The following is a 53,600-nucleotide window of genomic DNA, read 5'->3' on the forward strand; positions in this document are numbered from 1 at the left end:
GTCTGGCGTGCGATCGGCGAGGCGAAGCTCTGGATGCGGCCCTTGTCCGATGGCTTCATCGCCGACTATGTCGCCGGGAACTGGGACAGCATCCGCTGGACCGTCGGCTGTTACGAGATCGAGGGGGCGGGCGTGCAATTATTCGACCGGGTCGAGGGCGACCCCTGGACGATTATCGGCATGCCGATGCTGCCTTTGCTTGCGTGGCTGCGCGCCGCCGGACTGGCGCCGCAATGAGCAAGCCCTATACGGAGGTGATCGGCGACCCGATCGCCCATTCGAAATCGCCGCTGATCCACGGCTTCTGGCTCGAAGCACTCGGTATCGAGGGCGCGTATCGCCGCGCGCATGTGAAGCCCGAAAATCTCGAAAGCTTCATTGCCGACCGTAGGGCCGATCCCGACTGGCGCGGCTGCAACGTCACCATCCCGCACAAGCTAGCGGTGATGGATCTGGTCGATGATCCCGGCGACATCCGCGGCACGATCGGCGCGATGAACACGATCGTTCGCCAAAAGGACGGATCGCTGATCGGCACCAACACCGATGCGGCGGGATTCTACGCGCCGCTCGCCGAACTCGATCTCGAAGGCGCGGCCGTCGCGGTCGTTGGCGCCGGCGGCGCCGCGCGCGCCGTGCTCTTTGCCCTCGCCCGCGCTGGCGTCGGCCATGTCACGATTCTCAACCGCAGCCCCTTGAAAGCGATGGGCCTGCTCGCGACCTTCGGGCTCAAGGGCGACGTTGTCGCGCTCGACACCGCGCTGCCGCCAGTGTCACTGCTCGTGAACTCGAGCAGCCTCGGCATGGCGGGCCAGCCCCCGCTCGATTTCGACCTGTCGCCGCTGCCCGAAGACGCGATCGTCTACGATCTCGTCTACGCGCCGCTGCAGACCGCCCTGCTCAAGGCGGCCGAGGCGCGCGGGCTCGATACCGTCGACGGACTCGACATGCTGATCGGCCAGGCCGCGCTCGCCTTCGAGCTTTTCTTCGGCCGGTCGCCGCCCGAAGGCCGCGACGACGACTTGCGCGCGCTGCTCACCGCATGAGCTTTCGCAAGCATCTCGGCGCAGACCTAAAACGGCCCTTCATCCTCGGCCTCACCGGTTCGATCGGGATGGGCAAGTCAACCGCGGCCAAGATGTTCGAGCGCGAGGGGGTTCCCGTGTTCGACGCCGATGCCGAGGTGCACCGGCTACAAGGCCCCGGCGGCGCGCTGGTTGCGGCGATCGAGGCGCGCTTTCCCGGCACGACCGGCTCGAAGGGCGTCGATCGTCAGAAGCTCGGTGCGCGCGTCCTCGGCAACAGCCACGAACTCGCCGCGCTCGAAGCGATCGTCCACCCCGCTGTCGCCAAGGCGCAGCGCAAATTCCTGATGCGCCACCGCGCGCGCGACGTCGTCGTCCTCGACATCCCGCTGCTGTTCGAAAAGGGCGGTTGGCGGCGCGTCGGCGCAATTGCGGTCGTCTCGGCGCCGGTATGGATGCAGACGAAGCGCGTGTTGCGCCGTCCCGGCATGACGCGGGCGAAGCTGAGGGCGATCCGCCGCCTGCAAGTGCCCGATCGGGTGAAGCGTGCGCGCGCCGATTTCGTCATCGAAACGGGTCGCCCCAAAAGCGCGACGCACCGCCAAATTCGCGCCATCGCCTCTTGTTTCCGCGCGCGTTAGGGTCCAGATTGAGGCTTCGATGCGTGAGATTATTTTCGATACCGAAACCACGGGATTCGATCCCAAGGCTGGAGACAGGCTGGTCGAAATCGGGTGCGTGGAGCTGGTCGATCGCCGCGAAACCGGGGTCACTTTCCACGCGTATTTCAATCCCGAGCGCGACATGCCCGCCGCCGCCGAAGCCGTGCACGGCCTTTCGATCCAGTTTCTCTCGGACAAGCCGCTGTTCGCGACTCGCGTCGACGAGCTGATCGAATTTCTGGGCGATGCGCCGCTGGTCGCGCATAATGCTGCGTTCGACTTCGGTTTCGTCAATGCCGAACTGGCGCGTGCCGGCCGTCCGGCGCTCGACATGGCGCGCATGTGCTGCACCGTCCAGATGGCGCGGAGGCTCCATCCCGGCGCCAAGCACAGCCTCGACGCGCTCTGCACGCGCTACGGCATCGACCGCAGCCACCGCGTCAAGCACGGCGCGCTGCTCGATGCCGAACTGCTCGCGCATCTCTATATCGAAATGACCGGTGGCCGGCAGATCGGTCTCGGGCTTGCGGCGGATGCCGCGGGCGCCGTTGCCTCTGCCGTCGCCGATCCGGTTCGCACCGCGCCTCCCCGCGCGTTTCGCGAACCTCGCCCGCATGGCCCAACGCCTGCCGAACTGGCGCGTCATGCAGAATTCGTCGCCACGCTCACCGGGCCGCTGTGGCACGATAGTCCGTAACGACGGTTTCGGCCGTCGCTGCGATCCTGGAAGGAGAAGAAAAATGGAAATCCGCGTCTCTGGCCACCAGATCGAAACCGGCGAAGCGCTGCAGGCGCATGTGTCGGACCGGATGAACGCGATTGCCGACAAATATTTCTCCCGTGCGATCGGCGCGCACGCGACCTTCGGCAAGGGTCCGCATGAAAGTTTCCAGTGCGACATCGTCGCGCATGTGATGCAGGGCCTCGTGCTCAAGGGCCACGGCCAGGCGCAGGACGCGCATGTCGCGTTCGAGGGCGCGGCCGAGCGGATCGAGAAGCAGCTTCGCCGCTACATGCGACGATTGAAGGACCGCAATACCAGCGCCGGCAACGGTGTGGCGACCATCGACGAGATCGAGGACAATGCCGCTTATACTGTGTTCGACGGCGGCGCCGACGAGGACGAGGCGGGCGATGCCCCGGCGATCATCGCCGAAACGCGCGTCGATATTCCGACCAGCAGCGTCTCGGACGCGGTGATGATGCTCGACCTGCGCAACACCAACGCGCTGCTCTTCGTCAACAGCAAGACCGACAAGCATAATATGGTCTATCGCCGCGACGACGGCACCATCGGCTGGGTTGAACCGCGCTAAGCGCTTTGCGATCGAGGCTTTCGGCGGACGGGCAATGCCTTTCCGCCGTCACGCCTGCGGCTTTTACGATAAGACTGGATTTTCTTCGCTATCGGGCTTAAGGGCCGCGCCCAACGATGCCCGAAGCTGGGATGGCGGGGGCCTGCCACGACAGATCCGCGATCGGCTGCCAGCATGATGACGTGGCGACGATCCGGCATTTTACAGATTTGACCAGAGCAATGAATCTTTCTTCCCTTCTCTACCCCGCGACCGTCCGCGCGCATGTGCAGCTGGATTCCAAAAAGGCGCTCTTTCCGTTCGTGGGCGATCTCGCTGCGCGTTCGCTCGGCCTCGACGCCGGCGAAGTCAGCGAAGCGTTGCTCGAGCGCGAGCGCTTGGGGTCCACCGGTTTCGGGCGCGGCATCGCGCTCCCGCACGCCAAGCTGCCCGACCTATCGGGCGTCCGGGGCCTGTTCCTCCAGCTCGCGCGGCCGATCGACTTTCAGGCGGTTGACGGCCTTCCCGTCGACCTGCTCTTCATCCTGCTCTCGCCGCTCGATGCGGGCGCCGACCATCTGAAGGCGCTGGCGGGCGTGTCGCGGATGCTTCGCAACGAAAGCATCGCCGAGCGTCTGCGCGGCGCAAAAAGCGACGAAGCGCTCTACGCGCTGCTCCTCGACACCGAAACGCGTGACGCGGCTTAAGAGCCGCTTCCTCGTCGACTTGCTGATCCGCCGCGCTGAAGCGGCCGGCGGCTTTGCCACTGTCCTCGCCAAGGGCGACGACACCTCGGGAATCATCCTGGTCCAGTGCAGCAACCGCGGCGATCCTGGGCCGCTGCTCGAACGGCGCTTTGCGATGACGGGCGGCTATATATGGGAGTCGGTCGGCCCCGAGGACCCAAAAGATGGTGAATCGGCGGAAAACTATCGTCAGCGGCGGCGAGACGCCGATCCCGATCTATGGATCGTCGAACTGGATATCGCAGATGCGCCACGACTCGTCGCGGAGTGGGCCGCGTTAACTTGACTCTGTTGCGGCGCACAATAGGTCGCGCCCACCCCATAACGCGTAGGTCGTTCCATGGGTTGCCTCGCGTTTGCGAAGCACCCGGTAAATGGTTCGGACACGCAGTCGGATGATGGCCGCAGGCGGCATAGAGCCAGATTAGCTCACCCGCCTGTCTTGAAAATTCGGTCCATCAACCGCCCTTTTGACGGATTATATGAGTCGCATTTTGAACGCCGCCAGCATGGCAGCCGTCGGCATGACTGCCGCGTCCATGCTGATGCTGGCCGAACCGGGCTTCGCGAGTGATCTCGCCGAAAGCGCCAACCTTCCCGCCATCACTCTCCCCAGCGCCGACGCGCCGGTTCAGGAGGACAAGGCGGACCCGTCGACCGAGGCCAAGCCTGTCGACGCTCCCACCGACAGCCAGGACGAATCCGCCGTCGAGCCCGACGTCAAGCCGGCTCCGGATGCCGATACACTGGCCGAACTCGTCGCCGAGACTGCACGTCCGGCCGACCTCGATCCCGAACTGCGCTGCCTCGCCGGCGCCGTCTATTTCGAAGCCCGCGGCGAATCGCTCGCCGGCCAGCTCGCGGTCGCGCATGTCGTGATCAACCGCGCGAATTCGGGCCGCTTCCCGAAGAGCCTGTGCGGCGTCGTCCACCAGCCGAGCCAGTTCAGCTTCGTGCGCGGCGGCAAGATGCCGGCCGTTCGCAACGGCGCGCAGTGGAACAATGCCGTGGCGATCGCCCAGATCGCCCGCGACGGCAGCTGGAAGAATCAGGCGCCGGGCGCCCTCTTCTTCCATGCCCGCTATGTCTCGCCGGGCTGGCGCAAGACTCGCGTGGCGTCGATCGACAACCACATCTTTTATCGCTGATCGGTCATGAACGGGATGCACTCTTGCGCATCCCGTTCATTGCCAAGCCATTATTCGTGGCGCATGATGGCGCAATGACGCGTCCTGTATATGCCGCCCTGCTCACTGCAGCGGCGCTTGCGCTCGGTGGCTGCGCCACCGCGGTTCCTCCCGTCGAGGTTACACGTTTCCACAACGCGGTGCCCGGCTGGGCGCCCGGGACGCGCTATGCGATCGCGACCGCGCCGCTCGACAGTCCGGGGGCCGGCTTGTCCTCGATCGAATGGAACAGCTACCGCGCCGCGGTCGACCAGCAGCTTCAACGGCTGGGCCTCGTCGCCGCGGGCAGCAACGAACGCGCGCCGCTGCTCGTCCGCATCGCCTTCGACCGCAGCGAGCAGCTCGCCGAGGGCCGCCGCTCGCCGGTGTCGGTCGGAGTCGGTGGTGCGACGGGCAGCTATGGTTCGGGCGTCGGTGTCGGGTTCGGCATCAATCTCGGCGGCGGTCCCAAGCGGATGGCCGATCTCCAGCTGTCGGTGCGTATCGACGATGCCGCGACCGGTCAGGCGGTGTGGGAAGGCCGCGCGCTGACCTCGGTGCCCGTCAAGGCGCCCGCGAACCAGACGAGCCTTGCCGCCGCGAAATTGGCCGAGGCGCTATTCAAGGACTTCCCCGGCGAATCGGGACGCACTATCAGCGTCCCATGACCATCAGCATCAACGCCGCTTTCGACAGCGGCAATATCGTCGTGGATTCGGTCGACGGCACGTCGGCGCGCCTGTCGATCCGCAAGGATCGCGAATCCGATTTCTTCCAATGGTTCCATTTTCGCGTCGCCTGCAATGTCGGCGACGCGCTCGATCTGGCGATCACCGGCCTTGCCGCCTCGGCCTATCCGGACGGCTGGCCCGGTTACGCGGCCTGCGCCAGCACCGACCGCGAGCATTGGTTCCGCCTCGACACCGACTATGATTCGGCCGCGGGGACGCTCTCCATCCGCCACACCGCCGAAAGCCCGATCCTCTGGGTCGCCTATTTCGCGCCCTATTCGATGGAGCGCCACCACGATTTGATCGCCTCGGTCGCCGAGTGCGAGGGCGTGACCTATCGCAGCCTCGGCACCAGCCTCGAGGGCCAGCCGATCGACTGCCTCGAAATGGGCACCGGCGAAACGCAGGTCTGGCTTTACGCGCGCCAGCACCCCGGCGAATCGATGGCCGAATGGTGGATGGAGGGCGCGCTCGAAAAGCTCACCGATCCCGCCGACCCCCATGCGCGCTCGTTGCGGCAGAAATGCCGCTTCCACATCGTTCCGAACATGAATCCGGACGGTTCGCGCCGCGGGCATCTGCGCACCAATTTTGCCGGCGTGAACCTCAACCGCGAATGGGACAACCCGACTGCCGAGCGCAGCCCCGAGGTGCTCGCGGTGCGGGGCGCGATGGACGAAAGCGGCGTCGACTGGGCGATGGATATCCACGGCGACGAGGCGATCCCCGCGGTGTTTCTTGCGGGCTTCGAAGGCATTCCCTCGCTCAAGGCGGCGCAGATGGACAGCTATCAGGCCTTCCGCAAGGCGCTCGCCGCGAACACCCCCGATTTCCAGACCGACCTCGGCTATGTCGAATCGGCGCCGGGGCAGGCCAACGTCAGCATGTCGACAACGCAGCTCGCCGAACGTTTCGGCGCGGTGACGATGACGCTGGAAATGCCCTTCAAGGACAATCGCGATCTTCCCGATCCCGTTCAGGGCTGGTCGCCCGAGCGCTCAAAGCTGCTCGCCCACGCCTGCCTCCAGACGCTGGACCAGCTGCTTTGAGCGCAGGCGCGGATCGGGCCTGGCGGATCGTCGAGGACGATCTGTCGGGCGCCGCCATCCGCGCGCTGCTCGAAGTGCATTTTGCCGGGATGCTCGCGAACTCGCCAGCGGGCAGCTGCCACTTCCTCGATTTCGATGGGCTGCGCAGCGACGGCGTCACCTTCTGGTCGATCCACAAGGATGACGCGCTGGCGGGCTGCGGCGCGCTCAAGATGCTGGGCGGCGCGCACGGCGAGATCAAGTCGATGCGCACCGCACAGGTCTTCTTGCGGCAGGGCGTCGCCGCGCGGATGCTCGTGCATATCATCGACGAAGCGCGCGGCCGGGGCCTCGACCGCCTCAGTCTCGAAACCGGATCGGGACCGGCGTTCGAACCCGCGCTGGCGCTCTACCGCGCACATGGGTTCGAGGACTGCGAACCCTTCGGCGACTACAAACCCGACCCGTTCAGCCGCTTCATGACGCGGCGGCTTTAAAGCTTTTCACGCGAAGACGCGAAGGCGCGAAGAGATAGCTCGAACCGGTAGGCCCCTTTTTCGTCCTTCGTCGCGGCAAGCCCATCGCCGATGTCGAATGCCGCTTCGCGGCCAGCGCAACGTCCTCGCGTGAACCAAATAAAACGGGGTCCGGAAGGGACTCCGGACCCCGCATATTTTCAGCCAGTCGGGCGGCGCTTACGCGGCCTTCTTGTCCTCGATCACCGTCGGCTGCGCGCCGCCGATCGCGATCTTGTGCGGCTTCATCGCCTCCGGTACTTCGCGCACCAGATCGATGGTCAGCAGGCCGTCGGCGAGGTCGGCGACATCCACCCGCACGAAATCGGCGAGCTGGAAGCGGCGCTCGAACGCGCGCGTCGCGATGCCGCTATAGAGCAGCTGGCGCGCGTCATTTTCGCCCACCGGCGCCTTGCGGCCGCTGACGGTCAGCATGTTCTGCTGCGCGGTGATGTCGATCTCGTTCGATTTGAAACCGGCGACCGCCACGGTGATGCGGAAATGGTCGTCGCCCAGCTTCTCGATGTCGAACGGCGGATAATTTTCGGCGCCCGAACCGCCGGTTTCGAGGAAATCGAACAGCCGGTCGAAGCCGACGGTCGACCGGCGATAGGGGGTCCAGTCAAAGCTGTTACGCATGGGTCATCTCTTCCTTGTTCAAGCGAAGCTACGGGACCGCGGCGGCGTGCCGCGATCGCCACCCGACCCCATCCCGGCGGCCGGATGATGCAAATCTGGTAAGGCATGAAACCATTTCAAGGGGGCGTTGGCTTTCGGCGAAAACCCGCGCTATGGCGCGGTCCATCCTCTCCAGCCGAAGGACGTCACATGCCGCAGCTCATCCTCATCCGCCATGGCCAGTCGCAGTGGAATCTCGAAAACCGCTTCACCGGCTGGTGGGATGTCGACGTCACCGAAAAGGGCGCGGCCGAGGCATGGGCGGCGGGCGAACTGATGAAGGCCAAGGGCATCACGCCCGACACCAGCTTCACGTCGGTGCAGACGCGCGCGATCAAGACGCTCAATCTGGCGCTCGAGGCGATGGGCCGCCTCTGGCTGCCGGTCACCAAGGACTGGCGTCTGAACGAACGTCACTATGGCGGCCTGACCGGCCTCGACAAGGCCGAGACCGCGGCGAAGCATGGCGAAGACCAGGTGAAGATCTGGCGCCGCAGCTTCGACATTCCGCCGCCGCCGCTCGATGCGGGGTCCGAGTGGGATCTCGCCAGCGATCCGCGCTACGCCGGCATCGCGATCCCCTCGACAGAAAGCCTGAAGGACACGATCGCGCGCGTGCTTCCCTATTATGAAGGCGCCATCGTTCCCGATTTGAAGGCGGGCAAGACCGTGCTCATCTCGGCGCACGGCAACAGCCTGCGCGCGCTGGTCAAGCATTTGTCGGGCATTTCGGACGCCGACATCACCGGCCTCGAAATCCCGACCGGCCAGCCGATCGTCTATGAGCTGAACGACGATCTGACGGCGCGCGAGCGCTATTACCTCAGCGAACGGTAAGTCCAAAGTCCTCCCCACGCTTGGGAAGGATCAAAGCTGCCCGGTCACGGTCAGCTGGACATATTGCCCGAACTTGCGCTGGCGGCTTTCGCTGAATGCGATCGGCCCGTCGCGCCGGTCGACGAAGACGGTGCGGTCGAAGCCGTCCTTCATCCCCGCAAGGTTGCGGTACGACAGCTTCACGGTGAAACCCGCGACATCCTTATGCTCGACATAGGCGGTGACGAACGGCCCGACCGTATATTCCTTCTCGATCGCATCGAGACGCAGGCCGGGCGCATAGCGCTCGTCGAAATAGCCGGCGCCCCAGGCGAAGTTGCTGCCGGGGATGTCGTGACGAAAGCTCAGGTCGACGACATAATCCTGCCCAAAGCTCTGATCGCGCCACAGCCCGGTCAGCGGGTCGCGCACGCGGTTGCGACGCCAGGTCAGGTCGCTGTTGATCCGTGCGCCCTTGAGCCCCAGCGGGTCGAGCAGCAGCGTCGCCTTCGAGCTGATGCGATAGAGGTTCGCGGGCGGCAGATTGCCCCTGCCTTCGGTCGTCGGCGATAGCGGGATCTGGTCGACCAGATCCTGCGCATAGGCATAGGCGAACTGGACCGACGCATTGCCCCAGCGGCCGAAGTCCTGGATGAACTCCAGCTCGGTGCGATTGACGATCGGTGGGACGAGCTGACCGTTGCCCTGATTTCCCTGCTGGTTCGCGACATCGACCGAGCTGGCGAAATCGAAGAAATTCAGCTGATCGACGCGGCGCTGGATAAGCCAGTTGATCGTCGTTTTCGGTCCGACCTTCCACGCGAACGCCAGCTTCCCCTTTGGCCGGACGAAGCTGCGCGTCAGACCACCCGGGCCCGACGAACTGAGCTCGCTATATTCGGTGCCGAGATTTAGCTGTGCGGTCAGGTTGGAGCTGAGCGCGCGCCCCCAGGTGAGCGAGGCTTCGACGCGCTTCTCCTCGACCTTGGTCTTCTCGCCGCCGAAGACGATCGGCAGGAAGCTGCCGTCCGGTTGCAGCGTCGCGAATTCGGCATCGACGTCGAGCGTGTTGTACGCTCCCTCCAGCGCCACCTGCCAGTCGGTGCCGCCTCCGGTGCGCCAGCTATATTCGCCGCGCAGGATCGATTCGCTTTCGTCGGCGCTCTGCTTGAACCGCTCGCCGCTGCGTCCGCCAACCTCGCGGTCGACGATGAAACTGTTGACCGTCGGACTATGCTCGAAGCGATAAAGGCTGATCAGTTTGAGCCGGCCCTTACCCAGCCCCAGTTCATAGTCGCCGCCGATATCGAAATTGCGCTCGCGCTCCGCGAAGTCGAAGGCTTCGATCACCAGTCCGGTGCCGACCCGCGTCGACACGCTGTCGACCCGCTGGTCGAGGTTCTGGATCTGGCCGCCGAGGTTGACATTCCACTTGTTGCCGTTGCTGGCCGTGCGCGCGAGCGCAGCGGCAAGCCGGGGGCGATCGTTATAATAGCGCCCGATCTCGTCGCGCACGAACAACAAGGCGCCGGTGCCGTCGAACACCCGCTCGGGTCCCCAATGGCCGTTGCGGTTCGCTTCATTCTTCAAGCTCAGCGTCAGGTCGGTGCCGCCGACCTTTCCCGTCGTCGATATTTCGCCGTTCAGCCAGTTGTTCGCCATGCGCGGCCGCCATTCGGGCTGCCAGCGCAGCGTCGTCTTGAACCCCTGTCCCGCCGCGCCCGCGGCCAGCACGACATTGGCGACCTGTCCCGTCAGGCCGGGCACATTCAGGCTCGCGCCGTCGACGATGTCGACATAGGCGACCTGCGCCGCGGTGATCCGTTGCAGCGCGCTGCGCGCATCGGTCGATTTGTTCGCGATCCGCTCGCCGTTGATCAGGACATTCTGCGTCGCCTGCCCCAGTCCGCGGTCGCCACCGTTGGTGCCGGTGACGATGACGAAGCCCGGCACCTTCTCGACCATGTCGAGCGCCGTGCGCGGCGCGAAGCGTGCGAAGTCGGCAGGGGTATAGCGCTGCGCCCCATCGGCGACGGGCGTCGCCGCCGCCGCGGGCGCATCGCCCGTTGGCGCGGCGGCGGTGTCCTGCGCCTGCGCCGGACACGCCAGACAAATAGCCAGTACCAGCATCGATGCCCGGACGGCCATCGGCATAATCCCCTCCCTCGTGTGTTGCTGTGCTAAAGCAGCAGCGATCTGCCTGCACCAGCGAAGCGGGGGAAAGTCAAAATCTTATCCACCAACGACGGGTGGTGTCCGACGGGTGGGCGGCGGATCAGTCGCGCAGCAGCTCGTTGATCCCGGTTTTGGCGCGCGTCTTGGCGTCGACGCGCTTGACGATGACCGCGCAATAGAGCGACGGCCCCGGCGTCCCGTCGGGCAGCGGCTTGCCGGGCAGCGAACCCGGCACGACGACCGAATAGGCTGGGACTTCTCCCATGAAGACCTCGCCGGTCGCGCGGTCGATAATCTTCGTCGATGCGCCCAGATAGACGCCCATCGACAGCACCGCACCCTCGCGCACGATCACCCCCTCGGCGACCTCGGCACGCGCGCCGATGAAGGCGCCGTCCTCGATCACCACCGGCCCCGCCTGCAGCGGTTCGAGCACACCGCCGATCCCCGCGCCGCCCGACAGATGGACGTTCGCGCCGATCTGCGCACAGCTGCCGACGGTGGCCCAGGCATCGACCATCGATCCCTCGCCGACATAGGCGCCGATGTTGACGAAGCTCGGCATCAGCACCGCGCCCTTGCTGATGAAGGCGCCGCGGCGGACGATCGATCCGGGGACGGCGCGGAAACCTGCATCGCGAAAGCGGTTCTCGCCCCAGCCGGCGAATTTCGATGGCACCTTGTCCCACCAGGTCGCGCCGCCTGCGCCGCCCTCGATGATCTCCATGTCGTTCAGGCGGAACGACAGCAGCACCGCCTTCTTGAGCCACTGGTTGACCTGCCACCTTCCGTCCGGATCGCGCTCGGCGACGCGGAAGCTTCCGTCGTCAAGCCCCGCAAGTGCGGTCTCGACGGCATCGCGCACAGCGCCCTGGGTCGTCAGCCCCAGCGTATCGCGATCATCCCATGCGGCTTCGATCGTGGCTTGCAGGTCGGTCATGAAATTCCCCAGGGTTGCGGCAATGTATCGAGCCAGTCGGCGATGTCGGTCGCGTGGAAATCGACATGGCTTGGCAGGTGGTCGCGATGGCCGCTTTCGCTGCCATTGTCCAGCCACACGGTCGTCATCCCCAGCGCTTTGGCCGGGGTCAGATTGCGCGCCATATCCTCGACGAACAGGCTCTTTGCGGGATCGACGCCGAGGTGCGCAACCATCGCGGCATAGGCTGCCGGATCGGGCTTCGGCGTATAGGCGGTGATGCGGATATCGCAGATGCCGTCGAACAGGTCCGCAATTCCGCGCGCCTCCAGCACGCGCGCCGAATAATCGGCATCGGCATTGGTGAAGACAAGCTTGCGGCCGGGCAGGCGCTCCAGCCCCGCGCGCAGACGCGCATCGACGGAGAGGCGGTCGAGCGCGATGTCGTGAACGTCGACGAGGAAGTCCTCGGGGTCGACCCCGTGGTGGCGCATCAGCCCCGCCATGGTCGTGCCATGATCGTGGAAATATTGCTTTTGTACGCGGCGTGCCTCGACGGCATCGACATTCAGTAGCCGCATGATGAAGGCGCCCATGCGTTCGTCGATCAGGTCGAACAGCTTCGCCGACGGCGGATACAGCGTGTTGTCGAGATCGAAGATCCAGCTGTCGATATGGTCTATGGGCACCGTCATGACGTCGCGCCGCATAATGCGACTGCGCCGTGGCGGCAAGGCGTGCGATTTTACCTTCCGGCAACCTTGGCAGGTCTAGCTTCGCCGCCGCCCGCCGCGCTAGGATGCGGACACAAGGGGAAAAGGGGAAACGGCCATGGCCGACGTGGCACGACGCAGCAGCATCCGGCGGATCGCCGCGCGGCCGCTTCCGCTGTTGCTGGGCCTTGCGGCACTGTCGCTGGCGGGCTGCGGCGGCGGCGGGGCAGGGCCTTCGCCGACCCCCGCGCCGCCGCCGGCACCCACCCCCGCTCCGACGCCGACCCCGACGCCGACTCCAACTCCGCCGCCGGCCGGCAATTTCAACACTGCCGAAACGCGCCGGTCCGACGGGGTAAACTTTCACGGCGCAATCACCGCCTATCAGGCGGGCGCGACTGGGCAGGGCGTTCTTGCCGGGGTGATCGACGACGGGATCGACGAGGACAGCCCGGAATTTGCTGGCCGCATCTCCTCGCTCTCGGCCGACGTCGCGGGCACGCGGGGCATCAATGCCGAAGGGACGCACGGCACCAATGTCGCGCAGGTGCTGCTCGGCGGCAAGAACGACGCCGGCACCTTCGGCATCGCCTTCAACGCCAATCTTCTCGTGCTGCGCGCCGACCGGCCGGGCAGCTGCACCAACGACGATCCCAGCAACGACGAACGCGGCTGCCTGTTCGGCGAAAGCGCGATCGCCGCCGGGCTCGACCGCGCGATCACGGCGGGCGCGCGCGTCGTCAACATCTCGCTTGGCGGCGACGACCGTCCCGGCACGGCGCTTCGCGCGGCGGTGGCGCGGGCGACCGCGGCGGGGATCATCATCATCATGTCGGCGGGCAACGAGGGCGACAATACGACGGGCGGCAATGATCCGAACAATCCCGAACCCTTTGCGCAGGGGATGCGCGATGCGGGCGGCGGGCTCGTCATCATCGTCGGGTCGGTCGACGAAAATGGCGTGAACTCGGACTTCAGCAACCGCGCGGGCACCTATTCGGCCTCCTATCTGGCGGCGCTGGGCGAGGGGGTTTGCTGCGCCTATGAAAATGGTGTGCTCAAGACTGAGGGCAATTTCGTCTTCGTCCTCAATGGCACCAGCTTTGCGGCGCCGCAGGTTGCGGGCGCGGTCGCGCTGATCGCACAGGCCTTTCCGAACCTCACGAGCGCGCAGATCGTCTCGCTCCTTTATCAGTCGGCGCGCGATGCCGGGGCGGCGGGCGCCGACGCCGTCTATGGCCGGGGCATTCTCGACATCGCGCGCGCTTTTGCGCCGATGGGCGCGACCACGCTCGCGGGGACGGCAACGGAGGTACGGCTCGAGAGCGCCCTGGGGCTGCTCGGCGGGCCGATGGGCGATGCGGGTGCGAAGCGGGCAGGGGGGACGATGGGCGTCGTCACCGACGGCTTCGGGCGCGCCTTCGACGTCGATTTCGGCCAGTCGCTGATGATGCGCCGTCCCGACTATAAATTGTCGGGCGCGATCGGCGGGTTGGTTCGCCAGCAAAGCGCGGCCTCACGCTCGATGGCGCTGTCGCTCGTTACCGCGCCGGGTACGGGCGGCAGCGACGCGCTGGCGGGCCTGTCCTTCAGCGATGCGCAGCAAGCCCGAACGCTCGCCGCATCGGTGATCACGCGGATAGACGGGCGGACCCGCATCGGCTTTTCGGCCGGGCGCGGGATCGGCGGTATGCTCGCGGGCGAGCGCGGCGAGAGCGGTCATGCGATGCTGATCGGCGACGCGGCGCACGAGGGGCTGGGCTTTGGGTCGAGCCCAAGCGTCGGGACCTTGCTGCGCCGCCAGATCGCGCGCGGTCAGGCGATCAGCATCATGGCCGAGACGGGCTGGGTGTCGGGTTCGCGCTGGCGGGACGATCCGCTGCTCCGCTACCGCTCCGGGCACGACAGCCGTTACCGGCGTTTCGGCGCGTCGTGGGACGGCGGCTTCGGCCCTCTCCGTGCCGCGCTCGGCGGCACATGGCTCCGCGAATCGGACAGCCTGCTCGGCGCGCGGCTGGGCCCGCTCTTCGGCGGTGGCGGCGCGACCAGCCTGACCGGCGACGCCAGCCTGAATCTCGATGCCGGGGACGGCTGGAGCCTGTCGGGCGCTTGGCGGCAGATGTGGACCAGGCCCGATCGGGGCGGGCTCGTCGCGGGCGGCGCGCTGCGGTCGAGCGCTTTTTCCTTCGATGTTGCCAAGGCGGGCCTTTTTGGGCCGAACGACCGCGCGGCGTTGCGCTTCGCCCAGCCGCTGCGGGTCGCGAAAGGCGGCATCGATCTGATGCTGCCCGTCGCCTATGATTATGACACCCGGACCGCAGCCTTCGCGCGCCGCACCTATAATCTCGCGCCGACCGGCCGCGAACTGGTCGTCGAGGCGAGCTATGCTATGTCGCTCTTCGGCGGCGACCTGATCGCCAACACATGGTGGCGACAGGATCCCGGCCACATCGCGTCGATGCCCGACGACCAGGGCGCGGCGCTCCGCTTTACGATGGGCTTCTGATCGCGCCGCGCAGCCGCAGCCACATCGGCAGCTTGCTCACCAACCCTCCGGTATTGGCAGCGCTGCTCGATGGCAGGTCGATCAGGGCGATGTCGCGCAGCGGCGGCACTTGCCTGCGTCCGATCGCCGCCGCCTTACCGCCGTTGAAGGCGATCATGCTGAGGTCGGGCAAATTGGCGACCAGGGATGCGAGGTCGTGCACTTCGGCCTCGCGGATATGCGAATCGCTGCTCGTGCGTCGCTCGGCGGTGCGGATCACGTCCCAAAGGCCGATCTTTGCATCGCGCAACGCGGCCAGCCGGTCGTCATACGGCAGGTCGGCAAGCGGACGGTCGATCACCTCACCAAGCAGCCGCCAGAACTGGTTCGTTGGATGAGCATAATATTGCCGTTCGGCCAGCGACCGCGCGCCGGGCAGGCTGCCGAGGATGAGCAGGCGCGTGTCGGGCGCGACATGGGGCGCAAAGCTGGCGTGGCGAACTGCGGGCATGGCGTGACCGATAGCCCGCCCCGGCCGGCGCAACAATATTGCCGACCCCTTGACCGCCGAAGGAATCGGGTCTAGGGGCGCGCTCGACCGAAAAGGGCGGTTTGCTGCCTCTTTCAGTTACAACAGCGCTTGAACATTGCTGGCGCGGATGGAGCCTCCGGAAGATCTTGTGGGTCTGCCGGGGTCTTTTGCTGTTATCAGGTCGGCCGTTTTTTGCCCTTTTCGGGGAGATTTCGGCCGGAGCTTCATCCACGGCGGTACAGTAACCGTTCGCTTTGATGGGCGGACATTTAAAGGTGAAGCATTCATGCCCACGATCAACCAGCTGGTCCGCAAGGGCCGGACTCCCCAGAAGGTGAAGTCCAAGGTCCCGGCGATGGACGCAAACCCGCAGAAGCGTGGCGTTTGCACCCGTGTCTACACGACGACCCCGAAAAAGCCGAACTCGGCGCTCCGCAAGGTAGCGAAGGTCCGCCTGACCAACCAGCGCGAAGTCATCACCTACATCCCCGGCGAAGGCCACAACCTCCAGGAACACAGCGTCGTGCTGATCCGCGGCGGTCGTGTCCGCGATCTTCCCGGTGTGCGTTACCACGTCCTGCGCGGCGTGCTCGATACGCAGGGCGTGAAGGACCGCAAGCAGAGCCGTTCGAAGTACGGCGCGAAGCGTCCGAAGTAAGGACCGCTTTTTCGGCTATTTGATCATCCCGCGAGCGCTCCGCGCCGGGATGCTGTTGTAAAGGAATACCCTATGGCTCGTCGTCGTCGTCCTGAACGCCGCGAAATCCTGCCCGATCCCCGTTTCGGTGATACGGTGCTGTCGAAATTCATGAACAGCGTCATGCTGGACGGGAAGAAGTCGGTCGCCGAAAGCATCGTGTACGGTGCACTCGAATCGGTCGAAGCCCGCGCCAAGAAGGAACCGCTGGGCGTGTTCCACGAAGCGCTCGCCAACATCCGCCCGAACATCGAAGTCCGCAGCCGCCGCGTCGGCGGTGCGACCTATCAGGTTCCCGTCGAAGTCCGCCCGGACCGTGCGCAGGCGCTCGCGATCCGCTGGCTGATCACCGCCGCGCGCAACCGCAGCGAAACCACGATGGCCGCGCGCCTGTCGGGCGAGCTGCTCGATGCGTCGAACAACCGCGGCAACGCGGTGAAGAAGCGCGAAGACACGCACCGCATGGCGGAAGCGAACCGCGCCTTCTCGCACTACCGCTGGTAATTGCGCGGACGCTCCGGCGTCTCGCAATCGCAACAAAACTTCCTATATCGGGGGCGGCTCCAAAGGCCTCCCCCCAAATCCAAGGAACAGATCATGGCACGCAGCCATCCGCTCGAACGCTATCGCAATTTCGGTATCATGGCGCACATCGACGCCGGCAAGACCACGACGACCGAGCGCATTCTCTATTACACCGGCAAGTCCTACAAGATCGGCGAAGTCCATGACGGCGCCGCCACGATGGACTGGATGGAGCAGGAGCAGGAACGCGGCATCACGATCACGTCGGCCGCCACCACCTGCCTGTGGAAGGCCGATGAGGGCAAGGGCCCCGAGCATCGCCTGAACATCATCGACACCCCCGGCCACGTCGACTTCACCATCGAAGTCGAGCGCAGCCTGCGCGTCCTCGACGGCGCGGTCGCCGCGTTCGACGGCGTTGCCGGCGTCGAGCCGCAGTCGGAAACCGTGTGGCGCCAGGCGGACAAGTACAAGGTTCCGCGCATGTGCTTCATCAACAAGCTCGATCGCACCGGCGCGAACTTCTATTATTGCGTCCAGACGATCATCGATCGCCTGGGTGCGGTTCCGGCCGTCCTCTATCTGCCCATCGGCGCCGAAGGCGACTTCAAGGGCCTCGTCGATCTCGTCAACGAACGTGCGATCATCTGGAAGGATGAGAGCCTGGGCGCCGAATTCTTCTATGAAGACATCCCGGCCGACCTCGTCGACAAGGCCGCCGAATATCGCGAAAAGCTCGTCGAGCTCGCCGTCGAACAGGACGACGATGCGATGGAAGCCTATCTCGAAGGTACGCTGCCCGACGTCGCGACGCTGAAGGCGCTGATCCGCAAGGGCACGCTCGGCCAGGCGTTCGTTCCGGTCCTCTGCGGTTCGGCGTTCAAGAACAAGGGCGTCCAGACGCTGCTCGACGCGGTCGTCGACTATCTGCCCTCGCCGCTCGACATCCCCGACGTTCAGGGCATCAACCCCGACACCAACGAGCCCGATTCGCGCGCGACGTCGGACTCGGCGCCGCTGTCGATGCTCGCGTTCAAGATCATGAACGACCCGTTCGTCGGTTCGCTCACCTTCGCCCGCATCTATTCGGGCACCCTGACCAAGGGCAGCTATCTGAACTCGGTCAAGGACAAGAAGGAAAAGATCGGCCGCATGCTCCTGATGCACGCCAATTCGCGCGAGGACATCGAGGAAGCGTTCGCCGGCGACATCGTCGCGCTCGCGGGCCTCAAGGAAACCACCACCGGGGACACGCTCTGCGCCGCCAACGCGCCGATCATCCTCGAGCGGATGGAATTCCCCGAGCCGGTCATCGAGCTGTCGGTGGAACCGAAGACCAAGGCCGACCAGGAAAAGATGGGCATCGCGCTCAACCGCCTGGCCGCCGAGGATCCCTCGTTCCGCGTGTCGACCGACCATGAATCGGGCCAGACGATCATCAAGGGCATGGGCGAGCTTCACCTCGACATCCTCGTCGATCGCATGAAGCGCGAGTTCAAGGTCGAAGCGAATGTCGGCGCGCCGCAGGTGGCGTACCGCGAATCGCTCGCGCGTGCGGTCGACGTCGACTATACCCACAAGAAGCAGTCGGGCGGCTCGGGCCAGTTCGGCCGCGTCAAGGTCAGCGTCGCCCCCGGCGAACGCGGCTCGGGCATCACCTTCATCGACGAGATCAAGGGCGGCAACATTCCGCGCGAATATATCCCGTCGGTCGAAAAGGGCATGCGCGAGAGCGCCGAGAACGGCCACATGATCGGCTTCCCGATCATCGACTTCGAAATCCGTCTGACCGACGGTGCGTACCATGACGTCGACTCGTCGGCGCTGGCGTTCGAAATCGCGGGCCGTGCGGCGATGCGCGAAGTGGCGGCGAAGGCCGGCATCAAGCTGCTCGAACCGGTGATGAAGGTCGAAGTCGTTACCCCTGAGGAATTCATGGGCGACGTGATCGGCGATCTCAACAGCCGTCGTGGCCAGATCCAGGGCACCGACAGCCGCGGCAACGCCCAGGTGGTTGAAGCCATCGTGCCGCTTGCCAATATGTTCGGCTATGTGAACCAGCTGCGCTCGTTCACCCAGGGTCGCGCCCAATATTCGATGCAGTTCTCGCATTACGAGGAAGTGCCGACCAACGTGGCGGAAGAAGTGAAGGCCAAAATGGCCTGATAGGTCCCAGTAAGGGTCCTGGGCCGCGCGGGCTTGCACCGCGCGGCAAGACCCTCTAAGGGCGGCGCCTGATTCAGCAGGCCCGTCCAGACTGATCAACGGAAACATCGAACAAGAAGGTTCTTAAATCATGGCCAAGGCTAAATTTGAGCGGACGAAGCCGCACTGCAACATCGGCACCATCGGTCACGTCGACCATGGCAAGACCTCGCTGACCGCAGCGATCACCAAGGTGCTCGCCGAAAACGTCGCCGGCAACGCCGCCGTCGATTTCGCGAACATCGACAAGGCTCCCGAAGAGCGCGAGCGCGGCATCACCATTTCGACGGCGCACGTCGAATATGAAACCGAAGGCCGCCACTATGCGCACGTCGACTGCCCGGGCCACGCCGACTACGTCAAGAACATGATCACCGGTGCCGCCCAGATGGACGGCGCGATCCTCGTCGTGTCGGCCGCTGACGGCCCGATGCCCCAGACGAAGGAGCACATCCTGCTGGCGAAGCAGGTCGGCGTTCCGACGATGGTCGTCTTCCTCAACAAGGTCGACCAGCTGGACGATCCCGAGCTGCTCGAGCTCGTCGAACTCGAAATCCGCGAAGAACTTTCGAAGCGCGACTTCGACGGCGACAATATTCCGATCATCGCGGGTTCGGCCCTCGCTGCTCTGGAAAGCCGCGACGACAACATCGGCAAGGACGCGATCCTGAAGCTGATGGCGGCCGTCGACGAATGGATCCCGCAGCCGGAGCGTCCGCTCGACAAGCCCTTCCTGATGCCGATCGAAGACGTGTTCTCGATCTCGGGTCGCGGTACGGTCGTCACCGGCCGCGTCGAAACCGGTATCGTCAAGGTGGGTGAAGAAGTCGAGATCGTCGGCATCAAGGACACCAAGAAGACCGTCGTCACCGGCGTCGAAATGTTCCGCAAGCTGCTCGACCAGGGCCAGGCCGGCGACAACATCGGTGCGCTGATCCGCGGCGTCGGCCGTGAAGAAGTCGAGCGTGGCCAGGTTCTGGCGAAGCCCGGCTCGATCACGCCGCACACCGAGTTCACCTCGGAAGTGTATGTCCTGTCGAAGGACGAAGGCGGCCGTCACACGCCGTTCTTCGCGAACTATCGTCCGCAGTTCTACTTCCGCACCACGGACGTCACCGGCGAGGTCATCCTCCCCGAGGGCACCGAAATGGTCATGCCGGGCGACAACGTCCAGCTGTCGGTCAAGCTGATCGCCCCGATCGCCATGGACCCGGGTCTGCGCTTCGCAATTCGCGAAGGCGGCCGTACGGTCGGCGCAGGGGTTGTCGCGACCATCACAAAGTAATATAGGGCCGCGAGCCGCGCGATTCGGACTGATTCGCGCGGCTCGTAGCTTAAAGGTTTTTGATGGCCGGACCGGCTTCCATGAGGGGGCCGGTGCAGGCCATTTCGGCTCTTTCGCATCGTCAGACGGGATTCGACTGGATAAGTCATGGAAACGCAGAATATTCGCATTCGCCTGAAGGCCTTTGATCACCGCGTGCTCGATCAGGCCACCACCGACATTGCCGACACGGCACGTCGCACGGGCGCACTCATTCGCGGTCCGATCCCGCTGCCGACGCGCATCGAAAAATTCACCGTGAACCGCGGTCCGCACATCGACAAGAAGTCGCGCGAGCAGTTCGAGGTGCGTACCCACAAGCGGCTGCTCGACATCGTGCAGCCCACCCCGCAGACGGTCGACGCGCTGATGAAGCTCGACCTCGCCGCGGGCGTGAATGTTGAGATCAAGCTGGCCTGAGCCAGCGAAGCTCCGGTAAAAACCGGGGTCTCTATCGGCAGGATGCTTTGAGCGCCTGCATCGTCCGGAGCGATCCGGACCGACGATAGGGCGGATACCGCCGGTCGTTTCTTCGGAAACATCCAGACCGGGCTGCGTCCCCCGTCTTGTCACCGCCCTTGGGGGCGGTGGCACCTCAGCCCGGACGGGGCGATGCATCGAAATTTTGGGCTGGGAGGGTTCCGCGCAAGGCTTGCCTTGGCGGGTCCCGCAAGCCGTGCGGAATGGTCCGCCCGGCCTCTGTTGAGGAGTATGATCATGCGTACTGGCGTGATCGCGAAGAAAATGGGGATGACCCGCCTGTTTCAGGACGACGGCCGCCATGTGCCGGTCACCGTCCTGAGCCTCGAAGGCTGCCAGGTCGTCTCCGTGCGCGATAAAGACCGCGACGGCTATGTGGCCGTTCAACTCGGTGCCGGCTCGGCCAAGGCGAAGAATGTTGCGAAGCCGCAGCGTGGCGCTTTCGGCAAGGCCGAAGTCGAACCCAAGGCCAAGGTCGTCGAATTCCGCGTCGCCGACGACGCGACGCTCGACGTCGGCGCCGAACTGTCGGCCGACCATTTCGTCGCCGGCCAGATCGTCGATATCCAGGGCGTGACCCAGGGTAAGGGCTTTGCCGGTGCGATGAAGCGCTGGGGTTTCGGCGGTATGCGCGCGACCCACGGTGTGTCGATCAGCCACCGTGCGCATGGTTCGACCGGTAACCGCCAGGATCCGGGCCGCGTCTTCAAGAACAAGAAGATGGCCGGCCACATGGGCGCCCGCAATCGCACCCAGCAGAATCTCGAAATCGTCCGCACCGACGTCGAGCGCGGCCTTCTCTTCGTCAAGGGCTCGGTCCCTGGCTCGAAGGGCGGCTGGCTGCTCGTTCGCGATGCGGTGAAGCTGCCGCGTCATCCGGAAGCCCCCTATCCGGCGGGCATCAAGAGCGCGGCCAACACCAACGATGCCCCGGCTGACGCGCCGGTCGAAACGCCGGTCGAAGAGACCGTCGTCATCGACACCGCGGCCACCGACGGCGCACAGGAGTCCTGATCATGAAGGTCAAGGTACAGACCCTCGATGGCAAGGCTGGCGCCGACATCGATCTTAACGACGACGTCTTCGGCGTCGACGCCCGCGCAGACATTCTGCACCGCGTCGTCGCATGGCAGCTCGAAAAGCGTCGCGGCCCCGCCCGCGCCGCGCGCGAGCGCAGCGACGTGTCGCGCACCGGCAAGAAGTTCGGTCGCCAGAAGGGCGGCGGTACGGCTCGCCACGGCGACCGCAAGGCGCCGATCTTCATCGGCGGCGGCAAGGCGCATGGTCCCCGGGCCCGCACCTTCGGCCACTCGCTGAACAAGAAGATCCGCACCCTCGGCCTGAAGATGGCTTTGAGCGACAAGGCGAAGGGCGGCAAGCTCGTCGTTCTCGACACGCTCGAGCTCAAGGACGCGAAGACCAAGGCGCTCGCCGGCAAGCTCGGCAAGCTCGAGCTTGGCAATCGCGCGCTCTTTATCGACGGCGACGCGGTGCACGCCAGCTTCGCGATGGCTTCGGCCAACCTCATCGGTGTCGACGCGCTGCCGGCCATCGGCGCCAACGTCTATGACATCATCCGTGCCGACACGCTGGTCCTGACCCGCGCGGCGGTCGAACAGCTGGAGGCCCGCTGCAATGGCTAAGGCAAAGACCATCGACGCGCGTCACTATGACGTGATCCTCGCTCCGGTGATCACCGAGAAGTCGACGCTGCTCAGCGAAAACAACGCCGTCGTGTTCAAGGTCGCGGACAGCGCGACCAAGCCCGCGATCAAGGCCGCCGTCGAGGCGCTGTTCGATGTCAAGGTGCTGAGCGTCAACACGCTCGTCACCAAGGGCAAGACCAAGCGCTGGAAGGGCAAGCCCTACACCCGCAGCGACGTGAAAAAGGCGATCGTTCGTCTGGCCGAAGGCCAGTCGATCGACGTCACCACGGGCGTCTGATCGTAGGAAGAGGCAGAGAAAATGGCACTTAAATCCTATAATCCGACCAGCCCCGCGCAGCGCGGCCTGATCCTCGTCGACAAGTCGTCGCTGTGGAAGGGCAAGCCCGTCAAGGCGCTGACCGAAGGCAAGCGCAAGACCGGCGGCCGCAACAACAAGGGTCATGTGACCTCGCGCGGCATCGCCGGCGGCCACAAGCAGAAGTACCGCTTCATCGACTTCAAGCGTCGCAAGTGGGACATGCCGGCCACCGTCGAGCGTCTGGAATATGACCCCAACCGCACGGCGTTCATCGCGCTCGTCAAATATGAAGACGGTGAGCAGACCTATATCCTGGCGCCGCAGCGTCTGGCCGTCGGCGACACCGTCGTCGCCGGCAAGAAGACCGACGTGAAGCCGGGCAACGCGATGGAATTGTCGCAGATGCCGGTCGGCACGATCGTCCACAACATCGAGATGAAGCCGGGCAAGGGCGGCCAGATCGCCCGTTCGGCCGGCACCTATGCACAGGTCGTCGGTCGTGACCGCGGTCTCGTCATCGTGCGTCTCGGTTCGGGCGAACAGCGTTACATCCGCGGCGAGTGCATGGGCACGGTGGGTGCGGTGTCGAACCCCGACAACCAGAACACCAACCTGGGCAAGGCCGGCCGCAACCGCTGGCTCGGCAAGCGTCCGCTGACTCGCGGCGTCGCGAAGAACCCGGTCGATCACCCGCATGGCGGTGGTGAAGGCCGCACCTCGGGTGGCCGTCATCCGGTGACCCCGTGGGGCAAGCCGACCAAGGGTGCTCGTACCCGTCACAACAAGTCGACCGACAAGATGATCATCCGGTCGCGTCACGCGAAGAAGAAGAGGTAAGCCATGGCTCGCTCGGTCTGGAAGGGTCCCTTTGTGGACCTTCATCTCCTCAAGAAAGCCGAAACGGCCCAGGACGGCGGCAGCTCTGCCCCGATCAAGACCTGGTCGCGCCGGTCCACCATCCTGCCGCAGTTCGTCGGGCTGACCTTCAACGTCTACAACGGCCGCAAGTTCGTGCCGGTGTCGGTCAATGAAGACATGGTCGGCATGAAGCTGGGTGAATTTGCGCCGACGCGCTTCTTCCCCGGGCACGCGGCCGACAAGAAGGGCAAACGCTAATGGGCAAGGAAAAGTCCCCCCGCCGCGTTGCGGATAATGAGGCTCTCTCGGTCGGCACGCAGATTCGCGGCTCGGCGCAGAAGCTGAACCTCGTCGCCGCGCTGATCCGCGGCCGCAAGGTCGAAGACGCGATGAACGTCCTCGCTTTCTCGAAGAAAGCGATGGCCGTCGACGTGCGCAAGGTTCTCGCCAGCGCCGTCGCCAATGCGGAAAACAACCACAACCTCGATGTCGACGCGCTCGTCGTCAAGGAAGCGAGTGTGGGCAAGTCGATCTCGATGAAGCGCTGGCACGCACGCGGCCGCGGCAAGTCGACCCGGATCGTCAAGCCGTTCAGCCGCATCCGCATCGTCGTGCGCGAACAGGAAGAAGAGGCGTAAGATGGGCCAGAAGAGCAATCCGATCGGCCTGCGCCTGCAGGTCAACCGCACCTGGGACAGCCGCTGGTTCGCCGAGGGCCAGGACTATGGCCGCATGCTTGTCGAGGATCTGAAGATCCGCAAGTTCGTGTTCAAGCACCTGCCGCAGGCCGCGATCTCGAAGGTCGTGATCGAGCGTCCCGCGAAGCTGTGCCGCGTGTCGATCTATGCCGCCCGCCCGGGCGTCATCATCGGCAAGAAGGGCGCCGACATCGAAAAGCTGCGCAAGCAGCTGGGCGCGATGACGGGCAGCGACGTGTCGCTGAACATCGTCGAGATCCGCAAGCCCGAAGTCGACGCCAAGCTCGTCGGGCAGGGCATTGCCGACCAGCTCGAACGCCGCGTCGCGTTCCGCCGCGCCATGAAGCGCGCGGTGCAGTCGGCGATGCGTCTGGGCGCCGAGGGCATCCGCATCAACTGCGCCGGCCGTCTGGGCGGCGCGGAAATCGCGCGGACCGAATGGTATCGCGAGGGCCGGGTGCCGCTGCACACGCTGCGCGCCAACGTCGACTATGCCGAGGCCGAAGCCCACACCGCCTATGGCGTGTGCGGGATCAAGGTCTGGATCTTCAAGGGCGAAATCCTTGGTCACGACCCGATGGCGACCGACCGTCTGATGCTTGATGCGCAGACGACCGGTGTCCGTCCGGCCCGTGAAGATCGCCGCTAAGGACTGCTGACATGCTGCAACCGAAAAAAACCAAGTTCCGCAAGGCGTTCAAGGGCCGCATCCACGGCCTCGCCAAGGGCGGCACCAGCCTGAACTTCGGCTCCTACGGCCTGAAGGCGATGGAACCCGAGCGCATCACCGCACGCCAGATCGAAGCGGCCCGCCGCGCGATCAGCCGTGCGATCAAGCGCCAGGGCCGCCTGTGGATCCGCGTGTTCCCCGACGTCCCCGTGTCGTCGAAGCCCGCCGAAGTCCGCATGGGCAAGGGCAAGGGTTCGCCCGAATATTGGGCCGCCCGCGTCAAGCCCGGCCGCATCCTGTTCGAACTCGACGGCGTTCCCGGCCCCGTGGCCGCGCTGGCGTTTGAACGCGCGGCGATGAAGCTGCCGATCAAGACGAAGGTCGTCGCCCGCCTCGGCGACACCTCGCATCTGGAGGGTTGAGGGCCATGGCCAAGACCGAAGATCTGACCAAGAAGACCGACGACCAGCTTTCGGAGCAGCTCGGTGAACTGAAGCGCGAGGCGTTCAACCTCCGCTTCCAGTCCGCCACCGGCCAGCTCGAAAAGCCGTCGCGCGTCAAGGAAGTGCGCCGCACCATCGCGCGCGTCAAGACCGAGCAGACCGGGCGCGCGCGCTCGGCTGCCAAGTAAGGAGACCGACCATGCCGAAGCGCATTCTGACCGGTACGGTGGTGTCCGACAAGGGCGACAAGACCGTCGTGGTGAAAGTGGAGCGTAAGGTGAAGCACCCGCTCTACGGCAAGATCATCCGCCGTTCGAAAAAGTATCACGCCCATGATGAGGACAACGCCATCAAGGCCGGCGAAACCGTCCGCATCGAGGAAACGAAGCCGATTTCGAAGCTGAAGACCTGGAAGGTCCTCGACAAGGTCGAGGTCTCGGCCAAGGCGAAGAAGTCCGACGAGATCGACGCCTAAGCGCCGAAAAGTTTCACGGAACCGCCGGGGTGTCCCGGTAGGCCCAGGAAGAAGGAAATGCATCGATGATTCAGATGCAGTCACAATTGGAAGTCGCCGACAACAGCGGTGCGAAGCGCGTCCAGTGCATCAAGGTGCTCGGCGGGTCGAAGCGTCGTACCGCCGGCGTGGGCGACGTGATCGTCGTGTCGATCAAGGAAGCCCAGCCGCGCGGCAAGGTGAAGAAGGGCGACGTGCACCGCGCCGTCATCGTCCGCACCGCGAAGGATGTGCGCCGCGCCGATGGTTCGGTCATTCGTTTCGACAGCAACGCCGCCGTGCTCGTCAACAAGAACGAGGAGCCGATCGGCACCCGTATCTTCGGCCCCGTCGTCCGCGAACTGCGCGGCCGCGGCTATATGAAGATCATCAGCCTGGCGCCGGAGGTGCTCTGACCATGGCGAACAAGATCAAGAAGGGTGACACCGTCGTCGTCCTGTCCGGCAAGGACAAGGGCAAGACCGGCGAAGTGACGCAGGCCCTGCCGAAGGACGGCAAGGTCGTCGTCGCCGGCGTCAACGTCATCACCCGCCACCGCAAGCCGACCCAGACCAACCCGCAGGGCGGTCTGGAACGCAAGGAAGCGCCGCTCTTCGCGAGCAAGGTCGCGCTCGCCGATCCCAAGACCGGCAAGCCGACGCGCGTCCGCTTTGAAACCAAGGACGGCAAGAAGGTCCGCGTGGCCGTGAAGTCCGGGGAGACGATCAATGGCTGACAACTACACCCCGCGCATGCGCAAGCGCTATGACGATGTGATCGTTAAGGCGATGACCGAAAAGTTCGGTTACAAGAATGCGATGGAAGTGCCGAAGATCGAAAAGATCACGCTCAACATGGGCGTCGGCGAAGCCACGCAGGACAAGAAGAAGGTCGAAGCCGCGGCAGCCGAAATGGAGCTGATCGCCGGCCAGAAGCCCGTCGTGACCAAGGCGAAGAAGTCGATCGCACAGTTCAAGCTGCGCGAAGGCATGCCGATCGGCTGCAAGGTGACCCTGCGCCGCGAACGCATGTACGAATTCCTCGATCGCCTGATCACGATCGCAATGCCGCGCATCCGCGACTTTCGCGGCGTGTCGGCGACCAGCTTCGACGGCCGCGGCAACTATGCCATGGGCCTGAAAGAGCAGATCATCTTCCCCGAGATCAACTATGACCGCATCGACCAGGTGCGCGGCATGGACGTGATCGTCACCACCACCGCCCGTACGGATGAAGAAGCCCGCGAACTGCTCAAGCTGTTCGGCTTCCCCTTCCCGATCGAAGCGCAGGAAAAGGAAGCCGCCTGATCCCCGCACGGGACCAGGCAGGCTCTTTCAAGAAGGAAAGAGAACTTAAGTCATGGCGAAACTGAGTTCGACGAACAAGAATGAGCGTCGCAAGCAGCTGGTGAAGAAATACGCCGGCCGCTACGCGAAGCTGAAGGCGATTGCGGCGGACACGTCGCTCGACGATGGCGAGCGTCTGATCGCGCGCCTCAAGATGGCGGAAATTCCGCGCAATGGTAACCCGACCCGCATCCGCAACCGGTGCGAGCTGACGGGGCGCCCGCGCGCTTATTATCGCAAATTCCGGCTGTGCCGTATCCAGCTCCGCGATCTGGCCAACAAGGGCCTGATCCCCGGTGTTGTGAAATCGAGCTGGTAAGGGACTAGAAGATGGCAATGACCGATCCCCTGGGTGATATGCTCACCCGCATCCGCAACGGCCAGACGGCGAAGAAGGACAGCGTCCTGACGCCGGCTTCGACGCTGCGCGTCCGCGTTCTCGATGTGCTCCAGCGCGAAGGCTATATCCGTGGCTACAGCGAAGAAGCGCTGGGCTCGAAGGGCCAGCACAAGGGCATCCGCATCGAGCTGAAATATTTCGAAGGCCAGCCGGCGATCCGCCACGTGGCCCGCGTCTCGAAGCCGGGCCGCCGCGTCTATTCGGGCTCGAAAGAGCTGCCGATCGTGCGCAACGGCCTGGGCATCACCATCGTGTCGACCCCGCGCGGCGTTCTTTCGGACGCCGAAGCCCGCGAGCATAATGTCGGCGGCGAAGTGCTGGCGGAGGTGTTCTGATGTCGCGCATTGGTAAAAAGGCAGTGGCGATTCCCAGCGGTGTCACCGCGGCGATCGACGGCGGCCAGCTGTCGGTGAAGGGCCCCAAGGGCACCCTCGCCATGCCGCTGTCCGACAACATCAAATATGAAGTCGGCGACGGCAGCATCTCGGTGCAGCCCGCGAACGGCACGCGTGAAGCGCGCGCCTTCTGGGGCATGCAGCGGACGCTGGTGCAGAACCTGATCACGGGCGTGACCGAGGGCTTTACCAAGGTGCTCGAGATCACCGGTGTCGGCTATCGCGCCAACTCGCAGGGCAAGACCTTGAAGCTGCAGCTCGGCTACAGCCACGATGTCGATTTCGCGGTGCCCGAAGGCATCGAGATCAAGACGCCGGACAATACGACGATCGAGATCAGCGGCATCGACAAGCAGAAGGTCGGCCAGGTCGCGGCGGAAATCCGCCGTTGGCGCAAGCCCGAACCCTATAAGGGCAAGGGCATCAAATATCGCGGCGAGTACATCTTCCGCAAAGAAGGCAAGAAGAAGTAAGCCATGGCACATCTTACCCCTTTCGAAAAACGTCGCCAGCGCGTCCGTACCGCGCTCCGTCAGCGCGCCGCCGGACGTCCGCGTCTCTCGGTGCACCGCTCGGGCCGTCACATCTACGCGCAGCTCATCGATGACGCCGCCGGCAAGACGCTGGCCGCCGCTTCGACGCTCGACAAGGATGTCCGCGGCAAGACCGGTGCGACGGCCTCGGCTGCCGCCGATGTCGGCACGCGCCTCGCCGCTGCCGCCAAGAAGGCGGGCGTGACGCAGGTCGTGTTCGACCGTGGCGGCTTCCTGTTCCACGGGCGCATCAAGGCGCTGGCCGACGCGGCTCGCGAAGGCGGATTGGAGTTCTAATCATGGCAGACGAAATTCAGAACGCCGAAGGCGCCGCTCCCGAAGCAGCCGCCACCGAAGGCCAGGCTCCGCGCCGCGGCCGTGGCGGCGGCCGCGATGGCGGTCGTGGCGGACGTGACGGTGGCCGTGGCCGCCGCGACGACCGTCGCCCGCGCGACGAAGAGGGTGGCGAAGAGCTGATCGAAAAGCTCGTCCACATCAACCGCGTCTCGAAGACCGTGAAGGGCGGCAAGCGCTTCGGTTTCGCCGCGCTCGTCGTCGTCGGCGACGGCAAGGGACGCGCCGGTTTCGGTCATGGCAAGGCGCGCGAAGTGCCCGAAGCCATTTCGAAGGCGACTGCCGCCGCGAAGAAGGCGATGATCCGCGTTCCGCTGCGCGACGGCCGCACGCTGCACCATGACGGCCGTGGCCACTTCGGCGCCGGCAACGTCACGCTGCGCTCGGCGCCTGCGGGGACCGGCATCATCGCCGGCGGTCCGATGCGCGCCGTGTTCGAATCGCTGGGCGTGGCCGACGTGGTGACCAAGTCGGTCGGCACCTCGAACCCCTACAACATGATCCGCGCGACCTTCGAGGCGCTCGGCGAACAGACCAGCCCGAAGTCGGTCGCGCAGCGTCGCGGCAAGAAGGTTTCGGACCTGATCAAGCGTGGCGGTGCGTCCGACCGCGCAGCCGAGGCGGAAGCCGCGGCGGTGACGGAGTAAGACCATGGCCGACAAGACAATCAAGATCCGCCAGATCGGTTCGCCGATCCGTCGTCCCAAGGGCCAGCGCGCCATCCTGACCGGCCTCGGCCTGGGCAAGATGCACCGCGAGGTCGAACTGGTCGACACCCCCGAAGTGCGCGGCATGATCCGCAAGCTTCCGCACATGGTGGAAGTCGTCGAGGGCTAAGGCTTTGAAGCTCTACCGCCTGTTGACCGGCCCCGACGACAGCGCTTTCTGCGCCCGCGTCGAAGGCCTGCTCAACCGGGGGTGGCAGCTGCACGGCAGCCCTTCGATTACCAGCGTCGATGGCCGCGGCTATGTCGCCCAGGCCATCGTGATGGAGAAAGCCGGGCCCTATCCCGGCTTTCAGCCGTCGAGTGAAATCGAACCGGATTAAGTCTTCGTCTTGGAGATGGGCCGGTTCCCAGCGCGAACATAGCGAAAGCGAGTGCAATATGACTATCAAGCTCAACGAACTTCGTGACAACAATGGCGCCCGCAAGGGCCGCATGCGCGTCGGGCGCGGCATCGGCTCGGGCAAGGGCAAGACCGCCGGCCGCGGCCAGAAGGGCCAGAAGGCCCGCAGCGGTGTCGCGATCAACGGCTTCGAGGGCGGCCAGATGCCGCTCCACATGCGCATCCCGAAGCGCGGCTTCAACAACATCTTCGGCAAGGACTTCGCCATCGTCAATCTGGGCATGATCCAGAAGCTGGTCGACGCGAAGAAGCTCGACGCCAAGCAGACCGTCGATCATGACGCGCTCAAGGCGGCGGGCGTGGCTCGCGGCGGCAAGGACGGCGTCCGCCTCCTCGCCAAGGGCGAACTCACCGCCAAGCTGACCTTCGCGGTCGCCGGCGCGTCGAAGGGCGCGATCGAAGCGGTCGAAAAGGCCGGTGGCAAGGTCGAGCTTCCCGAAGCCAAGCCCGAAGGCGAAGGCAAGAAGGCCCAGCGCCGCGCCAAGGCGAAGGCGGAATAATCTACCATAAGGGGCGGCTCGGAATACGGGTCGCCCTTCGTCCTTTGAGGGGACTCTATTTCCCGTTCGTGTCGAGCGAAGGCGAGACACCCTTCAGGACAGCGCAAGATCGAGGGGTATCTCGACTTCGCTCGATACGAACGGACAGATAGGCCTGTTATCGACAGGCTGCGTCTATAAACGGGCCTTTCCCCTTGCGCTTCGTGACCTCCGAACGCACATAGGCGCCGGGTCGCGGGGGGCGCGGTCCGGAATATCCGAGGAAAATACCCATGGCCTCTCGCGCCGACCAGCTTGCATCCAACCTCAATTTTTCGAAGTTCGGCCAGGCGACCGAACTCAAGAACCGCATCTGGTTCACGATCGGCGCGCTGATCGTCTTCCGCTTCCTGTCCTTCGTGCCGCTGCCGGGGGTCGATCCCGTCGCGCTGTCGCGCCTTTATTCGCAGGCGGCGTCGGGCGGCGTCCTCGACATTTTCAACACCTTCTCGGGCGGCAGCCTGGAGCGCATGAGCATCATCGCGCTCGGCGTCATGCCCTATATCACCGCCTCGATCGTCGTGCAGCTCGCCTCGGCGCTGTCGCCGAGCCTCGCCGCGCTCAAGAAAGAAGGCGAAAGCGGGCGCAAGAAGCTCAACCAATATACGCGCTACGGCACGGTCTTCCTGACCGCGATCCAGGGCTATTTCATCGCCGTTGGGCTGGAATCGCTCGGCGCGACCAACGGCATCGCCGCGGTCGTCGATCCCGGCATGCTGTTCCGCATCGGCGCGGTGATCTCGATCGTCGGCGGTACGCTGTTCCTGATGTGGCTGGGTGAGCAGATCACCAGCCGCGGTATCGGCAACGGCGTGTCGCTGATCATCATGGCGGGCATCCTGGCCCAGCTGCCGCGCAACTTTGCGCAGATGTTCACGCAGGTCCGCGAAGGCGCGATGGGCGGCGGCACGATCCTCGCGGTCGTCGGCGGCGCGATCGTCATCATCGCCTTCATCAGCTTCATGGAGCGCGCCCAGCGCCGCGTTCTCGTCCAATATCCCAAGCGCGCGACGCAGCGCGGCGTGATGCAGGCCGACCGCAGCCACCTGCCGCTCAAGGTCAACACCGCGGGCGTGATCCCGCCGATCTTCGCCTCGTCGCTGCTGCTGATGCCGCTGACGATCACCCAGATGATGGGCAACAACGTCAAGGGCGATACCGCCTGGGGCGAATTCCTGCAGACGCTGAACCAGTATCTCGCGCACGGCCAGCCGCTGTACATGGCGCTCTATGCCGCGGGCATCATCTTCTTCTGCTTCTTCTACGTCGCGGTCGTCTTCAACCCCGAGGAAACCGCCGACAATCTGAAGCGCCAGAACGGCTTCATCCCCGGTATCCGTCCGGGCAAGAACACCGCCGCCTATCTCGACTTCGTGCTGACGCGCATCACGGTGATCGGCGCGGCCTATCTGGCGGTCATCTGTCTGGTCCCCGAATATTTCATCGCGGGGTCGGGCCTGCCGTTCCAGCTCGGCGGCACCAGCCTGCTGATCATCGTGAACGTCACGATCGACACGATCAGCCAGATCCAGAGCCACATGCTCGCGCATCAATATGGCGATCTGATCAAGAAAGCGAAATTGAAGGGCGGCGTTGCGCGGCGCTGATCGCCAAGCTACGGCAACTGCTACGGGGCAGAGGCAACAGGGGCTTCCATGACGCTGAACATCATTTTGCTTGGTCCGCCGGGGGCGGGCAAGGGAACGCAGGCTTCGCGTCTGGAGGACGAGCATGGCATGATCCAGCTGTCGACCGGCGACATGCTGCGCGCCGCGGTCAAGGCGGGAACCCCGATCGGCCTCCAGGCGAAAGCGGTGATGGACGCGGGCGAGCTGGTCTCGGACGAGATCGTCTCGGGCCTGATCGGCGAACGTCTCGACGAGCTGGGCGGCGACACTTCGGTGATCTTCGACGGCTATCCGCGCACTGCGGCGCAGGCCGACGCGCTCGACCGGATCCTGTCGGACCGCGGCCGCAAGCTCGACCATGTGATCGAGCTGGTGGTCGAGGAAGACGCGCTCGTCGACCGCATCACCGGCCGCTTCAGCTGCGCCAAGTGCGGCGAGGGCTATCACGACCGCTACAAGCTGCCCAAGATTGCCGATACCTGTGACGTCTGCGGCAGCCACGAGTTCAAGCGCCGTCCCGACGACAACGAGGAAACGGTGCGCACGCGCATGGCCGAATATCGCGCCAAGACCGCGCCGATCCTGCCGATCTACGAAGCGCGCGGGATCGTCAGCAAGGTCGACGGCATGGCCGACATGGACAGGGTGAACAGCGCGATCGAGGCGGTCCTCGGCAGCTAGCCAGCCTTCCCGCGGCCGTCTATGAAGGCGGCAAAAGGGGGTGGCCATGTTTTTCAGATCAATTTCGATTGCGGCCCTGCTGGTCGCCGCTCCGGCAGAAGCGAAGGTCATCGACCAGAGCGACATCGGCTTCACCGTCGCGCACACCGCGCAGGTCGCGGCGGCGCCCGAGGACGTCTGGAAGATGCTCCGTCTCCCCGACAAATGGTGGTCGAAGGAGCATAGCTGGTCGGGCGACGCCGCTAACTTCTGGCTCGATTCGCAGGCCGGCGGCTGCTTCTGCGAGAAACTGCCCGGCGAGGCGGGCGTGCCGATGGGCAGCGTCCAGCACGCGCGGATCATCTTCGCCAAGCCCAATGAAATGATGCGCCTCTCGGGCGGCTTCGGGCCGCTGCAGAGCGAGGCGGTGACCGGCACGCTGACGATCCAGATCAAGAAGACCGCGACCGGCAGCGCGATCCGCTTCGACTATGTCGTCGGCGGTTATATGCGCTTCAAGGTCGCCGACGTCGCCCCCGCGGTCGACAAGGTGCTCGGCGAACAGCTCATCGGTCTCGCCAAGGCGCTTGGGGGCTCGCTTCCCGTTGCGAAGGATGACGAAGCGGCGAAGGAAGCGACCGAAAAGAAGGACGATTCGGGTCTCGACGCCGCGGTCGCCGACCTGCCCAAGGACGAGAATTAGGTCTCCGGCTTGCCGCGCAGCTTCGCGAGCGCCGCGAACGGCCCCGCCTGTTCCTCGCTGAGCACGCCTTTTTCGGCGAGGATGCGATCGGCATCGGGGTGCCGCGGAAAGGGATCGAGCGCCAGCGACAGCGACTGCACCGCCGCCTCGCCGACATCGACACGGTCGCCCTCGAGCGGCAATATGTCGAGGTCGGCGTCGCTGATCTCGACCTCCTCGTCATTTCCCGAAGGCTCGGCGCCGCGCAGGAAGCGGAGGTCGAAGGCTTCGTCGATCGCCGCGGGCACCGGCAGGTCGGTCGCCGCGCAGCTTTGCACCACCTTGGCATTCACCCGGCCCGCCACCGCGATCCCGCCCGCGACGGCGCGGACCTCGGCGGTCACGACGAAGCGATCGAGCGACACGAGGCCGAGCCGGGCCGCGATCGCGCCGCGTTGCGCTTCGTCCGCTTCCAGCGTCAGGTCTCTACCCTGCGCCGCTTCGGCGAGGGTGACGAGGTGCGAAAATTCATCTTGGGTCATCCGGGCAGCCGATCGGCCACGACGAGCGTCTCGACCGGGATCGCCGCCAGACCGGCGCGCAGCTTCGCCACTTCGGCGATGACATGCGCGAGGCCCGCCGCGGGCGCATCCTTGCCGCGCCACAGGTTGCGGACCAGCGCTGCCTTCAGCTCTTCCGACCCGTCGGCGGCGCGATAGGCGCCGAGCCGGCCGCCGAGCGCGCCGACCATCCGCCCGATCTGTTTGCCGACGACCATGTCGCCAAAGCCGATCTGGCGCATCTGCCCGTCCATATCGACGACGAACAATTCGGTGAGCTCGACCCCAGCAAGCGCCTGATCGGGCGCCTCGTCGATCCGGTGGAGGACCAGCGCGAGGACCAGGCTGATCATGTCGAACCGCCCGTCGAGCGTGTCGGGGACCTGACCGTCGACATACCAATGGGGTGCGCGCGCCGTGGCGACGACGGCGTTCCACAGCGGACGTCGCGCCTCGCGGGGTTCGGGGTCGGGTGTGAAGAGTTTGCGGATCGCGGAAAACATGGCGCAACGCTTAGTCGCATTCAGCCCGACAGAAAAGGTCCCGGAGTCTGTTTCGGCATAGCCGAAACGGCGGCGGCACCGGCCTGCGCCGGAGAATCCAGTCAGCTTGGCGCAAGCTTTGCCGCGGCATAAGCCGCTTGTGCGCGCCGTCCGCTTGCGGTTAAGAGGCGCGATTGCCAGCGTCCGCTCCGTGCGGCGCAACGGAGAGATACTGATGCCGACCCATAAGCCTAAGCTTCCCGCCCGCCCCGTGCGCCTGATCGTCGCCGGGCTGGCGCTCGCGCTGACCGCCAGCGGCTGCGCGCAGCTGAAGGGGCGTCAGGGCTATGTCGTCGATCCCGTGCTGACCGAGGCCGTCGCGCCCGGCGTCGACAACCGCGAATCGGTCGAAAAGACGCTCGGGCGCCCGACCTTCGTCGGCCAATTCAGCAACAATGAATGGTATTATGTGTCGCGCGAAACGCGCCAGCTCGCCTTCGCCAAGCCGCGCCCGGTGGCGCAGCAGGTGCTGCGCGTGCGCTTCGATCCCGCGGGCAATGTCGTCGCGGTCGACAAGACCGGGCTTGAACTGATCAGCAAGATCAGCCCCGAAGGCGACAAGACGCCGACGCTCGGCCGTCAGCGCAGCTTCTTCGAGGATATCTTCGGCAATATCGGCGCGGTCGGCGCGCCGGGTGCGGGCGCACCCAGCGGGCAATAAGCCCGATCTGATCCCTCCCCATCGCGGCGCGACGGGGAGGAGTCGTCCTTAAACCGCGATCCCGCCCGCGGCGAGGACCGCCAGCGTCACCAGATCCGACGCGGGCGAGGCCATCGTCGCCACCTGTACGGGCTTTTCCATCCCGATCAGCATCGGGCCGATTACCGCGCCGCCGCCAAGCTCGCGCAGCAGCTTGGCCGACAGGTTCGCCGATTGCAGCCCCGGCATGACCAGGACGTTCGCCGGACCCGACAGGCGGCAGAAGGGATAATTTTTCATCAGCCGCGGATTGAGCGCGACGTCGGGCGCCATTTCGCCCTCATATTCGAAGCCCGGATTGCGTTCGTCGAGGAGGTGGACGGCGTCGCGGATGTTGCCGAGCCATTCGCCCGAGGGATTGCCGAAGGTCGAATAGGACAGGAAGGCGACGCGCGGTTCGTGCCCCATGCGGCGCGCGACCTGCGCGGTGCGCTCGGCGATGTCGGCGAGCATTTCGGCCGAGGGGCGCTCGTTCACGGTCGTGTCGGACATGAAGATCGTGTGATGCTGGCCGACCAGGACGTGGATGCCGAACGGCGTCTTGCCCTCGGCATGGTCGATCACCCGGCGCACTTCGCGCATCGACTGCGAATAGGTGCGCGTCGTGCCGGTGATCATCGCATCGGCGAGGCCGAGCTTCAGCAGCAGCGAGCCGAAGATGTTGCGATCGCGGTTGACCATGCGCTCGACGTCGCGGCGCAGATAGCCGCGGCGCTGCAGCCGTTCGTACAGCATTTCGACCATCTGCGGCACATGCGGCGAATTGACGCTGTTGTGGACCTCGAAGCTTTCGGCGTCGGCCACGCCCATCGCGCGCAGCTTGTCGTGCAGGCCCTCGCGCCCGACGAGCACGGGCGTGCCATAGCCGCCGTCGCGGAACTGGATGGCGGCGCGCAGCACCACTTCCTCTTCGCCCTCGGCAAAGACGACGCGCTTCGGATTGGCGCGCGCCGCTTCATAGGCGAGCGTCAGCACCGACGTCGTCGGGTTGAGCCGGCCGCGCAGGCGGTTGCGATATTCGTCGAGATCCTCGATCGGCTGCTGCGCGACGCCGGTTTCCATCGCCGCCTTGGCGACCGCCGCGGGAACGATTTCCATCAACCGCGGGTCGAAGGGCGAAGGAATGATATATTCGGGGCCGAAGCTCGACGCGCGCCCGCCGTAGGCTGCCGCGACCTCTTCGGGCACCTGCTGGCGCGCGAGGTCGGCGATGGCGTAAGCCGCGGCGATCTTCATCTCCTCGTTGATCGCGGTCGCGCGCACGTCGAGCGCGCCGCGGAAGATGAAGGGGAAGCACAGCACATTGTTGACCTGGTTCGGATAGTCCGACCGCCCCGTTGCGATGATCGCGTCGGGCCGCGCCGCACGCGCATCGGGCGGCGAGATTTCGGGATCGGGATTCGCCATTGCGAAGATGATCGGCGCGGGCGCCATGTCCTTGACCATCTCGGGCTTGAGCGCGCCCGCGGCCGACAGGCCCAGGAACACGTCGGCGCCCTTCAGCGCCTCGGTCAGGTCGCGCGCCTCGGTCGGCACCGCATGCGCCGACTTCCACTGGTCCATCCCCTCGGTGCGGCCCTGATAGATCGTCCCCTTGCGGTCGCACATGATGACATTTTCGTGTCGCACGCCCATCGACTTGATCAGCGAGGTACAGGCGATCGCAGCCGCGCCGGCGCCATTGACGACGACCTTTACCGTGGCAAGGTCGCGTCCGGTCAGGTGGCAGGCGTTGATCAGCCCGGCGGCGGTGATGATCGCAGTGCCATGCTGGTCGTCATGGAACACCGGAATGTTCATCTTCTCTTTCAGCGCCGCCTCGATGATGAAGCAGTTCGGCGCTGCGATATCCTCGAGGTTGATGCCGCCGAAGCTCGGTTCGAGCAACTCGACCGCCTCGATGAACCGCTGCGGGTCTTCGGTATCGACTTCCAGGTCGATCGAATCGACGTCGGCGAAGCGCTTGAACAGCACCGCTTTGCCCTCCATCACCGGTTTGGAGGCGAGCGCGCCGAGGTTGCCGAGGCCAAGAATCGCGGTGCCGTTCGAGATGACCGCGACGAGGTTGCCCTTCGCTGTATAATCATAAGCGGTCGCGGGGTCTTCGGCGATCGCCTTCACCGGCACCGCAACGCCCGGCGAGTAAGCAAGGCTCAGGTCGCGCTGCGTCGCCATCGGCTTCGAGGCGACGATCTCGATCTTTCCGGGCCGGCCGTATGAGTGGTAGAGCAGCGCCTCGCGGTCCGAAAACTGCACCTTGCTATCGCTGGCCATAATGATCCCCTTGATTGATTCCAGACCGCGCGCCCAGTTCCCAATCCCCTAGCGTCACTCGGGCCGATTGTAACCCCGCGATGTTGCAAATGGCGGGCGTCCAGGCGCAGGGGTTTCGGACGACCGGATGCGACCGATTGCGGCCCTAGCTGATGTGATCCCCGGCGAAAGCCGGGGCCCATCTTCCCGCGGTGCAACTGGGCCCCGGCTTTCGCCGGGGATCACATAAGGAAACGTCCGCTCCCCACCCCAGAGCCCACCTCGTCTCACCCGCGCCTTGCCTTGACGTCCCCAACGGCTAAGCAGGTCCGATGTCCGCCACCGCCCGCACCGCCGCCAACAGCAACGCCGCGCCCGCCGCAACGCCGATGATGGCGCAATATTGGGCGTTGAAGGCGAACGCGGGCGATTGCCTGCTCTTCTACCGCATGGGCGATTTCTTCGAGCTGTTTTTCGACGATGCGAAGGCCGCGGCCTCGACGCTCGACATCGCGCTGACCTCGCGCGGCGAGCATGGCGGCGAGCCGGTGCCGATGTGCGGCGTGCCCGTCCATTCCGCCGAATCCTATCTCGCGCGGTTGATCAAGGCGGGGCACCGCGTCGCGATCGCCGAACAGGTCGAAACCCCCGCCGAGGCCAAGGCGCGCGGCGGGTCGAAGGCGCTCGTCGCACGCGCGATCGTCCGCTTCGTGACCGCGGGCACGCTGACCGAAGAGGCGCTGCTCGAAGGGCGCAGCGCCAACCGCCTCGCCGCGCTCGCACAGGTCGGCAGCGAGGGCGAGGTCGCGATCGCCGCCGCGGATATTTCGACCGGCCGCTTCGAGATCGTCACGGTGCGACCCGAACAGGTCGACGCCGAACTCGCGCGGCTCGCGCCGTCCGAGCTGCTGGTCAGCGAAACTGCCGACGACGTGCCCGAATGGGTCGCGCGGCAGGTCGTGCGGCGGCCGCAGGGCGACTTTTCGAGCACGACGGCGCAAAAGCGTCTCGAGACCTTCTTCGGCGTCCAGACGCTCGACGGCTTCGGCCAGTTCGGCCGCGGCGAACTCGCCGCGATGGGCGCGCTCGTCGCCTATCTCGACCATGTCGCGGCCGGCCAGCCGATTTTCCTCCAGCCGCCGCTGAAGCATCACGCGTCGGGCCGGATGGCGATCGACGCCGCGACGCGCGAAAGCCTCGAACTCGTCCGCACGATGGCGGGCGCGCGCGACGGCAGCCTTCTCGGCACCATCGACCGCACCGTTACCGCCGCCGGCGCGCGGCTGCTCGCCGACGATCTTGCGAGCCCGCTCACCGACAAGGACGCGATCCTCGACCGGCTCGATCTCGTCGATGCCCTTGCGCGCGATGCCCTGTGGCGCGGCGATCTGCGCGCCGCACTCCGCGCGCTTCCCGACGCCGGGCGCGCGCTCGGCCGCCTCGTTGCCGGGCGCGGCGGCCCACGCGATCTCGCGCAGCTCCGCGATGCGCTCGGCGGCGCGCGCCTCTTGCGCGAACGTCTCGCGCGCCGCCCCGAGCTGCCCCCCTTGCTCGCGCGGCTGCTTCCGGCCCTCGACGGCCATGGCGCGCTCGTCGACGCGCTGTCGCGCGCGCTGATCGAAACCCCGCCGGTCGACGCGGCGCAGGGCGGCTATGTCGCGGAGGGCTATGACCATGCGCTCGACGCCCTGCGCGAAACCGCGCGCGACGGGCGCAAGGCGATCGCGGCCTTGGAGGCGCAGTATCGCGACCGCACAGGCATCGCGTCGCTCAAGATCCGCCACAATGGCGTGCTCGGCTATCATGTCGAGGTGCCCGCGAAGCACGCCGACGCGCTGCTGGCGCCCGAATCGGGCTTCACCCACCGCCAGACGCTCGCGGGCGTCGTGCGCTTCAACTCGTCCGACCTGCACGAGGCCGCGAGCCGCGTGACGCAGGCGGGCGTCCACGCGATCGCCGCAGAGGCCGCGCATCTCGAGGCGTTGACCGAGGCCGCGGTGTCGCGCCGCGAAGCGATCGCCGCGAGCTGCGACGTCCTCGCGCGCATCGACGTCGCCGCCGCGCTCGCCGACCATGCGATGAGCCACAATTGGTGCCGTCCCGACCTTGCGGACGAGCCTTGCCTCGACGTCACCGGGGGGCGTCATCCGGTCGTCGAGGCGGCGCTCGCGAAATCGGGCGAGCGCTTCGTGCCCAACGACGTCTCGCTGTCGGAAACCGACCGGCTGTGGCTCGTCACCGGCCCGAACATGGGCGGTAAATCGACCTTCCTCCGCCAGAATGCGCTGATCGTCGTGCTTGCCCAGGCGGGCGCGTTCGTCCCCGCGGCTTCGGCGAAGCTCGGGCTCGTCGACCGGTTGTTCAGCCGCGTCGGGGCAAGCGACAATCTCGCGCGCGGGCGCTCGACCTTCATGGTCGAGATGGTCGAGACCGCCGCGATCCTGGCGCAGGCAACGCCGCAGAGCTTCGTCATCCTCGACGAGGTCGGGCGCGGCACCTCGACCTATGACGGGCTCGCGCTCGCCTGGTCGGTGGTCGAGGCGGTGCACGAGGTCAACAGGTGCCGCTGCCTCTTCGCGACCCACTACCACGAGCTGACGCGCCTCGCCGAAACCTTGAACGCGCTGTCGCTCCACCATGTCCGCGCGCGCGAATGGCAGGGCGATCTGGTGCTGCTCCACGAAGTCGCCGAAGGCCCCGCCGACCGCAGCTACGGCCTTGCGGTCGCGCGGCTCGCTGGCGTGCCTGCCAGCGTCGTCAAACGCGCCGAGGCGGTGCTCGCCAAGCTGGAGGCCGGGCGCGAGAAGACGGGCGGGCTTGCGGCGGGTCTCGACGATTTGCCGCTCTTCGCCGCCACCCTTGCCGAGGCGCCGGCCGCTGTGAAGGATGCGCTTCGCGAGGCGCTGGGCGCGATCGAGCCCGACGCGCTCGCGCCGCGCGAGGCGCTCGATGCACTCTATCGCCTCAAGCAGATCGTGGCGGACGAGGCATGAGCGATCCGTTCGACAATCTGGAAAACCGCCGCGCCATCATCGACCGCCGCGCGCTGTCGAACCGGCTCGACGACATCGCTGCGGAAACGAGCGACATCGGCAAGCGCCGCCGCGCGATGGTCGACCTGCTCAAGGCCGCGCTCGAACAGGGCCGCGCCGAAATCGACCGGCGCCTGCTGGACCGTCCCTCGTCGGGCCGCGTCGCCGCGAGCGCCACGGCGTTCCTGATCGACCAGATCGTCCGGCTCAGCCACGATTTCACGATCGAGCATCTCTATCCCTCGGGCAACCGCTCGGCGGGCGAGCGGATCACCTTGGTGGCCGTCGGCGGATACGGCCGCGGCGAGATGGCGCCGTTCAGCGACATCGACATCGGCTTTCTGACCCCGTTCAAGCAGACGAGCTGGACCGAACAGGTGATCGAGGCGCAGCTTTATACGCTGTGGGATCTCGGGCTGAAGGTCGGCCATTCGTCGCGCTCGATCGACGAGATGATCCGCGCCGCGAAAGAGGATCTGACGATCCGCACCGCGCTGCTCGAGGCGCGCTTCATCTGGGGCGACCGCGCCCTGTACGACCAGGCCGCGGCGCGCTTCGATGCCGAGGTCGTCGCCGGCAATGCCCGGTCGTTCGTGGCCGAAAAGCTCGCCGAACGCGACGAGCGGCACAAGCGCATGGGCGATTCGCGCTATGTCGTCGAACCCAATGTGAAGGAAGGCAAGGGCGGGCTCCGCGACCTTCACACGCTCTTCTGGATCGGCAAGTTCATCCACCGCGTCCGCACCGTCCCCGAGCTCGTCGACGCGGGGCTGCTCACCAGCCGCGAGCTTCGCCAGTTCGAGCGCGCCGAGAATTTTCTGCTCGCCGTCCGTTGCCACCTCCACACGCTCGCGGGCCGCGCCGAGGATCGCCTGACCTTCGACTTCCAGCGCGAAATCGCCGAGCGGATGCAGTTCGCCGAGCGGCCGGGCAAGAGCGCGGTCGAGCGCTTCATGCAGCTCTATTTCCTGCACGCCAAAAGTGTCGGCGACATCACCGGCACCTTCCTCGCGCATCTCGACGAACAGATGGCGGCGCGCGGCCGCCGCTTCCTGCCGACGCTGCGACGGCGGCCGGGCAAGCTGAATGGCTTCGTGCTCGATCGCGGCCGGCTGGCGCTGCCGTCCGACGATTTCTTCCAGAAGGACCCGGTGCGGCTGGTCGAGATCTTTGCGCTTGCCGACAAACATGGCCTCGAAATCCATCCGCAGGCGATGCGGCAGGCGCGCCACGACGCGAAGCTGATCGAAACCAAGGGGATCCGCCGCAATCCCCGCGCGAACGAGCTGTTCCTCGACGTGCTGACCAGTCCACGCGATCCCGAAACGGTGCTGCGCTGGATGAACGAGGCGGGGGTCTTCGGCCGCTTCGTGCCCGATTTCGGCCGCGTCGTCGCGCAGATGCAGTTCGACATGTATCATCACTACACCGTCGACGAGCACACGATCCGCGCCATCGGTCTCCTCTCGGACATCGAACAGAATCGGCTGAAGGACGATCATCCGCTGTCGACCGCGATCATGGACCAGATCCATTCGCGCCGCGTCATCTACGTTGCGGTCCTGCTCCACGACATCGCCAAGGGCCGCGGCGGCGACCATAGCGTGCTCGGCGCCGAACTCGCGCTGCGCGTCTGCCCGCGGCTGGGGCTGAGCGAGGCCGAGACCGAGACGGTGTCGTGGCTCGTGCGCTATCACCTGCTGATGTCGGCGACGGCCTTCAAGCGCGACCTCGCCGACTTCAAGACGATCCTGGATTTCGCGCAGCTCGTCCAGAGCCCCGAGCGCCTGCGCCTGCTCCTCGTCCTGACCGTCGTCGACATCCGCGCGGTCGGCCCCGGCGTCTGGAACAGCTGGAAGCGCCAGCTGCTCACCGAATTGTTCGACGCCGCCGAGGAAGTGCTGCGCCTCGGTCACAAGCAGCGCGGACGCGAGGCGCGGATCGAGGCGAAGAAGGAAGCCGTCGCCGCGATCCTGGCAATGGAGGAAAAGGCTTTCGCCAAGCTCATCAAGCGCCTGCCCGAAAGCTATTGGATCGCCGAGCCGGTCGAGGTGATCGCCGCCAACCTTCGCCACATTCAGGAGGCGGGCGATTCGCCGCTGCATATCGCCGCGGTGCCCGATCAGGATCGCGGGGCGACTTTGGTCATGGTGCTCGCGGCCGACCATCCCGGGCTCTTCTACCGCATGGCGGGCGGCATCCATCTTGCCGGCGGCAACATCATCGACGCGCGCATCCACACGACGCGCGACGGGCTCGCGCTCGACAATTTTCTCGTCCAGGACCCGCTCGGGCGACCGTTCGCGGAGAGCGGCCAGATTGCGCGGCTGACGCGGGCGATCGAGGATGCGCTCGCCAACCGGCAGAAATTGCTCCCGAAACTCGAAGCGCGCGCCTTGCCGCGCACCCGCGCCGAGGCCTTTCGTATCGCCCCCAGCGTGTTCATCGACAATAAGGCGTCGAACCGCTTCACGGTGGTCGAGGTCAATGCGCAGGACCGCCCCGCGCTATTGAACCAACTGGCCTATGCGCTCTTCCAGTCGAAGGTGACGGTGCACAGCGCGCATGTCGCGACTTATGGCGAACGCGCGGTCGACACATTTTACGTGACCGACCTGATCGGGGACAAGATCGACAGCGCGGCGCGCGTGAAGAGCCTCGAGAAGCGCCTGCTCGAAGCGGCGGGGAGCCGCAGCGAGGAGGCGGTGGCGGCCTGATTGCGCTTTGGGGGCGAGTTAAGACTTCAACACTTGATCGTCATCCCCGCGGACGCCGGGATGACGGGCTACCGCCCGCGGACCGTCCGTCACCCGCCAGCCGGTCCCGTCATCCTCGCCGCGGCAGCCAGCAGCCCGCCGTTGAACCGCTGCGACAGCGCGGCGTCGGGGATGGCATTGAACGCGTGGATCGCCCCGGCATAGCTGTGCAGATCGACGGACACGCCCGCGGCGACGAGCCGCCGGGCATAGTCGAGATTTTCATCGAAGAAGAGGTCGAGGCTGCCGGTCGCGATGTAGGCGGGCGGCAGGTTTGAAAGATCATCGGCAAGGCTCGGCGAAAACCATCCCCGCCGGTCGTCGTCGAGCGTGTAGTCGCCCTGAAGCGCCGTCCAGCCGAAGCGATTGGCGGCGCGCGTCCAGATGAATTCGCCCGTCACCGGGTTGGCATGGGGACAGGCGTCGCTGCCGGTGCGGTGATCGAGCATCGGATAGGTGAGCAATTGCCCCGCGAGGGCCGGCCCGCCAAGGTCGCGCGCCATGATCGCCAGCGCCGCCGCCAGCCCGCCACCCGCGCTCTCGCCCGCAACGATGATTTTGCCCGCGGCGAAGCCGATGGTTTCGGCTTGTCCCGCGAGCCAGGTCAACGCCGAGTGGCAATCCTGCTGCGGCGCCGGGAACGGATGTTCGGGGGCGAGGCGATATTCGACCGAGACGACGGGCACGCCCGCCGTCGCCGCCAGCATCGCCGGGCCCGCCTGCATCTGCTTGACCGACCCCATGACCATCCCGCCGCCGTGGATATGCAGGATCGCCCCGGCATCGGCGCGGATGGTGTCGGGACGGAAGAGATAGACGGGAATATCGGGCCCGCCGTGGACCGACGGCAGATATAATTCCTCGGGTACGATCACCGGCGGCGGCAGGATCGCATAGGTTTCGGCCGCCTTGACTCGAATCTCGGCGATCGGCGCGGAACCGAGGTCGACGCGCGGAAACAGGTCGATCAGCGGCGCGATCTCGCGGTCGACAAGGTGGCGGGTGTCCATGGTGAATCTCTCTCCGGAATCTGGTGCCCGAACCAATTGCACGAGATCCGCATCATGCTCCAGCCGGCATCTCGAAAGGCGGCTGGAGGCGGCCGGCTGCTGTCATATCCTTCATCGTCACCCTGAACTTGTTTGGCGATTATGCCGTGAAGCCAAGTAGGCGGCGTTTCCCCGCCTCGTCATCCCGGCGAAGGCCGGGATCTCGCCCTATCGCTAAACGCACCGGGGAGATCCCGGCCTTCGCCGGGATGACGATGAAGGGTGAATTAGCGTTACCTGTCTCAAGGGGATAATGACCAACTTGTTTCAGGGTCCATGGTCTGCCGTTTCCTCAAGCGCAGCGCCAGACGAGAGCGCAGGCCAGGGATGCTGAAACAGCGAGGCCACCGCCGCAGCCAGCATGACGAAGGGTGGAAGTCCGCTCCCCGCTCCCGAACAGCCTGTCCGGCGCGGGCGGCATCTCCTCCGCTTATCCGCGCAGCACCGCCCCGACCTTCGCCGCCGCCGCGACCACCTTGTCGGCGATCGCCTTCAGCTCGGCATCGGTGAAGCTTTTCTCCAGCGGCTGCAGCTCGACCTCTACCGCCAGGCTCACCTGTCCCTCGGGCACGCCCTGCCCGGCGAAGCGGTCGAACAGCCGCGCGTCGACGATCGCCGCCTTGTCGGCGCCGCGGATCGCGCGGACCAGATCGCCGGCCGCCAGCGTTTCGGGTGCCAGGAAGGCGAAGTCGCGCCGAACCGATTGCAAGGCGGGCGGCGTGAAGGCCGCGCGGGCGGGGCCGCTTGCGCGCTTCGCCGGGACCGCGTCGAGGAAGATCTGCACCGCCATCACCGGCCCGTCGACGTCGAAATGCTTCGTCAGCGCCGGGTGCAGCGCGCCGAATTCGGCGAGCACCGCCTTGGGGCCGAGGCGTAGCGTCGCCGACTGGCCGGGGTGCCAGATGCCGGCTTCGGCGACGGCCTCCATCACCTGCAACCGGTCGGCGGGGGCGCCCGCGGCGTCGAGCAGCGCCAGCGCTGCCGCTTTCGCGTCGAAGGCGTCGAAAGGCGCGGCCTTGCCGGTCTGCCAGCCGCGCGGCGTCTTGTCGCCCGCCATCAGCACGCCCAGCGTCGGATGCTCGGTGGCGCCGACATAGCGGCGGCCGATCTCGAACAGGCGGATGCTGCCCGCGCCGCGATTCTGGTTGCGCGCGGCGGCGGCGAGCAGGCCGGGAAGCAGCGACGGGCGCATGACCTTGAGGTCTTCGCTGATCGGGTTCGCGAGGCTCCAGGTGCCGCCGCCGAAGGGCGCGGCCTCGCGCTCGCTGACGAACGACCAGGTCACCGCTTCGTGGAAGCCCGCCGACGCAGCCGCGCGGCGCACGCGGCGCTCGACGAGCTGATCGGGGGTCGCTGTCGGCTTCGCGACGCCGTCGGTTCGCGGCAAGGGCGCCGACGCGATGGCGTCGAAGCCGGTGATGCGCGTGACTTCCTCGACGATGTCGGGGGCGCCGTCGACGTCGCGGCGCCAGCTCGGCACCGCTACCTTCCACGGATTCCCCTCGGTCACGCCAAAGCCGAGCGCTTCCAGGATTTCGCGTTGCTTGGCGGGTTCGATCGCGATGCCGCCGAGCGTGGCCGACAGCGCCGGGTCATAATCGACGATCTTGTCTGCGGCGGGCGGGGAGCCTGCGCGCGTCATCGCCGACGCCGTACCGCCGCAAATGTCGAGCACATAGCGCGTCACGATCGCGGTGCCGTCGTCCAGAAACGCCGGATCGACCCCGCGCTCGAAACGGCTGCGCGCGTCGCTGGTAAGGCCCAGCGCCTGTCCGGTCAGCGCGATGCGCTCGGGAGTGAAGTAAGCGATCTCGATCAGGACGTCGGTCGTGTCCTCGCTGCAGCCCGAATGCTCGCCGCCCATGATGCCCGCGATGTCGTGGACCTCGCGCTCGTCGGCGATCACGGTCATCGTGTCGCTGAGGCTGTAGTCCTTCCCGTTCAGGGCGGTGACGGTTTCGCCATCCTTCGCGCGCCGCGCGACGAGCGCGCCGCTCAGCTTGGCGCGGTCGTAGATATGGCTCGGGCGGCCGAGGTCGAACATCACATAGTTGCTGATGTCGACGAGCGCCGAGATTGAGCGCTGGCCGATGGCTTCCAGGCGGCGGCGCATCCATTCGGGCGCTGCAACGCGGTTGTCGACGCCCGCGATGGTGCGGCCGTAGAAGGCGGGGCAGGCTTCGGGGTCGAGGGTAGCGATCTCGGTCGCGGGCGCACCCGCGCCGTCGATCGCGGGAATGGCGAGCGGCTTCAGCGTGCCGAGTCCGGCGGCGGCCAGATCGCGTGCGATGCCGCGCACCCCCATGCAATCCTGCCGGTTCGGGGTGATCGAAATGTCGATCACCGGGTCGCCCGCGCCGCTATAATCGGCGAAGGGTGTGCCGACCGGCGCGTCGGCGGGAAGCTCGATGATCCCGTCATGATCGTCGCCGAGTTCGAGCTCGCGCGTCGAGCACATCATGCCGTTCGATTCGATGCCGCGCACGGCGGCGACCTTCAGCTCCATGCCATTGACCGGCACCACCGCGCCGGGCAGGCCGAGCACGCCGACCAGGCCCGCGCGCGCATTCGGCGCGCCGCAGACGACGGTCAGCGGAACGCCGTCGCCGCTATCGACGGTCAGCACCTGCAACTTGTCGGCCTGCGGATGCTTCTCGGCGGTCAGGACGCGCGCGACGCGGAAGCCTGCGAGCTTTTCGGCCGGATTTTCGACGCCTTCGACCTCATGGCCGATGCGGTTGAGGGTCGCGACGACATCGTCGACGCCATAGGTGCCGTCCAGATGCTCGCGGAGCCAGTCGAGGGTGATCTTCATGCCGATATCCCTCCGCTCAGCGTGGGCACATTCAGTGCGCCGAACCCGTAGTGCGCCAGCCAGCGCAGGTCGCCGTCGAAGAAGGCGCGCAGGTCATCCATCCCATATTTGAGCATCGCGAGCCGGTCGACCCCGACCCCGAAGGCGAAGCCCTGCCAGACATCGGGATCGAGCCCGCAATTGGCGATCACGCGGCGGTTGACCATGCCGCTGCCGAGCAGCTCCATCCACGCATGGCCCTCGTCGTCGCCGTTGCCGCCGACGATGCGGCGGCCCTTTTCCTGTTTATAGCCGACATCGACCTCCGCCGATGGTTCGGTGAAGGGGAAATAGCTCGGGCGCAGGCGCAGCACGATGTCGTCGCGCTCGAAATAGGCCTTCAGGAAGGTCTCGAGCGTCCACTTGAGGTGGCCCATATGGATGCCGCGGTCGATGACGAGTCCTTCGACCTGATGGAACATCGGTGTATGCGTCGCGTCGCTGTCGCTGCGATAGACGCGGCCGGGAGCTATGATCCTGATCGGAGGCGATTTTTCCATCATCGTGCGGATCTGCACCGGCGACGTATGCGTGCGCAGCAACATACGCTGCGCGGCACCTTCGCCAACTTCCGGAAAATAGAATGTGTCGTGCATCGCGCGCGCGGGATGCGTCTCGGGGATATTGAGTGCGGTGAAATTGTGCCAGTCGTCCTCGATCTCGGGGCCCGTTGCGACTGCGAAACCCATGTCGGCGAAGATTTCGGCGAGTTCGTCCATCACCTGGCTCACCGGATGGACGCTGCCTTGCGCGGCGGCGGCGGCGGGCAGCGTCATGTCGAGCTTTTCGCTCGCGAGCTTCGCGTCGAGCGCGGCGCCTTCGAGCGCGGCCTTGCGCGCTGCGATCGCTGCGGTGACGGCTTCGCGCAGGGCATGGATTTTCGGGCCCTCGGCCTGCCGCTCCTCAGGGCTCATCGCACCGAGCGTTTTGAGCAGGCCGGTGACGCTGCCTGCCTTGCCCAGCGTCGCGACCCGCAGCGCCTCGAGTCCATCGAGATCGGCCGCGGCTCCGATCTCGCCCACCAGCTTGGCCTGCAGGGCCTCTGTGTCGCTCATTGTCGTTCGTCCTGTTCCGGCGGCGCTGCCGCTGCCGGCCTGCGATTCTGTTGTCGGTATGGAGACGGCGGCTGCCCGCGCGTCCGTCGCCCGCCGCTTGCACCGAACGCGCTCCGCAATCAAGCCTCTAGGCCGAATTGCGGGCTTATCCGGCGGGTTTGTGGAGGCCCTGCACCGCCTCGCCCGCCGCCGCGGCGCGCGCCAGCGCGGCGGAGCCGAGGATCGGCTTCGGCCGCGCCGCATAGGCGCGCGGGCTCATCCCCATGAAGCGCTGGAAATCGCGGGTGAACTGCGCCTGGTCGTAATAATGATAGTCGAGCGTATCGATCCAGCTCATCGCCGGGTCGAGCATGAAGCGCGCGAGGCTGCGCAGGAAGCGCTGGCGGCGGATCAGCAGCTTGGGCGAAAAGCCGAACGCGCGGCGCGAGAGGCGTTCGACCGACCGCTCCGACAGTCCCAGCCTTTCGGCGAAAGCGGCGACGCTGGTCAGATCGTCGTCCATGAGCGCGGCATGGGCGGCAGAGATAGCCGGATCGTCGCGCGCCGCCTGCGCCAACATTTTGACGAAAGCGTCGTCGATCAGCCGCGCTGCCGCCTCGACATCGTTCGCCTGCCGCAGCCTGTCCAGCAGTGGCGCGAGATCGGCAAAGACCGGATGCGTCGCGCCGTCGATCGACCGGTCGGCGAGATCCTCGGCGGGCAGCGCGAAGAATTTCGCCCAGCCCGCGGGCAGGATGCCGATACCCCAGGCGCGCATATTGCCCGCCGCGAAATAGGCCGCCTTGCTCGTCGGTCCGGTGACGATGAAATGCGGGGCCAGCGTGCCGTCGGGATCGATCATCGGCCGCTCGCCGTCGATGAAGCGCAGATTCGCCCATTCGGGGTGCAGATAATCCTCGACGCGCGTCCCCGGCGGCGTCGCGACCTCGGTCAGATAGATGATGCTGCAATAGGGGCGGAGCGCCGTCGACACGGGGAAAAAGCGCGTGACGACGCGCACGCCGTCGGCCGGCCTGCCAAGGTCCTGTTGTCCCACCACGGAACAACCCTAGCGGGGCTCCACGCAAAAAAACAACAGCCTAGGCAGTATTTTTGTCGGGTTTTTACAATTTTGGCAGCATTCGCGACGGCATAAGTCGCGGCAGGGGAAACTTCCACCAGCCGGCGGCTTTCTGCGACCCACGGCTTTTCGGTATGGGGGAGGGGGCGATGGTTTTCCACTGGAGCCATTGTCGGAACGGCGCGAAGGGAGACCTTCGCGCCGTTCCTGTTTCAGCGCGTCCATTGTCCGCCAACGCGGAAAGCAGCACCGGCCCGCTCCCCACCCGGCCTCCCCAACGAAAAAGGGCGGCCCCGTCGGGACCGCCCTTTTGCTTCGGCGATGGCCGTAAAGCTTAGGCTGCCTTGGGCAGCGCCGCTTTCGCCTGCGCGATGAGGGTGGTGAATACACCGCCTTCGTTCATCGCGAGATCGGCCATAACCTTGCGGTCGAGCTCGATGCCGGCAAGCTTCACGCCGTGCATGAACTGCGAATAGGTGAGGCCCTCGGCGCGGACCGCGGCGTTGATGCGCTGGATCCAGAGAGCGCGGAAGCTGCGCTTCTTAACCTTGCGGTCGCGATAGGCGTACTGGCCGGCCTTTTCGACGGCCTGCTTGGCGATGCGGATGGTGTTCTTGCGACGGCCATAATAGCCCTTCGCCTGTTCCAAAACGCGCTTGTGCTTGGCGCGCGTGGTGACGCCGCGTTTGATGCGTGACATGGTCTAGCGCTCCTTACTTCAGGCCGTAGGGCGCCCAGAGGCGCACATGGGCCGCGTCCGAATCGCTGAGCACGCTGGTGCCGCGGTTGGTGCGGATATATTTGCTATTGTGCGAAATCAGGCGGTGGCGCTTGCCGGCGACGCCGTGCTTCACCTTGCCCGAGGCGGTGAATTTGAAGCGCTTCTTCACACCGCTCTTGGTCTTCATCTTGGGCATTTTGGTCTCCTTTTGAAGTCCGTTTGCGTATCGGCCTGGCAGCCCTTGTCGCCAGCCGGTACAATCGGAAGCGGCGCGCTTAGGGGGATTCGCCCTGAAATGCAAGCGATTCGGGGCCCTAAAAACTTGCCCCATCGACCTTCTGGATCGTCAGCGCATCCAGATCGGCGTCGGGCACACAGCGCAGGTTCACGGCCGCCATCTTCTCGCCCGCGAGCCCGGTGCCCACCGCGAAGCCCTGGCATCCGCATTCGATGCAGAATTGATGGTCGATATTATGCTTGTGGAATTGGTAGCTGTTGAGCTTCTCGGCGCCGGTTTCGAGCCGGAACCGGTCGAGCGGGACGAAAGCGAGGAGAAAGCCCTTGCGGCGGCAGTGCGTGCAGTTGCAGCTCATCGCCGTGGTCGGGATGTCGCCCTCGACCGAATAAGTTACCGCGCCGCAGTGGCAGCTGCCTTCGAAAGCCATGGTCCTCTCCCGTTCAGTGGTGACACGCCAATCCTTCGATCACATCCTCGAGCCGCGCCGGATCGCCGAGCGCGATCACATGGCCCGAGCTGTCGGCGTTGAGCGGGTCGCCGTTCCAGTCGCACATCGTCCCGCCCGCGCCCTCGACGACGGGGACCAGCGCGGCGAAATCGTGGAGCTTCAGGCCTGCCTCGACGACGAGGTCGATATGCCCGCTCGCGAGCAGGCCGTAATTGTAGCAGTCGCCGCCGAAAACCATGCGCTTGTGCGAGGTCTTCGCCGCCAGCGCCATGAAATGCTCGCCGTCATGGTCGCTGAAATATTGCGGTCCGGTCGTCGCGAGCACCGCGTCGGACAGGGTGCGGCACGTGCGCGTCGCCGCAGGCTTGCCGTTGAAGAGCGTCGGCTGGCCCATCGCGCCGACCCAGCGTTCGCCGGCGATCGGCTGATCGATGATCCCGATCAGCGGCCAGCCGTCCTGGAGCAGCGCGATCAGGGTGCCGAAGATCGGCCGCCCCGCCATGAAGCTGACCGTGCCGTCGATCGGGTCGAGCACCCATTGGCGCGCGGCTTCGCTGCGCTCGGCGCCATATTCCTCGCCGATGATCCCGTCGCGCGGCGCCTCGGCATCGAGCAAGCGCCGCATCGCCGCCTCGGCGGCGCGGTCGGCCTCGGTCACCGGCGAGGCGTCGGCCTTCGCTTCATGGGCATAGCCCGAGCGGAAGAAGGGACGGATGGCGGCGCTGGCGGCATCGGCGAGGCGATGCGCGAGGGCGATGTCGGATTCGAGGCTCATGTCAGCCGCGATAGTCCCATTGACCGGCATTGTCGCCAACGCCTTCGCCGAAGGTGATCAGATTTCCGCCGGGGTCGCGCACCCAGCATTCGCGCTGGCCGTACGGATGGGTCTTGGGCGGCCCCCAGCGGCTGGCCGGAAGCGCGGCGAACTGCGGCTCGTAGGCCGCGAACAGCGCATCGACGTCGCGCACGTCGATATAGATGTGCGAACAGCCCGGCGGGTTGAGCGCGCCTGCATCGAGCTGGAGAATGCGAAGTCCGATGCGCTCGCGCTCGACATAGGCATAGCCGCCATCATCGACATGCACGGGGAACCCGAGCAGGTCGCGATAAAAGGCCAGCGCAGGCTCCATCGCGGCGACCCCGAGAAAGGGCGTCACCTGGATGAAGGGCGATTGGACGCTCATGTCAGTCGAAGAGCGAGGAGACGCTCGATTCGTCGGCGATACGTTTGATCGCCTCGCCGAGAAGCGGGGCGACCGTTAGCGCGCGGACCTTGCCACTGTCGTTGACCGCGTCGGTCGGCTGGATCGAATCGGTGATGACCAGTTCGGTGAGTTCGCTCGCCTCGACGCGCGCGACCGCGCCGCCCGACAGCACGCCGTGGGTACAATAAGCGACGACGCCCTCGGCGCCCGCGGCCTTCAGCGCGCCCGCTGCGTTGCAGAGCGTGCCGGCCGAATCGACGATATCGTCGATCAGGATGCAGAAGCGGCCCTTCACGTCGCCGATGATGTTCATCACCTCCGATTCGCCGGCGCGCTCGCGGCGCTTGTCGACGATCGCCAGCGGCGCGTTGTCGAGCCGTTTGGCGAGCGCGCGGGCGCGGACCACGCCGCCGACGTCGGGCGACACGACCATCAGATTCTTGTCGCCGAAGCGCGCCTGAATGTCGGCGCTCATCACCGGCGCGGCATAGAGATTGTCGGTCGGGATATCGAAGAAGCCCTGGATCTGCCCCGCATGGAGATCGATCGCCAGCACGCGGTCGGCGCCCGAGGTGGTGATCAGGTTCGCGACGAGCTTGGCCGAGATCGGGGTGCGCGGGCCGGGTTTCCGGTCCTGGCGGGCATAGCCGAAATAGGGGATCACCGCCGTGATGCGCTTCGCCGAGGCGCGGCGGAGCGCGTCGGTGATGATCAGCAGCTCCATCAGATTGTCGTTCGCGGGAAAATTGGTCGGCTGGACGACGAACACATCCTGACCGCGAACGTTTTCGTGGATCTCCACGAAGACCTCTTCGTCGGCGAAGCGGCGCACGCTGGTGTCGGTCAGCGGCAGCTCGAGATAATCGGCGATCGCGCGGGCCAGCGGCAGGTTGCTGTTGCCGGAGATGAGTTTCATGGGGTGCAAGGCCCTTTCGCGGCGGATGGGATTGCGCGCCCCCTTAGCCAGCGCACGGCGATAGGGGAAGGGGTTAAAGCCAACGGGCGGCGCGCAGTTGCGGCATCAGGTCGCGCGCAACGGCGGCTTCCTGCCCGCCCTTGAGGATGAGCGTCGCGGTGCGACCCTCGCGGCGTACCGCGGCGACGGCGTCCTTTGCCACCCACCAGCTGCGGTGGATGCGCAGGCCCTCGACCGGGCCGAGCCGGTCGATCGCGTCGCGCATCCGCATCAGGATCAGCTCCTCGCGCCCGTCGCCGATGACGCGGACATAATGATCCTCGCCCTTGAGCGCGCGGACGGGCCCGAAGCCGGGCGGCAGCGGCAGCGCTGACGCGGCCGGCTCGGACGACGGCGCCGCAGCTTGGGGTTCGGCGATCGCTTGCGGCCGCGCCGCCACGGGCGCGCTGCGCCCGAAGATCGCGACCATCGCGATCGACACTGCCGCCGCAACGATGGCGATGTAGAGATACATGGTCCAGAAGTCCGGCGACCGCAACGCCGCGGCAAAGCTCCGCCCACTGCCCGTGATGATGACGACCAGCGTCAGCGGGACGCTGGCGACGGCGAGCGCGAGCAGGCGGCCTGCGAAGGACGGCATGCCGGTCGCCTCGCACAGCCAGTTTGCGACCACGCCGGTCGGGCGGAAAAACGCATAGCCGG

The 53,600-nt window shown here is 65.9% G+C and carries 64 protein-coding genes (2 of these 64 running past the window's edge); 45 read left to right on the forward strand and 19 right to left on the reverse strand.

Features of this window, described 5'->3' with window-relative positions; all coding sequences use genetic code 11:
- The 11 genes from ATE67_RS17805 to ATE67_RS17855 form a co-directional block, all read left to right on the forward strand.
- A protein-coding gene (locus tag ATE67_RS17805; RefSeq protein ID WP_082660479.1) for a Maf family protein crosses the window boundary here: on the forward strand, nt 1–237 show its 3' portion. 363 nt of this gene lie to the left of the window's left edge; the window shows 237 of its 600 coding nt (coding positions 364–600); its start codon lies off the left edge, out of view; the stop codon is at nt 235–237.
- Nucleotides 234–1,046 (forward strand): shikimate dehydrogenase, encoded by an 813-nt coding sequence (aroE, locus tag ATE67_RS17810; RefSeq protein ID WP_058818006.1) that lies wholly within the window; start codon nt 234–236, stop codon nt 1,044–1,046. The genes ATE67_RS17805 and aroE overlap by 4 nt, the downstream gene beginning before the upstream one ends.
- Nucleotides 1,043–1,666: a dephospho-CoA kinase gene (gene coaE, locus ATE67_RS17815; RefSeq protein WP_058818007.1), complete on the forward strand. Its 624-nt coding sequence runs from the start codon at nt 1,043–1,045 to the stop codon at nt 1,664–1,666. Before aroE ends, coaE begins: the two co-directional genes overlap by 4 nt.
- A 19-nt stretch (nt 1,667–1,685) precedes the next feature.
- Nucleotides 1,686–2,384, forward strand: a complete 699-nt coding sequence (gene dnaQ, locus ATE67_RS17820; protein ID WP_058818008.1) for a DNA polymerase III subunit epsilon — start codon at nt 1,686–1,688, stop codon at nt 2,382–2,384.
- 43 nt (nt 2,385–2,427) lie between these two features.
- Nucleotides 2,428–3,003 carry a ribosome hibernation-promoting factor, HPF/YfiA family gene (gene hpf, locus ATE67_RS17825; protein WP_058818009.1) on the forward strand — a complete coding sequence of 192 codons (576 nt, stop codon included), beginning with the start codon at nt 2,428–2,430 and terminating at the stop codon, nt 3,001–3,003.
- A gap of 221 nt (nt 3,004–3,224) precedes the next feature.
- On the forward strand, nt 3,225–3,689 hold the full coding sequence (locus ATE67_RS17830; RefSeq protein ID WP_058818010.1) for a PTS sugar transporter subunit IIA: 465 nt from the start codon (nt 3,225–3,227) through the stop codon (nt 3,687–3,689).
- Between the two features lie 19 nt (nt 3,690–3,708).
- The gene (locus tag ATE67_RS17835) at nt 3,709–4,014 is read left to right on the forward strand and encodes a DUF1491 family protein (protein WP_231728216.1); all 306 of its coding nucleotides are present in this window, start codon (nt 3,709–3,711) and stop codon (nt 4,012–4,014) included.
- 196 nt (nt 4,015–4,210) lie between these two features.
- Nucleotides 4,211–4,876: a cell wall hydrolase gene (locus tag ATE67_RS17840; protein ID WP_058818012.1), complete on the forward strand. Its 666-nt coding sequence runs from the start codon at nt 4,211–4,213 to the stop codon at nt 4,874–4,876.
- 74 nt (nt 4,877–4,950) lie between these two features.
- Nucleotides 4,951–5,562, forward strand: a complete 612-nt coding sequence (locus ATE67_RS17845) for a DUF4136 domain-containing protein (protein WP_058818013.1) — start codon at nt 4,951–4,953, stop codon at nt 5,560–5,562.
- Nucleotides 5,559–6,674 carry a M14 family metallopeptidase gene (locus ATE67_RS17850; protein WP_058818014.1) on the forward strand — a complete coding sequence of 372 codons (1,116 nt, stop codon included), beginning with the start codon at nt 5,559–5,561 and terminating at the stop codon, nt 6,672–6,674. The genes ATE67_RS17845 and ATE67_RS17850 overlap by 4 nt, the downstream gene beginning before the upstream one ends.
- Entirely contained in the window at nt 6,671–7,150 is a 480-nt protein-coding gene (locus ATE67_RS17855) for a GNAT family N-acetyltransferase (RefSeq protein ID WP_058818015.1), read from the forward strand. The genes ATE67_RS17850 and ATE67_RS17855 overlap by 4 nt, the downstream gene beginning before the upstream one ends.
- A gap of 198 nt (nt 7,151–7,348) precedes the next feature.
- Here the strand turns inward: ATE67_RS17855 and ATE67_RS17860 are convergent, their stop codons facing one another.
- Complete coding sequence (locus ATE67_RS17860) at nt 7,349–7,807, reverse strand: Hsp20 family protein (RefSeq protein WP_058818016.1); 459 nt, start codon at nt 7,805–7,807, stop codon at nt 7,349–7,351.
- A 189-nt stretch (nt 7,808–7,996) separates the two neighbouring features.
- Between ATE67_RS17860 and gpmA the strand changes: the two genes are divergently transcribed.
- Nucleotides 7,997–8,683 carry a 2,3-diphosphoglycerate-dependent phosphoglycerate mutase gene (gpmA, locus tag ATE67_RS17865; RefSeq protein ID WP_058818017.1) on the forward strand — a complete coding sequence of 229 codons (687 nt, stop codon included), beginning with the start codon at nt 7,997–7,999 and terminating at the stop codon, nt 8,681–8,683.
- Between the two features lie 30 nt (nt 8,684–8,713).
- On the opposite strand, the gene ATE67_RS17870 is transcribed toward gpmA, so the two are convergent.
- The 3 genes from ATE67_RS17870 to ATE67_RS17880 all read right to left on the reverse strand — a co-directional run bounded on the left by ATE67_RS17870 (nt 8,714) and on the right by ATE67_RS17880 (nt 12,451).
- Entirely contained in the window at nt 8,714–10,816 is a 2,103-nt protein-coding gene (locus ATE67_RS17870) for a TonB-dependent receptor plug domain-containing protein (protein WP_156417101.1), read from the reverse strand.
- Nucleotides 10,817–10,937: 121 nt separating this feature from the next.
- The gene (gene dapD, locus ATE67_RS17875) at nt 10,938–11,777 is read right to left on the reverse strand and encodes a 2,3,4,5-tetrahydropyridine-2,6-dicarboxylate N-succinyltransferase (RefSeq protein WP_058818019.1); all 840 of its coding nucleotides are present in this window, start codon (nt 11,775–11,777) and stop codon (nt 10,938–10,940) included.
- The gene (locus ATE67_RS17880; RefSeq protein ID WP_058818109.1) at nt 11,774–12,451 is read right to left on the reverse strand and encodes a pyrimidine 5'-nucleotidase; all 678 of its coding nucleotides are present in this window, start codon (nt 12,449–12,451) and stop codon (nt 11,774–11,776) included. Before ATE67_RS17880 ends, dapD begins: the two co-directional genes overlap by 4 nt.
- 136 nt (nt 12,452–12,587) lie before the next feature.
- Between ATE67_RS17880 and ATE67_RS17885 the strand changes: the two genes are divergently transcribed.
- Entirely contained in the window at nt 12,588–14,975 is a 2,388-nt protein-coding gene (locus ATE67_RS17885; RefSeq protein ID WP_058818020.1) for a S8 family peptidase, read from the forward strand.
- On the opposite strand, the gene ATE67_RS17890 is transcribed toward ATE67_RS17885, so the two are convergent.
- Nucleotides 14,959–15,465 carry a DNA-deoxyinosine glycosylase gene (locus ATE67_RS17890; protein ID WP_156417102.1) on the reverse strand — a complete coding sequence of 169 codons (507 nt, stop codon included), beginning with the start codon at nt 15,463–15,465 and terminating at the stop codon, nt 14,959–14,961. The genes ATE67_RS17885 and ATE67_RS17890 overlap by 17 nt on opposite strands.
- Nucleotides 15,466–15,772: 307 nt before the next feature.
- Here ATE67_RS17890 and rpsL point away from each other — a divergent pair, with 307 nt between their 5' ends.
- The 29 genes from rpsL (at nt 15,773) to ATE67_RS18035 (ending at nt 33,530) form a co-directional block, all read left to right on the forward strand.
- A complete protein-coding gene (rpsL, locus tag ATE67_RS17895; RefSeq protein WP_037515637.1) occupies nt 15,773–16,144 on the forward strand; it encodes a 30S ribosomal protein S12 in 372 nt (123 codons plus the stop codon).
- Between the two features lie 72 nt (nt 16,145–16,216).
- Nucleotides 16,217–16,687 carry a 30S ribosomal protein S7 gene (gene rpsG, locus ATE67_RS17900; RefSeq protein ID WP_058818022.1) on the forward strand — a complete coding sequence of 157 codons (471 nt, stop codon included), beginning with the start codon at nt 16,217–16,219 and terminating at the stop codon, nt 16,685–16,687.
- A gap of 93 nt (nt 16,688–16,780) precedes the next feature.
- Nucleotides 16,781–18,874, forward strand: coding sequence for an elongation factor G (gene fusA, locus ATE67_RS17905; RefSeq protein WP_058818023.1), 2,094 nt, complete (start codon nt 16,781–16,783; stop codon nt 18,872–18,874).
- Nucleotides 18,875–19,004: 130 nt separating this feature from the next.
- A complete protein-coding gene (tuf, locus tag ATE67_RS17910; RefSeq protein ID WP_054589686.1) occupies nt 19,005–20,198 on the forward strand; it encodes an elongation factor Tu in 1,194 nt (397 codons plus the stop codon).
- 147 nt (nt 20,199–20,345) lie between these two features.
- A complete protein-coding gene (gene rpsJ / locus ATE67_RS17915) occupies nt 20,346–20,657 on the forward strand; it encodes a 30S ribosomal protein S10 (RefSeq protein ID WP_011543089.1) in 312 nt (103 codons plus the stop codon).
- Between the two features lie 297 nt (nt 20,658–20,954).
- Nucleotides 20,955–21,731, forward strand: a complete 777-nt coding sequence (rplC, locus tag ATE67_RS17920; RefSeq protein WP_058818110.1) for a 50S ribosomal protein L3 — start codon at nt 20,955–20,957, stop codon at nt 21,729–21,731.
- Between the two features lie 2 nt (nt 21,732–21,733).
- Entirely contained in the window at nt 21,734–22,360 is a 627-nt protein-coding gene (gene rplD, locus ATE67_RS17925) for a 50S ribosomal protein L4 (protein WP_058818024.1), read from the forward strand.
- Nucleotides 22,353–22,661 carry a 50S ribosomal protein L23 gene (locus ATE67_RS17930; protein ID WP_058818025.1) on the forward strand — a complete coding sequence of 103 codons (309 nt, stop codon included), beginning with the start codon at nt 22,353–22,355 and terminating at the stop codon, nt 22,659–22,661. Before rplD ends, ATE67_RS17930 begins: the two co-directional genes overlap by 8 nt.
- 21 nt (nt 22,662–22,682) lie before the next feature.
- Complete coding sequence (gene rplB / locus ATE67_RS17935) at nt 22,683–23,519, forward strand: 50S ribosomal protein L2 (RefSeq protein WP_058806666.1); 837 nt, start codon at nt 22,683–22,685, stop codon at nt 23,517–23,519.
- Between the two features lie 3 nt (nt 23,520–23,522).
- Nucleotides 23,523–23,798 carry a 30S ribosomal protein S19 gene (gene rpsS / locus ATE67_RS17940; RefSeq protein ID WP_037556370.1) on the forward strand — a complete coding sequence of 92 codons (276 nt, stop codon included), beginning with the start codon at nt 23,523–23,525 and terminating at the stop codon, nt 23,796–23,798.
- Nucleotides 23,798–24,178 (forward strand): 50S ribosomal protein L22, encoded by a 381-nt coding sequence (gene rplV, locus ATE67_RS17945; RefSeq protein WP_054589690.1) that lies wholly within the window; start codon nt 23,798–23,800, stop codon nt 24,176–24,178. The genes rpsS and rplV overlap by 1 nt, the downstream gene beginning before the upstream one ends.
- 1 nt (nt 24,179) lies before the next feature.
- The gene (gene rpsC / locus ATE67_RS17950; protein ID WP_054589691.1) at nt 24,180–24,887 is read left to right on the forward strand and encodes a 30S ribosomal protein S3; all 708 of its coding nucleotides are present in this window, start codon (nt 24,180–24,182) and stop codon (nt 24,885–24,887) included.
- A gap of 11 nt (nt 24,888–24,898) precedes the next feature.
- Nucleotides 24,899–25,330 (forward strand): 50S ribosomal protein L16, encoded by a 432-nt coding sequence (gene rplP / locus ATE67_RS17955; protein ID WP_058818026.1) that lies wholly within the window; start codon nt 24,899–24,901, stop codon nt 25,328–25,330.
- A gap of 5 nt (nt 25,331–25,335) precedes the next feature.
- Nucleotides 25,336–25,539, forward strand: a complete 204-nt coding sequence (rpmC, locus tag ATE67_RS17960; protein WP_058818027.1) for a 50S ribosomal protein L29 — start codon at nt 25,336–25,338, stop codon at nt 25,537–25,539.
- 11 nt (nt 25,540–25,550) lie between these two features.
- Nucleotides 25,551–25,826, forward strand: coding sequence for a 30S ribosomal protein S17 (rpsQ, locus tag ATE67_RS17965; RefSeq protein ID WP_058818028.1), 276 nt, complete (start codon nt 25,551–25,553; stop codon nt 25,824–25,826).
- A 65-nt stretch (nt 25,827–25,891) separates the two neighbouring features.
- Nucleotides 25,892–26,260, forward strand: a complete 369-nt coding sequence (gene rplN, locus ATE67_RS17970) for a 50S ribosomal protein L14 (RefSeq protein WP_011543078.1) — start codon at nt 25,892–25,894, stop codon at nt 26,258–26,260.
- A gap of 2 nt (nt 26,261–26,262) precedes the next feature.
- The gene (rplX, locus tag ATE67_RS17975) at nt 26,263–26,580 is read left to right on the forward strand and encodes a 50S ribosomal protein L24 (RefSeq protein WP_058818029.1); all 318 of its coding nucleotides are present in this window, start codon (nt 26,263–26,265) and stop codon (nt 26,578–26,580) included.
- Nucleotides 26,573–27,151, forward strand: coding sequence for a 50S ribosomal protein L5 (gene rplE / locus ATE67_RS17980; protein ID WP_037556378.1), 579 nt, complete (start codon nt 26,573–26,575; stop codon nt 27,149–27,151). The genes rplX and rplE overlap by 8 nt, the downstream gene beginning before the upstream one ends.
- Nucleotides 27,152–27,203: 52 nt before the next feature.
- Nucleotides 27,204–27,509: a 30S ribosomal protein S14 gene (gene rpsN / locus ATE67_RS17985; protein ID WP_058818030.1), complete on the forward strand. Its 306-nt coding sequence runs from the start codon at nt 27,204–27,206 to the stop codon at nt 27,507–27,509.
- An 11-nt stretch (nt 27,510–27,520) separates the two neighbouring features.
- Nucleotides 27,521–27,925 carry a 30S ribosomal protein S8 gene (rpsH, locus tag ATE67_RS17990; protein WP_058818031.1) on the forward strand — a complete coding sequence of 135 codons (405 nt, stop codon included), beginning with the start codon at nt 27,521–27,523 and terminating at the stop codon, nt 27,923–27,925.
- Complete coding sequence (gene rplF, locus ATE67_RS17995) at nt 27,925–28,458, forward strand: 50S ribosomal protein L6 (RefSeq protein ID WP_058818032.1); 534 nt, start codon at nt 27,925–27,927, stop codon at nt 28,456–28,458. The genes rpsH and rplF overlap by 1 nt, the downstream gene beginning before the upstream one ends.
- Before the next feature lie 3 nt (nt 28,459–28,461).
- Nucleotides 28,462–28,815 carry a 50S ribosomal protein L18 gene (gene rplR, locus ATE67_RS18000; RefSeq protein ID WP_058818033.1) on the forward strand — a complete coding sequence of 118 codons (354 nt, stop codon included), beginning with the start codon at nt 28,462–28,464 and terminating at the stop codon, nt 28,813–28,815.
- Nucleotides 28,816–28,817: 2 nt separating this feature from the next.
- Nucleotides 28,818–29,519: a 30S ribosomal protein S5 gene (rpsE, locus tag ATE67_RS18005; protein WP_082660480.1), complete on the forward strand. Its 702-nt coding sequence runs from the start codon at nt 28,818–28,820 to the stop codon at nt 29,517–29,519.
- Nucleotides 29,520–29,523: 4 nt separating this feature from the next.
- Nucleotides 29,524–29,709, forward strand: coding sequence for a 50S ribosomal protein L30 (rpmD, locus tag ATE67_RS18010; RefSeq protein ID WP_058818034.1), 186 nt, complete (start codon nt 29,524–29,526; stop codon nt 29,707–29,709).
- A 4-nt stretch (nt 29,710–29,713) separates the two neighbouring features.
- The gene (locus tag ATE67_RS18015) at nt 29,714–29,920 is read left to right on the forward strand and encodes a DUF1737 domain-containing protein (protein WP_037556386.1); all 207 of its coding nucleotides are present in this window, start codon (nt 29,714–29,716) and stop codon (nt 29,918–29,920) included.
- A gap of 58 nt (nt 29,921–29,978) precedes the next feature.
- Nucleotides 29,979–30,500: a 50S ribosomal protein L15 gene (rplO, locus tag ATE67_RS18020; protein ID WP_082660481.1), complete on the forward strand. Its 522-nt coding sequence runs from the start codon at nt 29,979–29,981 to the stop codon at nt 30,498–30,500.
- Between the two features lie 272 nt (nt 30,501–30,772).
- Nucleotides 30,773–32,146, forward strand: coding sequence for a preprotein translocase subunit SecY (gene secY / locus ATE67_RS18025; RefSeq protein WP_058818035.1), 1,374 nt, complete (start codon nt 30,773–30,775; stop codon nt 32,144–32,146).
- 48 nt (nt 32,147–32,194) lie between these two features.
- Nucleotides 32,195–32,848, forward strand: coding sequence for an adenylate kinase (locus ATE67_RS18030; protein ID WP_197411989.1), 654 nt, complete (start codon nt 32,195–32,197; stop codon nt 32,846–32,848).
- A gap of 46 nt (nt 32,849–32,894) precedes the next feature.
- Nucleotides 32,895–33,530 carry a hypothetical protein gene (locus ATE67_RS18035; protein ID WP_058818036.1) on the forward strand — a complete coding sequence of 212 codons (636 nt, stop codon included), beginning with the start codon at nt 32,895–32,897 and terminating at the stop codon, nt 33,528–33,530.
- Here ATE67_RS18035 and ATE67_RS18040 read toward each other — a convergent pair.
- Nucleotides 33,527–34,051: a YceD family protein gene (locus ATE67_RS18040; RefSeq protein ID WP_058818037.1), complete on the reverse strand. Its 525-nt coding sequence runs from the start codon at nt 34,049–34,051 to the stop codon at nt 33,527–33,529. The genes ATE67_RS18035 and ATE67_RS18040 overlap by 4 nt on opposite strands.
- Nucleotides 34,048–34,572 (reverse strand): ubiquinol-cytochrome C chaperone family protein, encoded by a 525-nt coding sequence (locus ATE67_RS18045; RefSeq protein WP_058818038.1) that lies wholly within the window; start codon nt 34,570–34,572, stop codon nt 34,048–34,050. Before ATE67_RS18045 ends, ATE67_RS18040 begins: the two co-directional genes overlap by 4 nt.
- A 214-nt stretch (nt 34,573–34,786) precedes the next feature.
- Between ATE67_RS18045 and ATE67_RS18050 the strand changes: the two genes are divergently transcribed.
- On the forward strand, nt 34,787–35,272 hold the full coding sequence (locus ATE67_RS18050) for an outer membrane protein assembly factor BamE (RefSeq protein ID WP_058818039.1): 486 nt from the start codon (nt 34,787–34,789) through the stop codon (nt 35,270–35,272).
- 48 nt (nt 35,273–35,320) lie between these two features.
- On the opposite strand, the gene ATE67_RS18055 is transcribed toward ATE67_RS18050, so the two are convergent.
- The gene (locus ATE67_RS18055) at nt 35,321–37,585 is read right to left on the reverse strand and encodes an NADP-dependent malic enzyme (protein ID WP_058818040.1); all 2,265 of its coding nucleotides are present in this window, start codon (nt 37,583–37,585) and stop codon (nt 35,321–35,323) included.
- 311 nt (nt 37,586–37,896) lie between these two features.
- On the opposite strand from ATE67_RS18055, the gene mutS reads away from it, so the two are divergent.
- A complete protein-coding gene (gene mutS, locus ATE67_RS18060; RefSeq protein WP_058818041.1) occupies nt 37,897–40,557 on the forward strand; it encodes a DNA mismatch repair protein MutS in 2,661 nt (886 codons plus the stop codon).
- Nucleotides 40,554–43,313 carry a [protein-PII] uridylyltransferase gene (locus ATE67_RS18065; RefSeq protein WP_058818042.1) on the forward strand — a complete coding sequence of 920 codons (2,760 nt, stop codon included), beginning with the start codon at nt 40,554–40,556 and terminating at the stop codon, nt 43,311–43,313. The genes mutS and ATE67_RS18065 overlap by 4 nt, the downstream gene beginning before the upstream one ends.
- An 89-nt stretch (nt 43,314–43,402) precedes the next feature.
- On the opposite strand, the gene ATE67_RS18070 is transcribed toward ATE67_RS18065, so the two are convergent.
- The 11 genes from ATE67_RS18070 to ATE67_RS18120 all read right to left on the reverse strand — a co-directional run.
- Complete coding sequence (locus ATE67_RS18070; protein WP_058818043.1) at nt 43,403–44,362, reverse strand: alpha/beta hydrolase; 960 nt, start codon at nt 44,360–44,362, stop codon at nt 43,403–43,405.
- Between the two features lie 469 nt (nt 44,363–44,831).
- Nucleotides 44,832–47,216: a phenylalanine--tRNA ligase subunit beta gene (pheT, locus tag ATE67_RS18075; RefSeq protein ID WP_058818044.1), complete on the reverse strand. Its 2,385-nt coding sequence runs from the start codon at nt 47,214–47,216 to the stop codon at nt 44,832–44,834.
- Nucleotides 47,213–48,310 carry a phenylalanine--tRNA ligase subunit alpha gene (pheS, locus tag ATE67_RS18080; RefSeq protein WP_058818045.1) on the reverse strand — a complete coding sequence of 366 codons (1,098 nt, stop codon included), beginning with the start codon at nt 48,308–48,310 and terminating at the stop codon, nt 47,213–47,215. Before pheS ends, pheT begins: the two co-directional genes overlap by 4 nt.
- Before the next feature lie 145 nt (nt 48,311–48,455).
- Complete coding sequence (locus tag ATE67_RS18085) at nt 48,456–49,349, reverse strand: helix-turn-helix domain-containing protein (protein ID WP_231728217.1); 894 nt, start codon at nt 49,347–49,349, stop codon at nt 48,456–48,458.
- A 355-nt stretch (nt 49,350–49,704) separates the two neighbouring features.
- Nucleotides 49,705–50,070 carry a 50S ribosomal protein L20 gene (gene rplT / locus ATE67_RS18090; RefSeq protein WP_058818046.1) on the reverse strand — a complete coding sequence of 122 codons (366 nt, stop codon included), beginning with the start codon at nt 50,068–50,070 and terminating at the stop codon, nt 49,705–49,707.
- Nucleotides 50,071–50,083: 13 nt separating this feature from the next.
- The gene (rpmI, locus tag ATE67_RS18095) at nt 50,084–50,287 is read right to left on the reverse strand and encodes a 50S ribosomal protein L35 (protein ID WP_037555449.1); all 204 of its coding nucleotides are present in this window, start codon (nt 50,285–50,287) and stop codon (nt 50,084–50,086) included.
- Nucleotides 50,288–50,405: 118 nt separating this feature from the next.
- Entirely contained in the window at nt 50,406–50,756 is a 351-nt protein-coding gene (locus tag ATE67_RS18100) for a GFA family protein (protein WP_058818047.1), read from the reverse strand.
- A gap of 13 nt (nt 50,757–50,769) precedes the next feature.
- Nucleotides 50,770–51,552, reverse strand: coding sequence for a histidinol-phosphatase (hisN, locus tag ATE67_RS18105; RefSeq protein ID WP_058818114.1), 783 nt, complete (start codon nt 51,550–51,552; stop codon nt 50,770–50,772).
- Nucleotide 51,553: 1 nt separating this feature from the next.
- A complete protein-coding gene (locus tag ATE67_RS18110) occupies nt 51,554–51,961 on the reverse strand; it encodes a bleomycin resistance protein (protein WP_058818048.1) in 408 nt (135 codons plus the stop codon).
- A gap of 1 nt (nt 51,962) precedes the next feature.
- Nucleotides 51,963–52,898, reverse strand: a complete 936-nt coding sequence (locus ATE67_RS18115; protein ID WP_058818049.1) for a ribose-phosphate pyrophosphokinase — start codon at nt 52,896–52,898, stop codon at nt 51,963–51,965.
- A 73-nt stretch (nt 52,899–52,971) separates the two neighbouring features.
- Nucleotides 52,972–53,600, reverse strand: partial view of a LytTR family DNA-binding domain-containing protein gene (locus ATE67_RS18120; protein ID WP_058818050.1) — the 3' portion only. It continues 133 nt past the right edge of the window; only the last 629 of its 762 coding nucleotides appear in the window; its start codon lies beyond the right edge, outside the window; the stop codon is at nt 52,972–52,974.

Origin of the sequence: Sphingopyxis sp. H050 (assembly GCF_001468265.1) — a bacterium.
In the GTDB taxonomy this organism is placed as follows: Bacteria; Pseudomonadota; Alphaproteobacteria; order Sphingomonadales; family Sphingomonadaceae; genus Sphingopyxis.

What these genes read in the sequence shown, in the direction of transcription:
- aroE (WP_058818006.1), top strand. Translation starts at nt 234, where the DNA reads ATGAGCAAGCCCTATACGGAGGTGATCGGCGACCCGATCGCCCATTCG.
- coaE (WP_058818007.1), top strand. Translation starts at nt 1,043, where the DNA reads ATGAGCTTTCGCAAGCATCTCGGCGCAGACCTAAAACGGCCCTTCATC.
- dnaQ (WP_058818008.1), top strand. Translation starts at nt 1,686, where the DNA reads ATGCGTGAGATTATTTTCGATACCGAAACCACGGGATTCGATCCCAAG.
- hpf (WP_058818009.1), top strand. Translation starts at nt 2,428, where the DNA reads ATGGAAATCCGCGTCTCTGGCCACCAGATCGAAACCGGCGAAGCGCTG.
- ATE67_RS17830 (WP_058818010.1), top strand. Translation starts at nt 3,225, where the DNA reads ATGAATCTTTCTTCCCTTCTCTACCCCGCGACCGTCCGCGCGCATGTG.
- ATE67_RS17840 (WP_058818012.1), top strand. Translation starts at nt 4,211, where the DNA reads ATGAGTCGCATTTTGAACGCCGCCAGCATGGCAGCCGTCGGCATGACT.
- ATE67_RS17845 (WP_058818013.1), top strand. Translation starts at nt 4,951, where the DNA reads ATGACGCGTCCTGTATATGCCGCCCTGCTCACTGCAGCGGCGCTTGCG.
- ATE67_RS17850 (WP_058818014.1), top strand. Translation starts at nt 5,559, where the DNA reads ATGACCATCAGCATCAACGCCGCTTTCGACAGCGGCAATATCGTCGTG.
- ATE67_RS17860 (WP_058818016.1), bottom strand. Translation starts at nt 7,807, where the DNA reads ATGCGTAACAGCTTTGACTGGACCCCCTATCGCCGGTCGACCGTCGGC.
- gpmA (WP_058818017.1), top strand. Translation starts at nt 7,997, where the DNA reads ATGCCGCAGCTCATCCTCATCCGCCATGGCCAGTCGCAGTGGAATCTC.
- ATE67_RS17870 (WP_156417101.1), bottom strand. Translation starts at nt 10,816, where the DNA reads ATGCCGATGGCCGTCCGGGCATCGATGCTGGTACTGGCTATTTGTCTG.
- dapD (WP_058818019.1), bottom strand. Translation starts at nt 11,777, where the DNA reads ATGACCGACCTGCAAGCCACGATCGAAGCCGCATGGGATGATCGCGAT.
- ATE67_RS17880 (WP_058818109.1), bottom strand. Translation starts at nt 12,451, where the DNA reads ATGACGGTGCCCATAGACCATATCGACAGCTGGATCTTCGATCTCGAC.
- ATE67_RS17885 (WP_058818020.1), top strand. Translation starts at nt 12,588, where the DNA reads ATGGCCGACGTGGCACGACGCAGCAGCATCCGGCGGATCGCCGCGCGG.
- ATE67_RS17890 (WP_156417102.1), bottom strand. Translation starts at nt 15,465, where the DNA reads ATGCCCGCAGTTCGCCACGCCAGCTTTGCGCCCCATGTCGCGCCCGAC.
- rpsL (WP_037515637.1), top strand. Translation starts at nt 15,773, where the DNA reads ATGCCCACGATCAACCAGCTGGTCCGCAAGGGCCGGACTCCCCAGAAG.
- rpsG (WP_058818022.1), top strand. Translation starts at nt 16,217, where the DNA reads ATGGCTCGTCGTCGTCGTCCTGAACGCCGCGAAATCCTGCCCGATCCC.
- fusA (WP_058818023.1), top strand. Translation starts at nt 16,781, where the DNA reads ATGGCACGCAGCCATCCGCTCGAACGCTATCGCAATTTCGGTATCATG.
- tuf (WP_054589686.1), top strand. Translation starts at nt 19,005, where the DNA reads ATGGCCAAGGCTAAATTTGAGCGGACGAAGCCGCACTGCAACATCGGC.
- rpsJ (WP_011543089.1), top strand. Translation starts at nt 20,346, where the DNA reads ATGGAAACGCAGAATATTCGCATTCGCCTGAAGGCCTTTGATCACCGC.
- rplC (WP_058818110.1), top strand. Translation starts at nt 20,955, where the DNA reads ATGCGTACTGGCGTGATCGCGAAGAAAATGGGGATGACCCGCCTGTTT.
- rplD (WP_058818024.1), top strand. Translation starts at nt 21,734, where the DNA reads ATGAAGGTCAAGGTACAGACCCTCGATGGCAAGGCTGGCGCCGACATC.
- ATE67_RS17930 (WP_058818025.1), top strand. Translation starts at nt 22,353, where the DNA reads ATGGCTAAGGCAAAGACCATCGACGCGCGTCACTATGACGTGATCCTC.
- rplB (WP_058806666.1), top strand. Translation starts at nt 22,683, where the DNA reads ATGGCACTTAAATCCTATAATCCGACCAGCCCCGCGCAGCGCGGCCTG.
- rpsS (WP_037556370.1), top strand. Translation starts at nt 23,523, where the DNA reads ATGGCTCGCTCGGTCTGGAAGGGTCCCTTTGTGGACCTTCATCTCCTC.
- rplV (WP_054589690.1), top strand. Translation starts at nt 23,798, where the DNA reads ATGGGCAAGGAAAAGTCCCCCCGCCGCGTTGCGGATAATGAGGCTCTC.
- rpsC (WP_054589691.1), top strand. Translation starts at nt 24,180, where the DNA reads ATGGGCCAGAAGAGCAATCCGATCGGCCTGCGCCTGCAGGTCAACCGC.
- rplP (WP_058818026.1), top strand. Translation starts at nt 24,899, where the DNA reads ATGCTGCAACCGAAAAAAACCAAGTTCCGCAAGGCGTTCAAGGGCCGC.
- rpmC (WP_058818027.1), top strand. Translation starts at nt 25,336, where the DNA reads ATGGCCAAGACCGAAGATCTGACCAAGAAGACCGACGACCAGCTTTCG.
- rpsQ (WP_058818028.1), top strand. Translation starts at nt 25,551, where the DNA reads ATGCCGAAGCGCATTCTGACCGGTACGGTGGTGTCCGACAAGGGCGAC.
- rplN (WP_011543078.1), top strand. Translation starts at nt 25,892, where the DNA reads ATGATTCAGATGCAGTCACAATTGGAAGTCGCCGACAACAGCGGTGCG.
- rplX (WP_058818029.1), top strand. Translation starts at nt 26,263, where the DNA reads ATGGCGAACAAGATCAAGAAGGGTGACACCGTCGTCGTCCTGTCCGGC.
- rplE (WP_037556378.1), top strand. Translation starts at nt 26,573, where the DNA reads ATGGCTGACAACTACACCCCGCGCATGCGCAAGCGCTATGACGATGTG.
- rpsN (WP_058818030.1), top strand. Translation starts at nt 27,204, where the DNA reads ATGGCGAAACTGAGTTCGACGAACAAGAATGAGCGTCGCAAGCAGCTG.
- rpsH (WP_058818031.1), top strand. Translation starts at nt 27,521, where the DNA reads ATGGCAATGACCGATCCCCTGGGTGATATGCTCACCCGCATCCGCAAC.
- rplF (WP_058818032.1), top strand. Translation starts at nt 27,925, where the DNA reads ATGTCGCGCATTGGTAAAAAGGCAGTGGCGATTCCCAGCGGTGTCACC.
- rplR (WP_058818033.1), top strand. Translation starts at nt 28,462, where the DNA reads ATGGCACATCTTACCCCTTTCGAAAAACGTCGCCAGCGCGTCCGTACC.
- rpsE (WP_082660480.1), top strand. Translation starts at nt 28,818, where the DNA reads ATGGCAGACGAAATTCAGAACGCCGAAGGCGCCGCTCCCGAAGCAGCC.
- rpmD (WP_058818034.1), top strand. Translation starts at nt 29,524, where the DNA reads ATGGCCGACAAGACAATCAAGATCCGCCAGATCGGTTCGCCGATCCGT.
- rplO (WP_082660481.1), top strand. Translation starts at nt 29,979, where the DNA reads ATGACTATCAAGCTCAACGAACTTCGTGACAACAATGGCGCCCGCAAG.
- secY (WP_058818035.1), top strand. Translation starts at nt 30,773, where the DNA reads ATGGCCTCTCGCGCCGACCAGCTTGCATCCAACCTCAATTTTTCGAAG.
- ATE67_RS18030 (WP_197411989.1), top strand. Translation starts at nt 32,195, where the DNA reads ATGACGCTGAACATCATTTTGCTTGGTCCGCCGGGGGCGGGCAAGGGA.
- ATE67_RS18035 (WP_058818036.1), top strand. Translation starts at nt 32,895, where the DNA reads ATGTTTTTCAGATCAATTTCGATTGCGGCCCTGCTGGTCGCCGCTCCG.
- ATE67_RS18040 (WP_058818037.1), bottom strand. Translation starts at nt 34,051, where the DNA reads ATGACCCAAGATGAATTTTCGCACCTCGTCACCCTCGCCGAAGCGGCG.
- ATE67_RS18045 (WP_058818038.1), bottom strand. Translation starts at nt 34,572, where the DNA reads ATGTTTTCCGCGATCCGCAAACTCTTCACACCCGACCCCGAACCCCGC.
- ATE67_RS18050 (WP_058818039.1), top strand. Translation starts at nt 34,787, where the DNA reads ATGCCGACCCATAAGCCTAAGCTTCCCGCCCGCCCCGTGCGCCTGATC.
- ATE67_RS18055 (WP_058818040.1), bottom strand. Translation starts at nt 37,585, where the DNA reads ATGGCCAGCGATAGCAAGGTGCAGTTTTCGGACCGCGAGGCGCTGCTC.
- mutS (WP_058818041.1), top strand. Translation starts at nt 37,897, where the DNA reads ATGTCCGCCACCGCCCGCACCGCCGCCAACAGCAACGCCGCGCCCGCC.
- ATE67_RS18065 (WP_058818042.1), top strand. Translation starts at nt 40,554, where the DNA reads ATGAGCGATCCGTTCGACAATCTGGAAAACCGCCGCGCCATCATCGAC.
- ATE67_RS18070 (WP_058818043.1), bottom strand. Translation starts at nt 44,362, where the DNA reads ATGGACACCCGCCACCTTGTCGACCGCGAGATCGCGCCGCTGATCGAC.
- pheT (WP_058818044.1), bottom strand. Translation starts at nt 47,216, where the DNA reads ATGAAGATCACCCTCGACTGGCTCCGCGAGCATCTGGACGGCACCTAT.
- pheS (WP_058818045.1), bottom strand. Translation starts at nt 48,310, where the DNA reads ATGAGCGACACAGAGGCCCTGCAGGCCAAGCTGGTGGGCGAGATCGGA.
- rplT (WP_058818046.1), bottom strand. Translation starts at nt 50,070, where the DNA reads ATGTCACGCATCAAACGCGGCGTCACCACGCGCGCCAAGCACAAGCGC.
- rpmI (WP_037555449.1), bottom strand. Translation starts at nt 50,287, where the DNA reads ATGCCCAAGATGAAGACCAAGAGCGGTGTGAAGAAGCGCTTCAAATTC.
- ATE67_RS18100 (WP_058818047.1), bottom strand. Translation starts at nt 50,756, where the DNA reads ATGGCTTTCGAAGGCAGCTGCCACTGCGGCGCGGTAACTTATTCGGTC.
- hisN (WP_058818114.1), bottom strand. Translation starts at nt 51,552, where the DNA reads ATGAGCCTCGAATCCGACATCGCCCTCGCGCATCGCCTCGCCGATGCC.
- ATE67_RS18110 (WP_058818048.1), bottom strand. Translation starts at nt 51,961, where the DNA reads ATGAGCGTCCAATCGCCCTTCATCCAGGTGACGCCCTTTCTCGGGGTC.
- ATE67_RS18115 (WP_058818049.1), bottom strand. Translation starts at nt 52,898, where the DNA reads ATGAAACTCATCTCCGGCAACAGCAACCTGCCGCTGGCCCGCGCGATC.